Source organism: Acidobacteriota bacterium, from assembly GCA_040754075.1.
In the GTDB taxonomy this organism is placed as follows: domain Bacteria; phylum Acidobacteriota; class Blastocatellia; order UBA7656; family UBA7656; genus JBFMDH01.
Genome location: JBFMDH010000002.1, coordinates 1 through 57671, shown reverse-complemented (window position 1 = coordinate 57671; position 57671 = coordinate 1). Strand labels below are relative to the sequence as shown.

The 57671-nt window shown below is 49.7% G+C and carries 44 protein-coding genes, 1 tRNA gene and 1 pseudogene (1 of these 46 running past the window's edge); 24 read left to right on the top strand and 22 right to left on the bottom strand.

Annotated elements, in window-relative coordinates:
* On the top strand, positions 1–2287 hold the 3' portion of the coding sequence (locus tag AB1757_02350) for a TonB-dependent receptor (protein ID MEW6125879.1). Its footprint begins 461 nt before the window's first position; 2287 of the gene's 2748 nt are visible here — the last part of the coding sequence; its start codon lies off the left edge, out of view; it ends in the stop codon at positions 2285–2287.
* 151 nt (positions 2288–2438) lie between these two features.
* Here AB1757_02350 and AB1757_02345 read toward each other — a convergent pair whose 3' ends face one another.
* A complete protein-coding gene (locus AB1757_02345) occupies positions 2439–3371 on the bottom strand; it encodes a VWA domain-containing protein (protein ID MEW6125878.1) in 933 nt (310 codons plus the stop codon).
* Between the two features lie 120 nt (positions 3372–3491).
* Between AB1757_02345 and AB1757_02340 the strand changes: the two genes are divergently transcribed.
* Positions 3492–4865, top strand: coding sequence for an alpha/beta fold hydrolase (locus AB1757_02340; GenBank protein ID MEW6125877.1), 1374 nt, complete (start codon positions 3492–3494; stop codon positions 4863–4865).
* A 316-nt stretch (positions 4866–5181) separates the two neighbouring features.
* Here AB1757_02340 and AB1757_02335 read toward each other — a convergent pair whose 3' ends face one another.
* Positions 5182–6180, bottom strand: a complete 999-nt coding sequence (locus AB1757_02335) for a carboxypeptidase regulatory-like domain-containing protein (GenBank protein MEW6125876.1) — start codon at positions 6178–6180, stop codon at positions 5182–5184.
* 170 nt (positions 6181–6350) lie between these two features.
* On the opposite strand from AB1757_02335, the gene liaF reads away from it, so the two are divergent.
* The 4 genes from liaF (at position 6351) to AB1757_02315 (ending at position 13315) form a co-directional block, all read left to right on the top strand.
* Positions 6351–6878 (top strand): cell wall-active antibiotics response protein LiaF, encoded by a 528-nt coding sequence (liaF, locus tag AB1757_02330; protein MEW6125875.1) that lies wholly within the window; start codon positions 6351–6353, stop codon positions 6876–6878.
* Between the two features lie 160 nt (positions 6879–7038).
* Complete coding sequence (locus AB1757_02325; protein ID MEW6125874.1) at positions 7039–10299, top strand: S41 family peptidase; 3261 nt, start codon at positions 7039–7041, stop codon at positions 10297–10299.
* A 329-nt stretch (positions 10300–10628) separates the two neighbouring features.
* The gene (locus AB1757_02320) at positions 10629–11084 is read left to right on the top strand and encodes a (2Fe-2S)-binding protein (GenBank protein MEW6125873.1); all 456 of its coding nucleotides are present in this window, start codon (positions 10629–10631) and stop codon (positions 11082–11084) included.
* On the top strand, positions 11081–13315 hold the full coding sequence (locus tag AB1757_02315; GenBank protein MEW6125872.1) for a molybdopterin cofactor-binding domain-containing protein: 2235 nt from the start codon (positions 11081–11083) through the stop codon (positions 13313–13315). Before AB1757_02320 ends, AB1757_02315 begins: the two co-directional genes overlap by 4 nt.
* A 256-nt stretch (positions 13316–13571) precedes the next feature.
* On the opposite strand, the gene AB1757_02310 is transcribed toward AB1757_02315, so the two are convergent.
* The 6 genes from AB1757_02310 to AB1757_02285 form a co-directional block, all read right to left on the bottom strand.
* The gene (locus AB1757_02310) at positions 13572–14579 is read right to left on the bottom strand and encodes a small ribosomal subunit Rsm22 family protein (protein MEW6125871.1); all 1008 of its coding nucleotides are present in this window, start codon (positions 14577–14579) and stop codon (positions 13572–13574) included.
* A gap of 30 nt (positions 14580–14609) precedes the next feature.
* Entirely contained in the window at positions 14610–15074 is a 465-nt protein-coding gene (locus tag AB1757_02305; GenBank protein MEW6125870.1) for a hypothetical protein, read from the bottom strand.
* Positions 15075–15100: 26 nt separating this feature from the next.
* A tRNA-Arg gene (locus AB1757_02300) sits at positions 15101–15174 on the bottom strand.
* 146 nt (positions 15175–15320) lie between these two features.
* On the bottom strand, positions 15321–16028 hold the full coding sequence (locus AB1757_02295) for a hypothetical protein (protein ID MEW6125869.1): 708 nt from the start codon (positions 16026–16028) through the stop codon (positions 15321–15323).
* A gap of 83 nt (positions 16029–16111) precedes the next feature.
* Positions 16112–17314, bottom strand: coding sequence for a PilT/PilU family type 4a pilus ATPase (locus AB1757_02290; GenBank protein ID MEW6125868.1), 1203 nt, complete (start codon positions 17312–17314; stop codon positions 16112–16114).
* Positions 17315–17556: 242 nt separating this feature from the next.
* Positions 17557–18474, bottom strand: coding sequence for a DUF3179 domain-containing (seleno)protein (locus tag AB1757_02285; GenBank protein MEW6125867.1), 918 nt, complete (start codon positions 18472–18474; stop codon positions 17557–17559).
* A 513-nt stretch (positions 18475–18987) separates the two neighbouring features.
* On the opposite strand from AB1757_02285, the gene lpxA reads away from it, so the two are divergent.
* The 3 genes from lpxA to dps all read left to right on the top strand — a co-directional run bounded on the left by lpxA (position 18988) and on the right by dps (position 20855).
* Positions 18988–19755: an acyl-ACP--UDP-N-acetylglucosamine O-acyltransferase gene (lpxA, locus tag AB1757_02280; protein ID MEW6125866.1), complete on the top strand. Its 768-nt coding sequence runs from the start codon at positions 18988–18990 to the stop codon at positions 19753–19755.
* Between the two features lie 127 nt (positions 19756–19882).
* On the top strand, positions 19883–20338 hold the full coding sequence (locus tag AB1757_02275; protein ID MEW6125865.1) for a transcriptional repressor: 456 nt from the start codon (positions 19883–19885) through the stop codon (positions 20336–20338).
* A 34-nt stretch (positions 20339–20372) separates the two neighbouring features.
* Positions 20373–20855, top strand: a complete 483-nt coding sequence (gene dps, locus AB1757_02270) for a DNA starvation/stationary phase protection protein Dps (GenBank protein MEW6125864.1) — start codon at positions 20373–20375, stop codon at positions 20853–20855.
* A 105-nt stretch (positions 20856–20960) separates the two neighbouring features.
* Here the strand turns inward: dps and AB1757_02265 are convergent, their stop codons facing one another.
* Complete coding sequence (locus AB1757_02265; protein MEW6125863.1) at positions 20961–21824, bottom strand: lysophospholipid acyltransferase family protein; 864 nt, start codon at positions 21822–21824, stop codon at positions 20961–20963.
* 137 nt (positions 21825–21961) lie between these two features.
* On the opposite strand from AB1757_02265, the gene lepB reads away from it, so the two are divergent.
* The 3 genes from lepB to AB1757_02250 all read left to right on the top strand — a co-directional run bounded on the left by lepB (position 21962) and on the right by AB1757_02250 (position 25170).
* Positions 21962–22594 carry a signal peptidase I gene (gene lepB / locus AB1757_02260; GenBank protein MEW6125862.1) on the top strand — a complete coding sequence of 211 codons (633 nt, stop codon included), beginning with the start codon at positions 21962–21964 and terminating at the stop codon, positions 22592–22594.
* Between the two features lie 195 nt (positions 22595–22789).
* On the top strand, positions 22790–23944 hold the full coding sequence (carA, locus tag AB1757_02255) for a glutamine-hydrolyzing carbamoyl-phosphate synthase small subunit (GenBank protein MEW6125861.1): 1155 nt from the start codon (positions 22790–22792) through the stop codon (positions 23942–23944).
* A gap of 230 nt (positions 23945–24174) precedes the next feature.
* A complete protein-coding gene (locus tag AB1757_02250) occupies positions 24175–25170 on the top strand; it encodes a GNAT family N-acetyltransferase (GenBank protein ID MEW6125860.1) in 996 nt (331 codons plus the stop codon).
* A gap of 59 nt (positions 25171–25229) precedes the next feature.
* Here AB1757_02250 and AB1757_02245 read toward each other — a convergent pair whose 3' ends face one another.
* The 8 genes from AB1757_02245 to AB1757_02210 all read right to left on the bottom strand — a co-directional run bounded on the left by AB1757_02245 (position 25230) and on the right by AB1757_02210 (position 34953).
* Positions 25230–27056, bottom strand: a complete 1827-nt coding sequence (locus AB1757_02245) for a PQQ-dependent sugar dehydrogenase (protein MEW6125859.1) — start codon at positions 27054–27056, stop codon at positions 25230–25232.
* Between the two features lie 177 nt (positions 27057–27233).
* Complete coding sequence (locus tag AB1757_02240; GenBank protein ID MEW6125858.1) at positions 27234–28736, bottom strand: PQQ-dependent sugar dehydrogenase; 1503 nt, start codon at positions 28734–28736, stop codon at positions 27234–27236.
* Between the two features lie 84 nt (positions 28737–28820).
* Positions 28821–29588 (bottom strand): hypothetical protein, encoded by a 768-nt coding sequence (locus AB1757_02235; GenBank protein MEW6125857.1) that lies wholly within the window; start codon positions 29586–29588, stop codon positions 28821–28823.
* Between the two features lie 9 nt (positions 29589–29597).
* Entirely contained in the window at positions 29598–29972 is a 375-nt protein-coding gene (locus AB1757_02230; GenBank protein MEW6125856.1) for a (2Fe-2S) ferredoxin domain-containing protein, read from the bottom strand.
* Positions 29973–30123: 151 nt separating this feature from the next.
* Positions 30124–30804 (bottom strand): DUF1287 domain-containing protein, encoded by a 681-nt coding sequence (locus AB1757_02225; protein ID MEW6125855.1) that lies wholly within the window; start codon positions 30802–30804, stop codon positions 30124–30126.
* A gap of 58 nt (positions 30805–30862) precedes the next feature.
* Positions 30863–32545: an energy-dependent translational throttle protein EttA gene (gene ettA, locus AB1757_02220; protein ID MEW6125854.1), complete on the bottom strand. Its 1683-nt coding sequence runs from the start codon at positions 32543–32545 to the stop codon at positions 30863–30865.
* A gap of 167 nt (positions 32546–32712) precedes the next feature.
* On the bottom strand, positions 32713–33180 hold the full coding sequence (locus AB1757_02215) for a DinB family protein (GenBank protein MEW6125853.1): 468 nt from the start codon (positions 33178–33180) through the stop codon (positions 32713–32715).
* A gap of 123 nt (positions 33181–33303) precedes the next feature.
* Positions 33304–34953 carry a M20/M25/M40 family metallo-hydrolase gene (locus AB1757_02210; protein MEW6125852.1) on the bottom strand — a complete coding sequence of 550 codons (1650 nt, stop codon included), beginning with the start codon at positions 34951–34953 and terminating at the stop codon, positions 33304–33306.
* 548 nt (positions 34954–35501) lie between these two features.
* On the opposite strand from AB1757_02210, the gene AB1757_02205 reads away from it, so the two are divergent.
* Positions 35502–37499: a hypothetical protein gene (locus AB1757_02205; protein ID MEW6125851.1), complete on the top strand. Its 1998-nt coding sequence runs from the start codon at positions 35502–35504 to the stop codon at positions 37497–37499.
* A gap of 255 nt (positions 37500–37754) precedes the next feature.
* Here AB1757_02205 and AB1757_02200 read toward each other — a convergent pair whose 3' ends face one another.
* The 3 genes from AB1757_02200 to AB1757_02190 form a co-directional block, all read right to left on the bottom strand.
* Positions 37755–40043, bottom strand: coding sequence for a nitric-oxide reductase large subunit (locus tag AB1757_02200; protein ID MEW6125850.1), 2289 nt, complete (start codon positions 40041–40043; stop codon positions 37755–37757).
* Between the two features lie 383 nt (positions 40044–40426).
* Positions 40427–41713: an ergothioneine biosynthesis protein EgtB gene (gene egtB / locus AB1757_02195; GenBank protein MEW6125849.1), complete on the bottom strand. Its 1287-nt coding sequence runs from the start codon at positions 41711–41713 to the stop codon at positions 40427–40429.
* A gap of 211 nt (positions 41714–41924) precedes the next feature.
* Positions 41925–42734, bottom strand: coding sequence for an ankyrin repeat domain-containing protein (locus AB1757_02190; protein MEW6125848.1), 810 nt, complete (start codon positions 42732–42734; stop codon positions 41925–41927).
* Positions 42735–42991: 257 nt separating this feature from the next.
* Here AB1757_02190 and AB1757_02185 point away from each other — a divergent pair, with 257 nt between their 5' ends.
* Positions 42992–45280 carry a PQQ-binding-like beta-propeller repeat protein gene (locus AB1757_02185; GenBank protein ID MEW6125847.1) on the top strand — a complete coding sequence of 763 codons (2289 nt, stop codon included), beginning with the start codon at positions 42992–42994 and terminating at the stop codon, positions 45278–45280.
* Positions 45277–46815 carry a PQQ-binding-like beta-propeller repeat protein gene (locus AB1757_02180; GenBank protein ID MEW6125846.1) on the top strand — a complete coding sequence of 513 codons (1539 nt, stop codon included), beginning with the start codon at positions 45277–45279 and terminating at the stop codon, positions 46813–46815. Before AB1757_02185 ends, AB1757_02180 begins: the two co-directional genes overlap by 4 nt.
* Before the next feature lie 256 nt (positions 46816–47071).
* Here AB1757_02180 and AB1757_02175 read toward each other — a convergent pair whose 3' ends face one another.
* On the bottom strand, positions 47072–48568 hold the full coding sequence (locus tag AB1757_02175) for a PLP-dependent aminotransferase family protein (GenBank protein ID MEW6125845.1): 1497 nt from the start codon (positions 48566–48568) through the stop codon (positions 47072–47074).
* A gap of 108 nt (positions 48569–48676) precedes the next feature.
* On the opposite strand from AB1757_02175, the gene AB1757_02170 reads away from it, so the two are divergent.
* The 6 genes from AB1757_02170 (at position 48677) to AB1757_02145 (ending at position 54738) form a co-directional block, all read left to right on the top strand.
* The gene (locus AB1757_02170) at positions 48677–50170 is read left to right on the top strand and encodes an MBL fold metallo-hydrolase (GenBank protein MEW6125844.1); all 1494 of its coding nucleotides are present in this window, start codon (positions 48677–48679) and stop codon (positions 50168–50170) included.
* Between the two features lie 37 nt (positions 50171–50207).
* Positions 50208–50951 (top strand): peroxiredoxin-like family protein, encoded by a 744-nt coding sequence (locus tag AB1757_02165; protein ID MEW6125843.1) that lies wholly within the window; start codon positions 50208–50210, stop codon positions 50949–50951.
* Positions 50952–51021: 70 nt separating this feature from the next.
* Positions 51022–51384, top strand: a complete 363-nt coding sequence (locus tag AB1757_02160) for an alkaline phosphatase family protein (protein ID MEW6125842.1) — start codon at positions 51022–51024, stop codon at positions 51382–51384.
* A gap of 45 nt (positions 51385–51429) precedes the next feature.
* The gene (locus AB1757_02155; protein ID MEW6125841.1) at positions 51430–52770 is read left to right on the top strand and encodes an alkaline phosphatase family protein; all 1341 of its coding nucleotides are present in this window, start codon (positions 51430–51432) and stop codon (positions 52768–52770) included.
* Complete coding sequence (locus tag AB1757_02150) at positions 52739–53299, top strand: hypothetical protein (protein ID MEW6125840.1); 561 nt, start codon at positions 52739–52741, stop codon at positions 53297–53299. Before AB1757_02155 ends, AB1757_02150 begins: the two co-directional genes overlap by 32 nt.
* A complete protein-coding gene (locus AB1757_02145; protein MEW6125839.1) occupies positions 53257–54738 on the top strand; it encodes a kelch repeat-containing protein in 1482 nt (493 codons plus the stop codon). Before AB1757_02150 ends, AB1757_02145 begins: the two co-directional genes overlap by 43 nt.
* A gap of 406 nt (positions 54739–55144) precedes the next feature.
* On the opposite strand, the gene AB1757_02140 is transcribed toward AB1757_02145, so the two are convergent.
* Entirely contained in the window at positions 55145–55210 is a 66-nt protein-coding gene (locus AB1757_02140; protein MEW6125838.1) for a hypothetical protein, read from the bottom strand.
* 28 nt (positions 55211–55238) lie between these two features.
* Between AB1757_02140 and AB1757_02135 the strand changes: the two genes are divergently transcribed.
* The 3 genes and pseudogenes from AB1757_02135 to AB1757_02125 all read left to right on the top strand — a co-directional run bounded on the left by AB1757_02135 (position 55239) and on the right by AB1757_02125 (position 57504).
* Positions 55239–55907, top strand: a complete 669-nt coding sequence (locus tag AB1757_02135; protein ID MEW6125837.1) for an acyl-CoA thioester hydrolase/BAAT C-terminal domain-containing protein — start codon at positions 55239–55241, stop codon at positions 55905–55907.
* Between the two features lie 54 nt (positions 55908–55961).
* Positions 55962–56465, top strand: coding sequence for a nuclear transport factor 2 family protein (locus AB1757_02130; protein ID MEW6125836.1), 504 nt, complete (start codon positions 55962–55964; stop codon positions 56463–56465).
* Positions 56466–56574: 109 nt separating this feature from the next.
* Positions 56575–57504 (top strand): annotated as a pseudogene (locus tag AB1757_02125) (transposase).
* Positions 57505–57671 lie beyond the last annotated feature (167 nt).

The window sequence follows — 57671 nt, the reverse complement described above, 5'->3', positions numbered from 1 at the left end:
CGCCAAAGCGGTCACCGCGCAAATTTTCACCGAAGAGGCAGGCTTGCATTTGCAACGCACCAGCCCGACGGTTTCCGGCGTCTTCATTCGCGGACTGGTCGGCAACAAAGTCAATGCCTTCATTGACGGTGTGCGTTATTCAAACGCGGCGCAGCGCGGCGGCGTCAGTTCGTTTTTCAATCTGATTGATGTCTCGAACCTGCAAGCCACCGAAGTATTGCGCGGACCCAACAGCGCGCAATACGGCAGCGACGCGCTCGGCGGCAGCATTCAATATCTGACGCGCACCCCTGCGCTTACCGAAACCCCGCAAAGCGAAAGTCGTTTGAGCCTGTTTGGCAACACCGCCGATGCCAGTTTCGGTTCAAGCCTGACGACCGGTTATTCAACCAGACATTTCGGACTCCTGGCGAATTTCGCGGGACATCGCGTCAATAATTTGCGCACCGGGCATGAACGCGATTCGCACAATGCGGTGACGCGCTTTTTCAACCTGAGTTCCGATCTGGTGATTGATGACCGCATACCCGATACTGCGTTTACGCAATATGGCGGCATGTTGAAAATGAATTTTTCGCCAACCACCAAAGACCAGTTTATCACCAGCTATATTCGCAGCCAGATTGATGGCGGCAAACGTTGGGATCAGTTGCTTGGCGGCGATGGCAATTTGATTGCTGACCTGCGCAACTTCATGCTTGACCTGTTTTATGTGCGTTATAACCGCATGAATTTTGGCTGGTTCGATAGCTTTTCTGCGGGATATTCATTCAACTCGCAACGCGAAGAGCGCGTCAATCAAGGCGGCAACGGCAATCGCAATGCGTCGATCAATCACGAGTATGAACGCACCAATGTGCATGGGCTTCAGGCTTTCGCCAATAAACAAATCGGTTCGCGCAATAACTTTTTGCTCGGCGGTGAATTTTATAGCGAAGGTATCAACGCGCCATCATTCGGCGTCAATCCCGTAACCCAGGTTTCGACTTTAAGGCGCGGGCGCGTGCCCGATGATGCCGAGTTCAAAAGCGGCGGCGTCTACGCGCAGGATGTCTTCGATGTCATCAGCAGCAAATTGCGATTGATTGGCAGTGTGCGCTACAGCAGATACGCTTATGATTCACGCGCCGCCAATTCGCCTGTGGTCAATGGCAGACGGTTATGGCCCGATGATTCATTCGACATAGACGCCGTCACCTTTCGCGCAGGCGCGGTCATCTCGCCCGTTGAAGGCTTGAATTTTGTTTTTAATATCGCCAGAGGTTTGCGCGCGCCGCACATCACCGATTTAGGCACGCTCGGACTTACGGGTGATGGTTTTGAAATCGCCGCGCCCGATGTTGCAGGGCTTGGTGGGTTTGTCGGAACCTCTGCGGCAAGCAGCGCCGTGTCGTCAGGGCTTCCGGTCGAACAACTCAAACCCGAAAGCAATTTGACTTACGATTTCGGCGCGCGCTATCGCAATCAACGCTTCGATACCGACTTCGCTTTCTTCATCAATGACATCTCCGACAACATTCAAAAACAGGCGCTCATTTTACCGCAGGGCGCAGTCGGTTTAAGACTGGGCGACCAGACCATCACTCAACAACTCGCCAATGGTACGGTCTTCGTTCCCGTAGCCTCGGCAACCCCTGTGTTGGTGCGCGCCAATTTCGATGATGTCAGACTCTATGGATTCGAGCATACATTGGAAGTGAAGCTTGCCGCTCACTGGTCGGCATCGACGGCTTTCACCTACATTCACGCCGAAGACAAACGTTCGGGGCTGCCGCCGAATATCGAAGGCGGAACGCCACCCGCCGATTTCTATTTGAAACTGCGTTATGCGCCATCGGGAAGCAAATTCTGGTTTGAACCGTATGTTCACGCGGTTGACCGGCAGACGCGACTTTCGTCGCTTGATTTAGGTGACCGTCGCACAGGCGCAGGGCGTTCGCGCTCAAGCATCGCCAATTTCTTCAACAACGGCGCAAGGGCGCGCGGACTGGTGAATGCGGGACCCGATGGTATTGCCGGCAATGCCGATGACCGTTTGAATGCGACGGGCGAAACCTTAGCGCAAATTCAAAACCGTGTACTCGGCGTCGGCGTCAATTCGTCATCGCTTTACACAGCCATCCCGGGTTACATCACTTTCAACGCGCGCGGCGGGTTTCGTATCGCTGAACGTCACGAAGTGATGATTGATTTTGAAAACATCGGCGATAGAAATTATCGCGGCATCAGTTCGGGATTGGATGCGCCGGGACGCGGAGTGTATTTGAGATATAGCACACGGTTTTAGTGCGAAAGGCAAAAGTTAAAAGGCAAAAGGCAAAAGTAGAAAAGCGCACAGTAAATTGGTTGATGTGCTGCTCGGCGTCAATGTCTTAGTAACGCCCCTTGGCGGAATTAAAACCGTTTTCACTCTTGCCTTTTGCCTTCACACGGCGCTTTCACTTCGCCGATTGAAAACTACTGCGGCTGGCGCGAACAATGGCGCCAGTCTTTTTTACTTCGACGCGAAGTTGATGCGCGCGACCGTCATTGCGCGATTTTTCGGACGGGTAATAGGCGACGGTGTAGCCCGATTGAATCTCTTCGGCAATGGCTTTGAAGACCGGCGTGAAATCGCTGACGTCGGCGGAAAAATCTGCGCCGCCGGTCGAAGGCACAACCCGCGACACATCGAGCAAAGTCATGATACGCGGTTGATTGCCGCCCGCCGGATAAGATGGCAGGGTAATTGAATAGACCGTCACTTCGGCATCATTTGCGCTTTGAATCAATTCAGTTTGCTCTGTCGGGTCTACGTTGTCATAACCATCAGTCACAATCACTACAACGCGACGCAAACGTCGCGCGCCGCGATAGCGCGGCACTTTTTTGAGCATTTCAACTGCCCGACCGATGGTCGCAAAAATGCGCGTTGAACCCGAAGTATCTTTGATTTTTCTGAATGCCTGAGAAATTTTATTGGCATCATTGCTGAAATCCTGCAACACGCGAATTTCATTGTTAAACGCAACCACCGAATAGACCGATTCGCGTTGTACCAGACTCATGAACTTTTCCGTCGCCTGTCGCTGACGGTCTATTTCTTCGGGGGTAATGCTGCCGGAAATATCAAAGGCAAAGACCACGGCGAGCGGGCGCGTGAAGGCGGCTTTTTCATTGGCTTCAAAAAACTCGACTTTCTGCGGTTCGTTGTCTTCGTAAATCACAAAATCTTCGCGTTTGAGATTACGCAGGAAATTGCCGTCTTTGTCGGTGATGGTCACATCGATGGCGACGAGGTCGGTCTGTAGTTTGATGGGTTTGTCATCTTGCTGCGCCAAAGCAGAAAGCAGGAGACTGAGAGTCAGGATAATACAAATTCCTATACGCATAATTTTGAAACCACAACATAAATTTCAAAGGTTCGCTCCGAATCACTTTACACCAATTACAAAGCCCGCGCGAAGTCCATGCAAAGCTTGTCCGTATTGCCCGCCGGCGAATTCGCTCCTATGATTCAAGACATGAAAAAATTATTCGGTTCGCTGATTTTAATTTTTGCCCTCATCGCTCATTCATCGAAGGCTTTTGCTCAACAACCTGCGGCTTCGGATGAACTCACCGAAATCGCCAAACAACTGGTCGCTTCACTGGTCAAAGAAGATTTCGCAAGTGTGGTGAAAAATTTTGATGACACCATGAAACGGGTTTCACCCGAAGATAAATTGCGCGAAACCTGGAAAGCGGTCATCGGGCAGGTCGGCGCGTTCAAAAATCAATACGGCGTGCGCAAAGAGAAAGCCGCAGAGTTCGATGCCGTGGTGGTGTCCTGCGAATTCGCGTTGTTTGCCGTCGATGTCAAAGTGGTGTTCAACGGACAAAAACAGATTAGCGGTCTATTCTTTTTACCGGCAAGCACGCCGCCGCCCGCAAAACCCGCTTCGGCATTCAAAAAACCCGATTATGCCAACCTCGATTCATTTATCGAAAAAGAGGTAACGGTCGGCGCGGGCGAATGGGCGCTTTCGGCAACCCTCACGTTGCCGAAAGGCGAAGGCAAGTTTGTGGCAATCGTTTTGGTGCATGGGTCTGGACCGCACGACCGCGACGAAACGATTTTTCAAAATAAACCCTTTCGTGACCTTGCCTGGGGTCTGGCTTCGCAAGGGATTGCCGTCTTGCGCTACGAAAAACGCACCAAAGCACACGCGGCAAAACTTGTGGCGATTGCCGAAAGCGTCACCGTCAAAGAAGAGGCTGTAGATGATGCGCTGGCGGCTGTCGCACTGTTGAAGACTAATGAAAAAATCGATGCGAAAAAAATATTCGTGCTCGGTCACAGTCTCGGCGGAATGCTATTGCCGCGCATTGCCAAAGGGGATGCCAGCATCGCCGGATTGATTTCGCTTGCCGGGCTGACCCGCCCTCTGGAAGATACCATTCTCGAACAGATGACCTATATCGCGTCGCTTGAAGGTAATGTTTCTCCGCAAGCGCAACAGCAACTCGAGATTGTTAAAGCGCAGGTCGCCAAAGTGAAAGATGCCACTTTAAAGCCCGGCGATAAAGGCTTGTTGCTTGGGGTTCCGGGAAGTTACTGGCTCGATTTGCGCGGTTACAATCCACCCGAAGAAGCCAAGAATCTGAAACAGCCCATGTTGATTTTACAGGGCGAAAAAGATTATCAGGTAACCTTGAAAGATTTTGAGAATTGGAAAGCGGCGCTCGGCGCAAGAAAAGATGTCGAGTTCAAAAGCTATGCGAAACTCTATCACCTGTTCATTGAAACCGAAGAAAAAGCCGCGCCGTCAAATTACGCCAAAGAAGGCAACATCGCAAAGTACGTCATTGATGACATTGTCGCATGGATTAAGCGGCAGAAGTGAATGAAGGCTGTTGAGTTTTATAGCGAAAGATATTCGCTAAATCTTCTTGATGAATTGCCATCTTTAGCTGAGAAAATGAATCGCCTCTGGCTTGAGCTGATGAATTGCCGTCAGCTTTAGCAGGGGGTGAAAAGGTTGCTGATGGGCAGGCTTTAGCCCAATTCTCGATTTTGGCTAAAGCCTGTTTATTGCTTTATCATTGTCCTCCAGCTAAAGCCGGAGGCAATTCATACTTCAGTGTTCCGGCTTTTTTGATAGAAAAATCTTCCGAACTTCAGGTCTAAACCAACAACCCGTTCAACTGCAAAATTCCCGCTCATTTATTGGCGCGCAAATTATCAATCGCCTGGCGAACCGTGGCGGCATTCGCGGCATTGGGTTCGGCTTTTAAAAAAGCCTCGAACTCTTTAATCGCGGCGGCTTTGTCATTGCGTCGCAAAAAGATGCGAGCGCGTTGCAGATACACCTCATTCAATTTCTTTTCGCTCAAATCCCACGCCTGATTCAACTCTTTTTCAGCGAGCGCCAAATCTTCAATCTTCTCTTTTTCGTCTTTGGTATAAATGGCAATTTCAATCAAAGCTCTGGCTCTGAAGAAATGAAAGAGCGGTTGATTGGGTTTAAGATTACTGGCTTCGCGAAAAGCAAATTCCGCGACCACGAATTTGCGCTGGCGGAGCATAATCAGTCCGAAGAGATGATAGACGCCGCCTTCGCGTTCATTGACACGGCGGGCGCGTTCGATGGCTTCCAAAGCCGCCTGGTCTTCGCCGGCGCGAAAGAGTTCGCGGGCGAGCATAAAATTGGCGTCGAAATAATCATTAAAATTATTCACGGCTTCGCGCAACAAAGCGATGGCTTCTTGTGCTTTGTTATCGCGCAACTGTTCCATGGCTTTTTCAAAAGCGGCGCGCGCGGGCTTGGGAACCTCCTGGACAAAGCGTGTTCCAATCACCGGAAGCGTGGTATCCGTCCTGGGTTTGAGAATCACTTCGATGGTGACGACTTCAAAAAAATTGGAGCGGTCGGGTTGAGTAAATACGACTCTTTGCGCAGACGAATCATAACCGCTCACCGTAACCACGACTTCATATTCCGAGGGCACGATGCGTGAAAAAGCGAAATCGCCATCGTTGCGCGTCACCGTTTGACTGATGATGGCGCCGCTGTTGTCGTGCAATTCGACAATCGCATGGTTTACCGGCGTGCCATTGGTCGAGCGCACTTTACCGCGAATCATATTATTAGGATTCTGTGCAACGGTCAGTGAAGGGATAAATAAAATGAGCAACAAAAATGTTGTGCGGGATTTCACGGGGATGGAAACCTCCTTATGCCTGATAGCGACGCCATTATAGCTGAAAAGATTGGTTCATTCAGCCCGATTCCAGCAAACCATTTGTCAGCCTGTGCAAATCCCGTCGTCGCTTGTCACTCGCAAAATATACCAGTAGCATAGCCACGTGAAGATAAGGGGAGGCGAAGATGTTTTGTCCGAAATGCGGCACGCAAAACGAGTACGGAAAATTTTGTCGAAAGTGCGGAACCAACCTTTCAGGCGTATCCCAAGCCATCGGTGAACCTTTGCCTGATGAAATCAATCACTCCGGTACGGCAACTCCCGCGCGAATCGGTCAGGCGCGCGGCGGCATCACCGTGGGCTTTTTCAGTCAAGCCGCAATTGCCAACGATTTTAAAGATCTTGCCGACCACAAAGCGATGGCAGTGTTTGGTAATGTCAAAGTGGATTTAACCGGCGCACCGCTGCCGCCGGGCGAAACTCATATCAGCGCCTATTCCCTGTTTGGCGATATTGAAATTTTCGTGCCCGACAATGTCGGCGTGCGCATCACAGGTTTTTCGTCGCTTGCCGAACTCAAATTGCGCGGCGAAAAAGTCGGCAAAGGTTTCTTTGATGTTAATGAATACCGTTCCGACAACTATGAAACGGCTGCGCGCCGTCTGCATGTCGAAGTCGCTTCATTACTGAGCGCCATAAAAATCCGAAGATAAAGGCTATTGTAACCGCATCATCTCAGAAAACGTCATAGCCGTTCAGCAATACATAAAAACTCAGCTAGAGAAAAATTATTGGTCTGGAAGCGGTCATGCCGTCCGGTTTCATGCGCAAATAAGCCGTTTCTAAACCCAAAACTTTTGGAGGAGTCTTCTCATGAAAAAACTCTTGGCGTTTGCTTTTTCATTCATCGCTCTCTCAGCAGTCCCGGCTTTCAGCCGCGAAGCGAAACTGGCGCGCTATCCGCATTATCATCAGGGGCGCGTCGCCTTCACCTATCTTGCAGACATCTGGACGGCTGATGAAAACGGACAGAATGTGCGACGGCTTACGGTCAATAAAGCCCGCGATGCCTATCCGCGTTTTTCGCCGGATGGTAAATGGATTGCCTTCTCAAGTGACCGCAACGGCAATATGGATGTCTTCATCATTCCCGTCGAAGGCGGCGCAGTGAAACAACTGACTACGCATTCCGCAGATGACACAGTGCTGGGTTGGTCGCCCGATTCAAAAAATATTTTATTTGCCTCGCAACGCGGCGAAGATTTTCTCGGCAAACTCTACACTGTCAGTCTTGATGGCGGATTGCCGCAAAGCGCAGGTTCGGACATCGGCATTTACGCCTGCTATTCGCCCGATGGCAAAAAACTCGCCATCAATCGCAAGGGTCAGGTTTACTGGCGCAAATATTATCGCGGCTCCTATCAAACGGACGTGACGGTGATGGATATTGCCGCGAAAAAATTCACTGACCTTACCGATTTCGACGGCTTGGATTCGTGGCCCATGTGGAGCGCCAACGGTTTCATCTATTTCGTCAGCGACCGCGAAGGCACAGGGCTGACGAACATCTATCGCATCAATGAAACCGGCGGCAAAGCCGAACAGGTGACGACCTTCAAAACCGGCGATGTGCGCTTTCCGGGAATGAGCGCCGATGGCAAGACGATTGTTTTTGAACATGACTTCGGCATCTGGAAACTCGAGGTCGCGTCGAAGAAAGTGACGCCGATTAAAATCGACATCGCCGCCGAGACTCAGGAAAATCTTGCCGAGTATCGCGATTTCAATTCACAGGTTGATGATTACGACCTCGCGCCTTCGAGTCGCCGCATCGCCTTTTCGATTCACGGCGAGATTTTCACTGCCCCAACCGATGAAGGCGATTTGAAACAGATTACCGATAGTCCGTGGCGCGACAAAGACCCGCAGTATTCGCCCGATGGAAAGTGGATTGCCTTTATCTCTGACCAGAGCGGGCGCGAAGAACTTTACGTTGCCGCAAGCGATGGCTCGGACGACCCGCAGAAAATCAGCGATTTCGACAGCCTGAAATTTTCCTTCGCGTGGTCGCCTAATTCCAAAGAGATTGCTTTCAATGCATCGGACAACAAACTCAGAAAATACAACCTTGATGCCAAACAGACAGTCGAACTCACCCAGTCGAAATTCGGCAACATCAGTCAACCGGCGTGGTCGCCTGATGGTAAATGGATCGCTTATTCAAAAGCTGACCAGACGCGCACCAATGATGTTTATTTAATTTCCGCAAGTGGCGGCGAAGAGCGCAAAGTGACATTTGATTCTTACGCCGATGTGAATCCGCAATTTTCACACGACGGCAAAAAACTCTACTTCGCGCGCAACGAAGGTGGCGGCGGTGGAGGCTTTGGCAGTTCCGCGCAAATTTATGTGGTGGCGCTTGAACGCGAAGAGCGCGACCCCAATGACCCCGAAGAACGCCCCGATGCCGATGCTCCTCCTGAAGCCATGCAACGCGCGCAAGCGCAACGCAACAACCAGCCGCCGAAAGAAATCAAGGTCGATTGGGAAGGTCTCAAACGCCGCACCCGACAGGTCACGCGCATGCCTTTCGGCGCATTCAACTACACGACTTCGCCCGACAGTCGCACGATTGTTTTTGTCACCACCGAACCCGCAGGGCTGGGTTCAACGCCTGTGGTTTACTCAATCCAAGACGACGGTCGCAGACTGACGCGCATCACCGCAGGGCAAGCGCCGGGCGCTGGCGATGGCGGCGGGCGCGGCGGATTTGGCGGATTTGGCGGCGGCATTTCGGGACTGGCGATTACACGCGATGGACGCACGCTGTTTTTCAGAGAAGGTCAATCGGTCTACTCCGTGACGCTTGCGGCGCAGGGCGGCGGTGCAAACACCGCACAAACCGCCTCGCCTTTTGGCGGCGCGGGCGGACGTCGGCGCGTGACCTTTACTGCCAAAGTTAAAATTGATAAGCCTGCCGAGTGGGCTGAGATGTTCGATGATGCCTGGCGCACCATGAAATACAGGTTTTATGACCCGCAGATGCACGGCAAAAACTGGGACGCCATGAAGAGCAAATATCAACCGCTGGTGGAATTCGTCGGCGACCGGCAGGAACTCTTGAACATCATCAACGAAATGATTGGCGAGTTGAACGCTTCGCACACCGGCGCAGCGCCCGCGCCGGGCGGACGCGACGGCGCAGTTGCAACCGTGCATCTTGGCTTGGACTTTGAAGCCGATGCCGCCGCCGGGCGTTACAAAGTGAGTTATGTTTACCAGGAGGGTCCCGCCGATAAAGATTGGGTGAAAGTAAAGGCGGGCGATTATCTCATCAGTATCAATGGCAAGAGCGTGAAAGCCGGAGATAACTATTGGGCGATGCTCAACAACACGCGACTCAATCGCAAAGTTGAAGTGATGCTCAATGATAAACCAACGGAACAAGGCGCGTGGAAAGCCCGCATTGACCCGATTCCTGCGGGACAATTCAGCCAGTTGCGTTACGAGCGTTGGGTTAAAGATCGTCGCGCTATGGTTGATAAATTATCGAACGGGCGCATCGGCTATCTGCACATTCAAGCGATGAATCAACCGAGCCTGCGCCGATTTGAAAAAGAGATTCGCGAAAATCGCAACAAAGAGGCGTTGATTATTGACCAACGCTTCAACGGCGGCGGCAATATCGAACAGGAATTGCTCGCCATTTTAGTGCAACGCGAATATCAAATCTGGCAACCGCGCGGCACCGAGCCGACCGGCAGACCGTTTGCGGGTTATTTCGGGCCCAAAGCGGTTTTGCAGAACTGGCGTTCGGCGTCGAATGCCGAAATGTTCCCGGCGGGTTTTCGCGCCCTGGGGCTTGGCAAAGTCATCGGCACGCCGACGATGGGCGCAGTTATCGGCACCGGCAGTTATTCATTGATTGACGGTTCGACTGTGCGCACGCCGGGGGTCGGAGTTTTTCTTGCCGATAAAAATCGCACCAACATGGAAAATTACGGCGTCAAACCGGACATCCTGGTCGAAAATACGCCGGAAGATAACCTTGCAGGGCGCGACCGGCAAATTGAAACCGCCGTGCAGGAGTTGTTAAAAGAACTCGGCGCGAAAGGTGTTGCCAAACGCGATTAAGTCGAACCCCAGCTAATCGCAACTAAGCAAAGCGCGTCTTCGGATTAGGCGGATTTCGATTCTATCCGCCTAATCCGTCTAATCCGAAGACAACCGTTCACTTTCGCTGGTGAGCATCAATTTCATAAGGTCAATCTGAAATCATATGACTACTCATTCGTCTGATTTGAAAAACTGCCTTGTGTTCTCGCGCCTCGGTGCGTACTTTATTTAACGACAAACCTACAGCGCGGTTAATCGGGATTGCAAAAGACCTTTCAACGTGTGTTTATTGCATTGCCGATTAACCGCGCCCAATTATTTAAGCCAAGCAAAGGAAGAGGAGAGCGATGATTCAATTAACAGTGAACGGCAAAGCCAGACGATTTGATGGCGACCCTGAGATGCCGCTGCTCTGGTATTTGCGCGATGAATTAAATTTGACCGGCACCAAATTCGGTTGCGGCATGGGACTGTGCGGCGCTTGCACGGTGCATCTGAACGGCAAAGCCATACGCAGTTGTTCAACGCCGATGAGCGCGGTTGCCGGAAAAATTGTCACCACCATTGAAGGGCTTGCTGCCAAAAGCGAACATCCGCTGCAAACAGCCTGGCAAGCCTGCAACGTGCCGCAATGCGGTTATTGTCAGAGCGGACAAATCATGCAAGCCGCAGCCTTGCTTAAAATCAAACCCAAGCCGACGGACAAAGACATTGATGAAAATATGCGCGGCAATATTTGTCGGTGCGGCACCTATCAACGCATTCGTCAGGCAATCAAAATGGCATCGGGGGTGAAGGCATGAAAATCACCAATGTATCGCGTCGCCAATTTATTGGTCAGGCTTTCGCGGCGGGCGCTTTCGTCGTCGCTGCACGTCTCACACCAGGCTCTGCGCAAGGCATACAAAAACCCGCGACCGCAAACGCCTGGCAACCGAGCGTCTATTTAGGCATTGAACCCGACGGCACGGTCGCCATCGTCGCCCATCGTTCCGAAATGGGAACCGGGGCGCGCACCTGTTTGCCGATGATTGTCGCCGATGAACTCGAAGCCGATTGGCATCGCGTGCGCGTCGTGCAGGCGATAGGCGATAGCAAATACGGTTCGCAAAATACTGACGGGTCGTGTTCGGTGCGCGATTTTTATGATGCGATGCGCACCGCAGGCGCGACGGCTCGCGCGATGCTTGAACAGGCGGCAGCATCGAAATGGAATGTTCCCGCTGAAGAGTGTCAGGGACAGCAACATTTTGTTGTGCATAGCAAAACCGGGCGCAAACTCGGGTACGGCGAACTCGTCGCCACCGCCGCCACATTGAAAACGCCAGCCGCCAACACCTTGCGTTATAAAACGCCGAAAGAGTTTCGCTACATCGGCAAAGATGTGGCGATGGTTGACCGTAAAGATTTAGTTACCGGCAAAGGCGTTTTCGGCATCGACGCGCAGATGCCCGGCATGGTTTATGCAACGGTGGCGCGTCCGCCAGTGCTCGGCAGCGCCATGAAAAGCTATGACGATGCCGCCGCCAAAAAAGTAAAAGGCGTGCAACAGGTGGTTGTCCTCGAACACGCGCAACCGCCGATGGGGTTCAAAGCCCTGGGTGGCGTTGCTGTGGTGGCGAGTAACACCTGGGCGGCACTACAGGGACGCGAACAACTCAAAGTTGAATGGACGGAAAGTCCCAACAGCGCATATGAATCATCGGCTTATAAAAAGACTTTGCTGGAGACCGCGCAAAAACCCGGTCGTGTGGTGCGCGAAGTGGGCAACGTTGATGCGGAATTCAGTAAAGGCGGCAAAACTCTCGAAGCCAGTTACTACACGCCAATGCTCGCGCACGCGCCGATGGAACCGCCCGCAGCGGTCGCCGAATTCAAAGACGGTAAAGCGGTGATCTGGGCAGCGACGCAAAACCCGCAAGCCGTACAAGACACCGTGGCGCAGGCTTTGAAGATTAATAAAAACGAGGTGATTTGCAATGTGACGCTGCTTGGTGGCGGATTCGGGCGTAAATCAAAACCCGATTATGTTGCCGAAGCCGCGTTGCTCTCAAAACAGGTCGGCAAACCTGTGAAAATCGTCTGGAGTCGCGAAGACGATTTACAATTCGATTATTACCATTCGCCCGCCGGGCTTTATATGAAAGCGGCTGTCGATGACATAGGCCTGCCAACCGCCTGGTTGCAACGCAGTGCTTTTCCGCCGATTGCCATGTTGTTTAACCCCGCAGAAGAGTATGGCGGGTTTCAACTCAGTATGGGATGGACGGACATTCCCTATCCGATTGCCAATCTGCGCGTTGAAAACGGGGCAGCCAAATCGCACACGCGCATTGGCTGGATGCGTTCGGTTGCCAATATCTATCACGCTTTCGCGGTGCAATCGTTTACCGATGAACTTGCAGCCGCCGCAGGGCGCGACCGCGTGGAATATTTGATGGAGTTAATCGGCAAGCCGCGTGTCATTGATTTCAATAAAGAGGGCATGAAACAACCTTCGCGGGAAAATCCGAAATTCGCTTTCGATACGGCGCGACTGAAAAACGTGATTGACATTGCCGCGCAAAAATCGGGCTGGGCGAATAAAAAACCCGCAGCCGGACGGGCGCTCGGCATTGCCGCGCATCGTAGCTTCCTGACTTATGTTGCCGTCGTCGTTGATGTCGAAGTGAACAAAGGCGAAATTAAAATTCCGCGCGTGGATATTGCCATTGATACCGGGCGGGTCATCAATCCCGAACGCGTGAAAGCGCAGTTTGAAGGCGCGGCAGTGTTTGGCACAAGCATCGCCTTGATGGGTGAAATGACTGCAAAAGACGGGCGCATTCAACAATCGAATTTCGATGGCTATCCGGTGGCGCGCATCAATCAAGCGCCCTATGCCACGCATGTTCACATTGTTGAAAGCGATGCCGCGCCGGCAGGCGTAGGCGAACCGGGGGTGCCGCCGATTGCTCCGGCAATTTGCAACGCGGTTTTTGCGGCGACCGGAAAACGCCTTCGCGATTTGCCGATTAAAAAACAACTGGTGTGAAGTTGTATCGGGTTGGTAAACCGTTTGTGCAGGTGCGGGAATTTTAATTTTTCAAGCCGCGAAACGGTTTACGGAAAATCAATGGCACACCAGCAAAGTTGCATTTCCCGGCGGATGCGGCGGATTGATGCGGATAATTGATGGGCATCATTTGTAGTTGAGAAGCATTACCGTTTAGAGCATCCGCCGGGAATGTCTATTGATGATGTGCCGATTGATATTTCGAGGAAGGTTTGTAATTCATTGTATTATCGCTTTAACCGCGTTCATCAATTTCCCGCTCATCAACCTCATCTGCAATTTGCTTCCACGCATCTCCCCAGGCGGATTTGCGAGCGCGGCGAAAAGCGTTTTGATTTTTCTTTGAAACCGTCAACTGTTGTAAACCTGTGTTCGTGCAAAGCTCAAATTGGATGTGCCCTTTTTGAATGAACGGATGGCGAATGATGCGCGCGGTGACGGGTTGGCAATCGAACGTTGCGGCGACCACATAAGAAAATTTTTCATCTTCATAATTCAGGATTGCCCCTTTGGCGCGACGATGAAATGCCGCGCGTTCAACACGGGCGGCAAAATGGCACCAGTCGTTTTCAGCCATCGGACAAACAAGTTGATGCGGACAAGGCGCAATGATGTGCGCACCCGATTTGATGAAGGCGTCTCTTGCGGCAAGCATGTGCTGAAAGCCGCGCACGGTTCCCGGTTCAATCACCACGATTAATTTTTCAGCCGCTTCCCAGGCTTTTTGAATGAGTCGCGCCGTTTGACTCATTTCGCCAAGCGAATAAGACATCACCACCATATCGTGTGGCGCGAGGTCAACATTGCTCTGCAAGTCAGCCGCTAGCCAATGCGCTGAAGCGATTGCCGGATGTTCGGATGCTTGAGCTAAACGTTTTCCAATTTCAATCAACCCTTTATCGCGTTCAAGATTGGTAATTGATTTGAGCGATGGAAACATTTCACCGGCAGCCCACATGGTTGTGCCCGCGCCCGCGCCCAAATCAAGCAGGCTGGTTAATTCGATTTGCGGCAAACGATTTTTGATTTCGGCAAAGACCGCGCGGATGCTGGCAAAGGTTGCAGGCATGCGGGTCGCAAGATAAGCGGCGCGATAAGCATCAGAGGTAAATAATGACTTTTTAAAATCAGTATTGGTACGATAGGCGTTGGAGATTGCCAAAGCGGCTTGCGCTAAAGCCTCAGGTTTAACGCGGGTAATTTCAGTTTCAATAGCGGCTTTGAGAGAAGCAGGTAATTGCATTGGCTGACCCAGATATATCCTAAAAGAAGGTTATTCAGAAAATATAGGTATTTTGCGGGTTAGCCGGTAAAGGTTCCAATTTTGCTCTATGGCAGTTTTTCTTCGATGACAATTCGCACAACGAACTTCGCGCTTATTAATCTCTACTTCAATAATTCGCCAAGGTCTAAGGTCACTTATGAGCCGGGAGACTTCCGATAGCTTACTTTCTTTTTGAAGATGGTCAAATTCCAAAACGATAGGGTCGGTTTCACCACAATCTACGCAAGGGGGTGATAATAAATATGCCAGCAGTTTTTCGTAGTTTTTCTTTCGGGTTGCTTGAGTTTGCCGTTTCGCTTTTTCTATGTAGTAAGAAATATTTTTGTAGTAGTGATTTTTAATAAAAATCCTCATGCATTCTCGACAAACAGAACGTCGCTTGGTTTTACCCTTATTTTTCCAACCAAACTCATCAAGTGACTTTTCAATTTTGCAAGTACTACATCGCTTCATATTTTTGATTCAGTGGTTTGCAAAAGCGCGCCCGGAGAGATTTGAACTCCCGACTTTCAGATCCGAAGTCTGACGCTCTATCCAGCTGAGCTACGGGCGCGTATTGAATTGGTCTTAGCTTATCGGGAAATTGGCGCGCGGTCAAACAGGTTTAAAAGGCAAAATCAATTTCGTTATGCTGAGTTGCAATTTATCGAGCAAGTAACGGCGAAAACATTTTTGCCTTTTTACTTTTGCCTTCTACCTTTAAAAAGGATTGGCACCGGCAGCGGTGTTGTACGGGCGATAGAGTTCATTGAAATCGCGCAGACTGCGTTCAAAGACCGCTTGCGCAGAGCTGATGTCATCGGGGTGTAAAGTTAAATTCACCCCATTCGCAAAAGCTAAATAGGTATCCATAGTGCGCAGTTGCGATGACAGCAAAATGACATAGGTGCGGCGGCGCACCTGCGGCGTCAGGTTATTGACATACTGCATGACGGCGGCGCTGCCTTGATTGGGCGCGTCAAAGCTTGGGCCGAGAATAATGATTTCAATGCGCGATTCGAGAAAGGCTTCAATGGCTTCGGGCGCGGTGTTGGATGAAAAGAGTTGGTAGTATTTCGGGTCGAGCGCGGCGCGCAGTTTTTCGCGCAATTGCGCATCATCGACGCAAACCAGAATGCGGCGACGGGTGAGCGGGTTGACATCAGCAGTCGTCTCCTTCTGTTTTAAATTCGCCACCAGCAATTCGGCAAGCGTTTGTAATGGGTCGGCGGATTTGATGGTGTGAGTTCCAGTAGCGACGGCTTCCATTTTTTGCGCCGTGCCGGGAAGTTTTGGCTCTTCTTTGGGCGGCGGCATGATAGTCACCGATTGACGACAGCGCGGACACATCACATTGAACGGTTCGGTCGGCAACCGGTCATCTTCAAAACTCAAACTCATGGCGCAATTCGGACAATTGGCTATCATTTTTTCAACTCCATTTTGTCATTGGTCATTGGTTGTATGAAAAAAGCCAAACCAGTCAATGACTACTGACCGATGACGGTCAATCAATTTCGATGCAGCGTTCCTGCCATACGGGTTCGGATCAACGAATCAATCTCTTTCGTCGGACGATAAGCCGCATCATCGCGCACGCCTTTCATGTCTTCGGATGTTCCGAGTCCCGAAAGTCTCAATAAGAGATTTGACGGATTGGTGGCAAAAGCAATGCCGACTTCCTGGGTAAGGGTTCCGCTGCGAATCATGCGTTCGATGACTTTGTCGAAATGCTGCATGCCATCAATCTCGCCGTCTTCCATCGCATCAAGCAGAGATTTGCCCTGCGATTCACCCTGTTCAATATATTCGCGGGTACGCGGTGTCGATTTCAAAATTTCAACCGCGGCAATGCGTCCCATCCCATCGGCGCGCGGCAACAGGCGTTGCGAAATGATGTAGCGGAAAGCCTGCGACAACCGTGTGCGAATCACGTGTTCTTCGGATTTCGGATAAATCCCGATGATGCGGTTGACGGTTTTCGATGCGTCTGTCGTATGCAATGTCGATAACACCAGATGTCCGGTTTCTGAAGCCTCAAGGGCAATTTCCGTAGTTTCCATATCGCGCATTTCACCGACCAGAATAACTTTGGGCGCTTGCCGCAAAGCCGCGCGCAAGCCCAAAGCAAATGCCGGCGTGTCGGTTCCGAGTTCGCGTTGATTGATGGTCGATTTTTTATGGGTGTGCAGAAACTCTATCGGGTCTTCGATGGTGACGATATGATAGCTGTATTCGTTATTGATTTTGTCGATGATTGCCGCAAGTGTCGAAGATTTACCTGAACCCGTAGGACCGGTCAGCAACACGATGCCGTTTTTAATATGCGAGATTTCGCCAAGCTGGGTTGGGAGTTCCAGACTTTCAATGGTCGGGACATTGGTTGGAATGACCCGCATGACGATTGAGATATAGCCGCGTTGTTTGAAAATATTGACGCGAAAACGGACTTTTGAAGGAATCGCGTAGCTGAGGTCAGCCGAGCCGGTCTGGTGCAAGCGCCGCGCCGCTTCAAAGTTGCCTTCCATCAATGCCATGGCAATGATTTCGGTCTGGTAAGGTGAAAGGCTTCTGAGTCCTTTGATGTCAACCGTGACCAGTTTACCGTTGACTTCAACCTGGGGCGGACGCCCTGTAGAGAAGTTTAAATCCGAGATGTTATCCGCCACAGCTAACATTTTGTCCAGAATCGGCGGAAGGTCGAAATAACTCATTCCTATCTCCTGATGAGCGCGGGGACGGCTGCAAGAAAATCGCTTGGCAGGGGATTCGTGCCAAGACTAAGGGGCAGGAGTTTTTGACGTAAACCCGGTTACAGGCTTCTTGAGAATAAGCCACCGCCAAACAAAGGGCAACAGTATTTTCCGCCGATGGAGTGATTAAGGCAGAAGATTCAAGGCTTTCGATAAAGTTAATGCGTCCGCCTCGCAAGGCTAGTTCAAGGTGAAACGAGTTATCACTTCAACCCATCGGCTGAATAGATAGAGGTATTCGGATGATAAGTTTGCCAGTCGAACCAGTAATCGCTCAGCGCATAAATCTTTTTGAGTTGTTTGCCGAGCATCGCGCCGCTCACGCATTTGCCGGAAAAATCCCATTCGCTGGCGGTTTCCGCATCAATCAATCGCACAAGCCGCGTATCCGTCTTGGCAAAAAATTCCAGCGTCCGCCCTGCAATCGCTCGTTCAAAGGCGCGCGCCGATTTTTTATCTGCGTCCAAAACCATCATTAAAGGCGTGTTGCCCAGCGTATCGAGTACCACCGGTTGTTTTTGCAACTGGTCGAGCGGATAGGCGCGCGCCTCACCGTTTACTTCAATGCCGATGATGAGCGCACGCGGCGCTAAAGTGTCATCAAGTTTTGCAGCCGTGGTCACAGGCATTTTGTCAATCTGCGCTTCCCAATCTTTACCGGCATAACGTTTCACGTTGCTCGAATCAGGCGCTAAAACTTTGCCCTCGGGCTTTTCAGTTTTCCAGGTCGAAAAAGAGATTTCATCATGAAAGACCTGCGCCAGGCGACGACCTTTGAGCGGTCCCTGAATCGCTTCGCCAGTGACCTGTTGCCACCAACTGCCGGTCTCTTCATCACGCATGATGAAGTTCTGATTATTGATGCCGGAAAGCCGAAAGGTCAGCCGGCGATTATCGATTTGCGCTTCCCACACCAGACCGGTGTGGCAGAGCGTTCAGTAAGTGGCTACCAGCGGCGTATCGCCGACCACGGCGTTGACTACATGATGATATGCCAGTTGGCGAACCGGAAACGCGACGGCATCGTGGTTTACTTCAACCGCTAAAACTTTGTCGCTCTCTTCGATGAAATCTGCGGCGTTCGCCCCGGTGTAAGCGACCTCGCGGATGGGATTGAACATCCATTCAAAATGGTTCTGCCGGGCAAACCAGGCGGCAAGTAAAACCAGAAACACCGGAAAAATTAACAGCGCTTTGCTCCACCAGCGCCGCGATGCGCGCCAGAGCCAGACGGCAAACGCCAGCACACTTGCTGCCGCAATCAAAGTGACAATTGGCGACCAGCGTTTAAGCAGGTAAGAAATTTCCACTCCGCGCGCGGTCTGCCCTTTGAAGGGTTGGATGATCAGCGCCGGAATCACCACTATCGCCAGAGCAGAAAGGGCAATCAACATCACGACCAGCCAGCCCCATTTCTTTGAGCGGCTCTTTTCATTCGCAGCGTTTTGCATCATTTATAGCTCTCCTGATGACTTTCAAAAATTATTGAGTGAAAACTCGATTCGTGGAATTTCTTATTGCGGCTCAGGTTCGCTGTGCGATTCGCTTAGAGTGTAACAAAGCCGATAAAGTTTGTCGCTTACCGCGCGTTGATTTTTCTACGCTTGATTGTCATATTCTTGAATCTGAAATTTATGAATATCCATCCGACAGCCATCATCAACCCTGACGCCAAACTGGGAAACAATGTTCGCGTTGGCGCTTATGCGATCATCGAATCCGACACAGAAATCGGTGAGGATACGGAAATTCGCGCCCACGCGGTGATTAAACGATTCACCCAACTCGGCACTGGCAATGTCATTTATGAAGGCGCAATTTTAGGCGGCGAACCGCAGGATTTGCGTTTCACGGATTGCGAAAGTTTCCTGAAAGTGGGCGACTGCAATCGCATACGCGAAGGCGTTACCATGCATCGCGCTTCAAAAGCCGGGGCGGCAACCGTCGTTGGCTCGGATTGCTTTATTATGGCTTATGCGCATGTGGCACACGATTGCCAGTTGGGCAGTCGCGTCATCATCGCCAATAACGTTGCGCTCGCCGGTCACATCACCATCGAAGACCAGGTATTTATTTCCGGCGGCGTGGTCATTCATCAGTTCTCTCGCATCGGCAGGCTGGCGATGCTTGGTGGCAACTCAAAAATCGTTCAGGACTGTCTACCGTTTGTCATTACAGATGGCGTACCCGGACGCGCCAGCGGCTTAAACGTCGTAGGGCTTCGGCGCGCAGGCTTTGCGGCAAGCGACCTGCATGAACTCAAACGCGCCTATCGCACACTGTTGCGCGCCGGTCTATCGCTTGAAGACGCGCTCGCCGAACTCGCCGCGCAAGACCACCCCCTGGTGCGCCATCTGGCGGATTTCGCCCGCGCTGCCCAACGCGGCTTCTGCCACGAATAGCTGCCACCTCGCCAATCCGACCGACCGCTTCTCATCAGCGATTTCTATAAAATAAAAATAATAATAATTATTGATTTTGTTTTCACCGAATGCTACAATGCAATCGTTGCTTGAAGGAGTCAAACAGGTGTCAACAAGAGCCAGAGGAAAGTCATCCGAAACGGAGCGCGCCAGACAGCAGTTGCGTTCGACCCTGAGCGCCAAGGGTTATCAGTTTACCGAACAGCGGGCGATTGTGTTCGATTATCTGCAACAGGTTGCCCATCATCCGACCGCCGAAGAGGTATTCCTGGCGGTCAAGGCGAAACTGCCGAAAATCTCTCTGGCGACGGTTTACAAGAACCTTGAAGCGCTTGTCGAATCGGGCGCAGCAGCGAAATGGACGTATGGCGACGGGTCGTCGCGTTACGATAAACGCACCGATCATCATTACCATCTGCGGTGTTTGCGGTGCGGGCGAATGTGGGACGTTGAGCCAACCCAAGTGAGCGATATGCTTGATCGGATGCGCCCGCAACGCGGCTTTCAAGTAACCGATTACCGGCTGGAAATCGTCGGCTTTTGCCGCGATTGCCGGCAGTAAGGAATATAGAGCATTGCATAAGGGAGGTTTCAAAATGAGTGTTATGTATCGAACGAGTATTGATCTTCCGTTGGAAAATCGTGAGCAACTGGTTGGGTTATTGAATCAACAACTGGCAGATACTTTCGACCTTTACAGTCAAACCAAACAAGCCCATTGGAACGTCAAGGGCAGGGATTTTTTTCAACTTCATGAATTATTCGATAAACTGGCGACCGAATTGACCGGTTATGTCGATACGATTGCCGAGCGGGTCACGGCGCTCGGCGGAACAGCGCTGGGCACCGCGAGAATGGCTGCGGGCGCGTCGCGCTTGACGGAATACCCGGAGGTCATTGGCAGTTTGGAAAGCGTCGCCGCACTGGTTGAACGCTATGCAAATCTCGCCGCAACCACAAGAGCGGCAATTGACCGTTCAACCGAGTTGGGCGATGCCGATACCGCGGATTTATTTACCGAAGTGTCGCGTGGATTGGATAAATCGCTGTGGTTTCTCGAAGCCCATCTGCAAGAGTAATGCTTGCAACCTAACGATTGAACCATCATCTCCAGACGCTACAGAGGGTGAGTGACGAAAGAAACGCCTTGCACCTTTGTAGCGTTTTTATTTTCTCAGGAATGTTCAACGCCCATTTCGCCAGCTTTCGCCTTGAAGGCGTAATTCATCAAGCGTCGCTTGCACGGCGCGTTGTTTGGCTTCGACTTCTTCAACGCTTGCCTGGCGCGATACATAAATCGGTTCGGCAATTAAAGTGATGGCTCGCGTAAACGGTTTAGGAATTTGCAAACGATCCCAGCTTGGCAATTCCCAATAATCTTTCACCACATGATGAAAAAGAAATATTGCCGCGCCGGTGTGTCGCGCCAAAGTGACCGCGCCGGGTTTGGCTACATAAGCAGGACCTTTGGGTCCATCAATCGGAAAGGCGACATCGATACCGCGTGCCAGGCATTCAGACATTTCCGCAAGCGACCGCCCGGCTCCGCGCGTCGCTGAACCTCTTGAGGACCCGTAGCCAACTCGTTTAATCAACCGTGAAGTGAATTCGCCGTCTTTGCTGGTGCTCGACATCACCACAATTTTGCGATTGCGCCAGAACCACGTGCCGCTAAATATACAGCTATGCCAGAAGGTAAAAATCGCCCGATGACCGCTCGCATAAATTGCCTTGAGGTGTTCCATGCCGCGCGTTTCCCAGCGCAGCGTCGGGCAAAGCAGTCGAATCAATAGATAAAAGAACCAATCGGCAAGGTAAATGTTTAAACGCGCGCGCCAACTGTATTTTGATAAATCGGCAAAAGCATATAACCGGCGATGAAATTCGACCTCGTTGGTTGAGGAAAATTTATCTCTGGCGCGACGACGGCGGGGTGAAGAATTTGCCCTGACGCTTTCAGGCGCAACCGTAGTGGCATCGGCATTACCGTTTTTTTCATCAACGCTGGAACGCTTATTTTTCACCTCAGCCATTTCTGTGTTTTTCATCTGCTCATAAAAGCTATTCATTGCTCGCTTGTAAGTCAAACGCCGGTAGCCCGCTGCATTGACAAAGCCCGCTAGCGAACGTACCCTGTTTTCGAGCTTCTTTGAACTTTTTCAGTCGCAAGGCGTTTTTGAGTTTTATGAATTTTAACGAATTCCCCGGCATAGATATAAAAGATGACCCGGATATTGAAGTGACGCTGCCCGAAGAAGAACTGTCGATGGGCGCAAGCATCTGGGCGGAAGTTAAATCCATCGCCCGCGATATTATCTTTGCAGCGTTAATGGCGATTCTCATCGTGGTGTTTATTGTCCAGCCCGTCAAGGTCGAAGGCACTTCGATGTTACCGCGCCTGGAATCCGAAGAGCGCATCTTCGTCAACAAAGTTCCCTTCCTCATTCAAGCCTGGAAAGAAGACAGCAAACCGATTGAGCGCGGCGAAATTATCGTCTTCTGGTATCCCGAAAATCCTTCGCAATCGTTTATCAAACGGGTTATCGGACTACCGGGCGAAACCATTCGCATGGATCAACGCGGGCAGTTATTCATTGACAATCGTCCGCTAGATGAACCCTATCTTTCGCCTGACCACAACACCCACCCGCGCATCATTCCTGAAACCTACGTCAAACCGCATTACTATTTCGTGATGGGCGATAATCGCGACGCTTCAAATGACAGCCGCCAATGGGGGTTGGTTCCCGAAAAATATATTTACGGCAAAGCGTTGTTTCGCTACTGGCCGCTCGGTCGCGCCGGAACCCTTGATTAAAAAAGTAGGTAGTAGGCAGTAGGCGGTAGGCAGTTATTTAGGAATGGCTGAGAACCATGCCAGCCTGATGCCTTCTGCAAATAAATATTCCGGGAACATCACAAAGAAAAATGTGTGAACTGCCTACCGCCTACTGCCTACTGCCTACTCTTCCCTACTTGCACGACTGCGCCTCTCGCCTGTAACCTAGCAATTATGCAAGCAATTTTAGCCCTGGAAGACGGGCGCATCTGGCGCGGACGCGGATTTGGTGCGCCAACCGAAACCGTCGGTGAAGTGGTATTCAATACCTCTATCACCGGCTATCAGGAAATTCTTACAGACCCTTCCTATTGCGGACAGATGGTCACCATGACCTATCCGCTGATCGGTAATTACGGCATCAATGAAGCAGACATCGAATCGCGCAAAATTTTTGCCGAAGGCTTGATTGTTCGCGAACTCTCGCGCACGGTGTCGAACTGGCGCGCCGAAGTGTCGCTCGATGAATATCTGCGCCGTCAAAATATTCCGGGCATTTCCGACATCGACACGCGCTCATTGGTTCGGCACATCCGCGAACGCGGTTCGATGCGCGGCTGCCTGTCAACCATCGCAACAAACGAAGAAGCCGTCATCGCCAAAGCGCGCACGGCACCGGAAATGGTCGGTCTTGATCTGGCATCGGTGGTGACCTGCGAAGCGCCTTTTGAATGGACAGATTGCCAACCGCAAGTTTATGGTTCACCGAAACTGATTCACGCTCCGAACCTGGATATTATTGAACCGCGCTTTCAGGTGGTGGCGTTTGATTTCGGGTTGAAATATAACAGCCTGCGTTCGCTTGCCGCGCTCGGTTGTCGCGTTACCGTGGTCCCCGCGCACACCTCAGCCGAAGACGTTTTGGCGCTCAAACCCGATGGACTCTGGTTATCGAACGGTCCCGGCGACCCTGAACCGCTCACCAATGTGATTAAGAATTTACAAAAGCTTTTGGGGCGATTGCCGATTTTCGGCATCTGTCTCGGTCATCAATTGATGGGATTGGCGTTTGGCGGCAAAACCTATAAATTGCCTTTTGGTCATCACGGTGGCAATCAACCGGTGAAAGATTTAACCACGGGTCGCGTCGAAATCACCGCGCAGAATCACGGTTTTGCGGTGGATGCGGATTCATTGCCGCAAGACGCGGAAGTTACCCATATCAATTTGAATGACCATACAGTCGAAGGTTTGCGGCATAAAAATTATCCGGCATTCAGCGTACAGTATCACCCGGAAGCCGCGCCGGGTCCGCACGACGCTTCGTATTTATTCAAGCGGTTCATCACCATGATGGAAAGCGAAAAGAGCACGAGCCGCGCGGTCTGAAGAAGGTAAAAGTAAAAAGTAAAAAGTAAAAATTATTCATCACTTTTTACTTTTTACATTGGAAACTAAGTACAGTGGAAACTAAGTTAGTTGATATTCCTTTAGCGTTCAGAGTTACGCATTTATGCGTGAGTTGCCGTGCATCACGCCTGAAGGCGTAACTCTGAACCTCAAGAAATTTAGTTTCCACTGTACTTTTGCCTTTTGCCTTTTGCCTTTTTACTTTTGATATGGCAACCGCCCCGCTGACAACTTCAGAGATTCAACTCATCCCGCTTGTCGATGCCGATTTCGCTCAACTTGACCTGCTCTTTGATGAACAGTGTCAGGAATGGTTCGATTTGCTGGGCTGGAATTATACCAACGCCAGTCAGTTGATTCGTCAGGTGGTGCGCGACAGGGATTTATCGGGTTATGTTGCGATGTCGGGCAACGCCGCAATCGGCTTTATCTACTACGTTATTGAAAGCAATCGCTGTTCGATTGGCGAAATTTTTATTACCAGAGAATGGCGTGGGCTGGGCGTTGATAAACGTTTAGCCGAAGCGGTGCTCACTTACCTTGAAAAATTTCCGCGTATCCGTCGCATCGAAAGCCAGAGTTTGAGCATTGAAAATCAAGCGTCGCATGACTTTTTAACCGGTTATGGTTTCACCCGGCTTGATAGAAATTACATGTCAATTGCGCTCGACAATTATCAACCGCTTAAAATGTTTCGCGCCGATTCCAACCCTTCAGTTGTGCATCCTGCGCCCGATATTTTCATACGAGCGTGGCGCGATGAAGATTTCAACGCCTCTGTTAAAGTAATTCAAAGTTCTTACAAAGACACGGTTGACAGTCGAATCAACAATCAATACTGCACCGAGGAAGGTTGCGCGGATTTGCTGGCGGTCTTAACTCAGCACGTCTGGTGCGGCGATTTTCTGCCGCACATTGCGCGGGTCGCGATTGACCAGAAGAGCAATAAAATTCTGGGACTGCTGACGGCTTCAAGAATTGCCGACGGGCGCGGACACATCAGTCAAATTTCCGTGCGTCCCGAATATCAAGGCTTGCGCATCGGCAGACGCATGATTGAATCGGCGCTCAAAGAATTTGCGGTTCTCAATTTCAAGACGGTGTCGCTTGCCGTGACGGCTGTCAATAAAAACGCTTTGCACCTCTACGAGTCCTGCGGCTTTCAAACCGTCCACAGCTTTCCGGTTTTTTATCTCGACAGATAGCTCGCAAAATGTGGTTGGCAATTTTGTTTGGTTTACATCGCCAACCACATTATAAAAATTTAAGGCGCGACAACATTCATGGTGACGATGTTCGAGGTTCGACCATCGGGATTGCGAACTTGAATACTCAACTGACCGGGCGCGGCAACCAGCGGCTTGGCGAATTTGCCGACAAGTTCGGTGGCGCTGGCGCTGCCGAGTTCAAGTTCGATGTTGTTGACCAGGAGTTTTGCGCCGGTTGCGAAGTTGGTGCCGCGAACCACCATCCATAATTTTTTCGCTTTGGTGCCCACCAGTACAGGGTTTTGCACATTCGCAGGTTTTTTGAAATAGGCAAAAAACGATTCAATGTGCGGCGACGCGGGCGGCGGCGGTTCAATCACCCCATCGCGCGCGACTTTAAGTACCAGCACATTCGATAAACTGCCGTCAGGATTTCTGACCTGCAAATTGATTGGTGTGCCCGAAGTTGCCGACGCAGGAATATTGACGGTTGCACTCAAATCGAAAAGCCCGTTTTGCTCGGTGGCGACCGCCGCGCCATCAACCAATATGACCGCACCCAATTTCAAATGGCGACCGACGAGATTAATCGGGACGCTTGCCGCGCCCTGTGCCGGAATCTTTGCCGTTAAACCTTTCGGCGCACCGATAAACGGCAATTCATCACTGCCGAGTTTATGTATGCGATAGATGATGTGATGATGTTCATTGCGATTGCGGTGAGGGACAAAATCAAATCTGGCGACATAAATATCGCCGCTTATCGGGTCTATAACAGTATCCAAAGGCCCGTCACCTGGATCAATGATACCGAATTCGGCGACCATTTCATTTTCAATGACGCGAAATCCTGTGGTTTTATCGCCTTCAAGTTTCAAACGGCGCAAATCACCACCCTGTCCGGGGCCTAGACGTTTGTATAAGGTAACGAGCAACTGGTTGGCGTAATCGCCCGCCTGCTGACCCGTGTAAAAAGCCAGCGCCGTCGGGGTGCTGTGCCGGTTGAATAGTTGAATCGGCGCGCGCACTCCCGCACAACCGGCTCTTGCGTCGGGCACCCCTTCGCAAAGCGGAAAACCATAATTGCCGCCCTGCACAACCCAATTGATTTCTTCGGGTGGCGAGGTATCCTCGCCCGTACAATTGGACTGACAAAGTTCACCGGAACCCGCATCGGTGGTGAACAGTTCGCCATTTACCGGATGAAAAGCCATGCCGAAGGGATTGCGATGTCCCGTAGCGAAAACCTCCGGCGTCGGATTAGCCGCTTTAATATCGAACCGCAAGATGGTGCCATTGAGCGGCGCTTCTTCGGGAAAACCCGGTTTCGGGGTTCCCGCATCGGTGGCTGACCCTTGTCCGAAATAGAGCAAGCCGTCTGCGCCAAACCGCATACGATTGGTTTGATGGTCGCCATTGCTTGGCAGCCCGCTTAAAATGATAGTCTGTTCATCCGCGACATCATCGCCATTGGTATCGCGTAGCCTTAGAATACGACCGTCACCGCCCAAAATATTACTAGTGACATAAAGCTCGCCATCGGGACCAAAGAGCAGACCGAGCGGCGATGAAATGCCTGTGGCAAAGGTTTTGACCTGATCTACTTTGCCGTTGTCGTCGGTATCAAGCAGCAAGAGAATTTTGCCTGATAATGTAGAGACAAATAGCCGTCCACGTGCATCAAAAGCCATTGTCACAGGTCCTGTACCCAGGTCTAAAGCAAATTCAGGCACATTGGTTGTGTCGGCAAAAATATTAAAATCAAAGCCACCGGCAACTGTAACCGGTCGCGGTTCAACCTGACTTTGCACAGTTGAAGTTATTGATGCAATGGTAAAAAAAGCGAGAATTAGTGCGGTAATAATTAATTTGGACTTAAACAACGATATACTCCTGATTGCAATTTCATGCCTGCCACGGTGAAATAAGAATTACTGATTGTAAATTCCGAACTTCACAACTGACAATGTGAATTCGGCGCAAAAATTTGCGACTGCCAATAAATCCATCATGCGGTTTACGCCATGAGGTTGGCGGGGCTATATCGCGAATAAAAACCGCTACTCATTTATCACATCCAGTTTGAGTTGATTCGAGCGCGTGCCGTTGGCTCTTACAACCTCAATATTCAAAATGCCGGGCGCAGCCAGCATATCGCGTCTTAGGCGTCCGACAAATATCGGCGTACCGGCGTCCGATGTAGTGTATTCGGTATTCAACTGAACCCCATTAACCAATATGGATGCGCCGACCGACGCTTCAATCGGAAATGCCGAATTTTCAAAAACCACGGCTTCAAATTTTTTGCCGTTTGCTCTTACCGTGATGGGCTGAATGATTTTCCCGCCGCCGCGTTTTCTCACCAATGCCTGGGTGATGGTAAATTCGGTGGTCGGCGGCGGCTGAACGGTTCCCTTGATGCGATAAATCGCGCCGCTCAGCGCGACCACATAAATCTCTCCGGCTTCATCTTCGCCAAACGATGAAATCAACAAACCGGTATCCAGCAATAATTCCTGCTGGTTGTTCACCCACTGAAATATTTCGCCCGAACAAAAATCTGCATAAACATAGGAACCCAGTGGCAACGTTGATTGCATGCCGCGATAGACATAACCGCCGGTCACCGAACAGCGCCCACCGGTGTGCGTGTATTCAAAAATCGGCGGGATGAATCCGCTTGTCATACACGAAGCGGGACCAAGTCCTGTGCAACGTGTGCCTTCAAAAACCCGCCAGCCGTAATTGCCGTTTTTGGCAATGATGTCCACTTCTTCAATCGCGCCTTGCCCGACATCCCCGGCATACAACTGACCGGTCAACCTGTCGAAAGAAAATCGCCAGGGGTTGCGCAATCCATAAGCCCAGATTTCATCGCGTCCCGGCAATGCGCCAAAAAACGGATTATCGCCGGGCGAGGCGTATTCGGTTTGCAAGGTGCGCTGGTCAATGTCTATGCGAAGAATTTTGCCGAGTAAATCATCGATGCTTTGCGCGCGATTGTTCGGGTCATTAGCCGACCCGCCATCGCCCATCGCAATATAGAGATAACCGTCGGGTCCAAATTCAATCATCCCGCCATTGTGATTGGCGGCAGGTTGCGCAACCGTAAGAATAACTTTTTCCGTGAGGTCGGCGACATTCGCGTCGGCGGCAGACGCTTGATATTCGGCAATCACGGTTGCGCCGTCGGTTTGTCGCGTGTAGTTCACGAAGAATCGTCGATTGAGCGAATAAGCCGGATGAAACGCCAGTCCGAGTAACCCCTGTTCATTCCCTGTTGAAAGCACTTTGGCAGAAATATTCAGAAAGACGGTTGGCGTCGAAGCCCCCGGTTGCAAAACCAATATGCGCCCCGCCTGTTCGAGAATAAACAAACGATTGCTGCCGTCGCGCGAATGGGTTATGTAAACCGTGCGCGACAATCCGCCGACCACAGGTTCCAATTCAATCTGCGTGGCAGCGGGCGCAACCGCTTGCGCGTTGATTTTATTTGCATCGGCAAGCGGATTCATCAAGCTCACCATCAATATCAGGCACGAAAACAAAACGACTTTTTTCATACAGCCTCGTTTGATGAAACATCAATTTATTGCGGCAGCCGGTGCTGCAAGTGAGGAGAGTTGGTTGGGAGAGCCTGGTTATTTTTAAAACGTCGCCTTCATTTCAATCGGCTTTTTATCCTTTGCAAAGTTTAGCAATGAACAATTCCACACGGCAATTCTATCTTTCAACAGAATATCGGCATTGGTCGCTTTGATGGGCGAGGGCGCGTGCAAAACGAAACGCATCTTCACCAGCGCCAGTGCCAGCATCTGCATTTTCTGTTCAAATTCTTTGGAATCGCCAAAGATATTGGGGTCCGCTGTTGCGGGCTTTTGCGTCGCGCGTTTGCCGGTCGTCGAAGGTTTGCCGCTCGATGTAGAATTTTTTGCAGGCGGTGGCGTCGTCTTTTTCGACTCATCGACATTGATGAAAAACCGCTCGGTATAGCTTGAATGGTCAGCCTGTTTATCAAACTGTACAGTCCACTCGGATTGCCCGCTCGCGAAATCTTCAATACCGCTTTCGCCGAAACTGGTGAGAATTTTTTCGGTGTCGCGCAATTGCTTGAACTCCAACACCGCATAAAAACCGAGTACGCCGTTTTGTTTGACCTGCTTGGCTTCTTTGAGTTTTACCGTAGGCGGCAGTTTGGTCATGATGTCGCGTTTGAATTTTTCAATCTCTGCGGCGGGGTCTTTATCACCGACCGGAGTCGATTTCACGTCATCCGGCATATCGGGCATGGAAATGTGCAAAACCAATTCCCCGCTGCCGTCGGCATTCAAAAAAATTTCTTTCTCAATCGAAAAACAGGCGGCATTGAAAACGCCAACCAATAACAACAAAACAAATCCCAAAATCCGTTTCATGCTTTTCACCTATTCCTTTGCGCTGGCGGGCAAGGGGCGCGTGAGAATCAAATTTTCTTCAACCATTCTGCCGCCGATTAAATGCTCTTGAATGATGCGCTCCAGCGCGCCGGTATCGCAGGAGTGATACCAGGCGCCTTCCGGGTAAACAACGGCAATCGGCCCCTTTTCGCAAACCTGTAAACAATTCGCTTTGGTGCGAAACACCCCGCCTTCACCCGTGAGATTTAATTCTTTCAAACGCGCTTTCAAATAATCCCACGACTGGAGGCTTGTTTCCCGGTCACAACATTTCGGTTTCGTCTGATCGCAACATAAAAAGATATGCCGCTCGATTTTATCAAGCTGTAATTTTTCGACGATTTTCTCTAATTTTTCACTCATAGACGGTAAAGATAATAAACCACAGAGACACCGAGACACAGAGAAAAACGATGAGGAGATGAAAAGATGAAGAGGTAGTATAACCATCTTCTCTATCTTTTCATCTCCTCATCGTTTTTCTCTGTGTCTCGGTGTCTCTGTGGTGAATATCCTAAAAGTATCTGTAGTGTCCGATGATTTTCCATTCAAACAAACGGTCTTCGACTTTGGTTCCCCAACCGATGTTGTGAACAATTTTAAAGCGTCCCGCTTCGCCGCGCAGGTTGGTTACGAGTCCAATGTGGGTAATGCCGCCGCCCAAATCCCAGGCGACAATATCGCCGGGTTTATAGTCTTGCGGGTTGGTGGTCATCGCCACCGCTTTGCCTTTGCGTTTGAGATAGGTCATCAGGTTGGGAACACGGCGATGATCGATGTTGGTGTCGGGACGCCGGAGTCCCCACTTGTTCGGATAGGTCGAAAAATTTTTCGCCATGTCTAGGTGAACTTCTTTTTGCAAATCAATCCCGACCTTGCGAAAAGCTCGCACCACGACATCCGAACAGACGCCGGTTTCCATCGGCACATCGCCATTCGGATAAGGGATGCGAACATAAGCCGGGTCGTAAGATTTCGTATAATTCACCTGGTCAATCGCCGCATCAATCACTTGCTTGACGATGGGCAATTCAACAACCGCAACATTCTGCTGTTCGCCACCAATTGCAACCGTGTTGCCATTAACCCGCGCCGAACTCTGGCGACAAGCCAGTCCGGAAATGAAACTGAAAACAACTAAAGCACTAACCATCGGTTTAAAAAATTTTTGCGAAAAACTTTTTTTCAAATTCATCAACCGTACCTCCAACCGGGAAGAAGGGATTTGTTTCACCTCTTCACCTCTTCATGCGTCAGTCCCTGGTCAGTTGCCGATATTTGATGCGGTGCGGTTGGTCTGCGGCTTCCCCGAGGCGCATTTTTTTATCGGCTTCGTATTCCGAATAATTGCCGTCGAACCATTCAACGCGCGAGTCGCCTTCAAACGCTAAGATGTGCGTGGCGATGCGGTCTAAAAACCAGCGGTCGTGTGAAATCACCACCGCGCAACCGGCGAAATTTTCTAAAGCCTCTTCCAAAGCGCGCATGGTATTAACGTCCAAATCGTTGGTTGGCTCATCGAGCAGCAAGACATTTGCGCCCTCTTTGAGCATCTTCGCCAGATGCACGCGATTGCGTTCGCCGCCGCTAAGCATCCCGACTTTTTTCTGCTGGTCGCTTCCCGAAAAATTGAATCGCGCCACATAAGCCCGCGAATTCACCTGTTGTTTGCCGAGTTCAATCAGGTCTTGTCCGCCGGAAATTTCTTCCCAGATAGTTTTGTTGCCATCAAGCGCGCGGCTCTGGTCAACGTAGCCGAGTTGCACAGTCTCGCCGATGCGAATCGTGCCGCCATCGGGTTGTTCTTGATTGGTGATGAGTTTGAAAAGCGTGGTTTTGCCAGCGCCGTTTGCGCCAATCACACCAACGATGCCGCCGGGAGGTAAACGAAAACTCATCTTTTCAAATAACAGATTTTCGCCGTAAGCTTTGCTCACATTGTCGGCTTCGATGACGACGTTGCCGAGTCGCGGACCCGGCGGAATATAAATTTCCAACTCGCGCCCGCGTTTTTCGGATTCCTGAGTCAACAAATTTTCATAAGCATTGATGCGGGCTTTCGATTTCGCGTGGCGCGCGCGGGGTGCCATGCGAATCCATTCCAATTCGCGCTCCAAAGTTTTTTGACGGTCGCTTTCCGCCTTTTCTTCTTTTCTGAGTCGCTCCTGTTTCTGTTCAAGCCACGACGAGTAATTGCCTTTCCAGGGGATGCCCTGCCCACGGTCTAGTTCCAAAATCCAACCCGCGACATTATCCAAAAAATATCTATCGTGGGTGACGGCAATGACGGTGCCGGGATATTTCTGCAAATGTTGTTCGAGCCACGCGACCGATTCGGCATCGAGATGGTTGGTCGGTTCATCGAGCAATAAAATATCCGGCTGTTTCAGCAGCAATCGACAAAGCGCCACGCGACGACGTTCGCCGCCCGATAAAACTTTGATTGACGTATCGCCCGGCGGACATCTCAAAGCGTCCATCGCCATCTCCAAACGCGAATCCAAATCCCAGGCATTGGCGGCATCGAGTTTATCCTGCACAGCGCCTTGCCGTTCCAAAAGCGCGTTCATTTCATCATCGCTCATCGGTTCGGCGAATTTGTTATTGATGTCGTCGTATTCTTTGAGCAAATCGACGGTTTCCTGTACGCCTTCTTCAACGATGTCGCGCACGGTTTTCGATTCGTCGAGTTGCGGTTCCTGTTCGAGATAGCCAATGGTGTAGCCCGGCGATACTGCCGTTTCACCGACGAACTCTTTATCGACGCCCGCAAGGATTTTAAGCAGCGAACTTTTGCCCGAACCGTTGAGTCCAATCACGCCGATTTTCGCGCCGTAAAAATAGGAGAGATAGATGTCTTTTAAGACAGGCTTTTTATCGTAGTATTTGCCTACGCCAATCATTGAATAAATAATTTTATTGGGTTCTGAACTCATTGAATATTCTTCAAGCCTCCGAATTATTATTTTGGCAATTCATTAGGCGGCGTGAAACCGCCACGAAATATTAAACCAACAGTATGCGGTTGGCGGTTGATTTTCACAACCGCCATGTTGAGTAGTTTTTTGTTATTGCTTTGAACGGCAGGTGAACGCTAAAAGCGCTATGCGGTTAAGGCTTTTTTCAAAACGGCGATTTGTCCCGCGTGATAGAGGTCGTGTTGAATGACACCGTGCAACATAAAATAGATTGAATAGATTTGCCCGGCGGCTTTTTCTTTCAGTTGTTCATCACTCAGTTTACCGATGGTTTCGCGCAAGGCTTCGTTGCTGATTTTAAGTTTTTCAATCGCTGCCTGCCACGCCGCTTCACTGCCATCATTTGGAAATGCCCAACCTTCTTCGAGGTTTTCGACTTTGCCTTCATCGCCTTCAACGCGCCGACGCGAAATGGTTTCCCAGAAAGCAATGTGCGAAACGATTTCATAGATGCTATGCACACCCTTGATGGGTTTTGCGGCAGCCTGTTCGGCGGTGACGCCTTTGAGTAATTGGATTATCGAATCGCCGTGCCAGGCTTCACCTTCAAAAGCCCGACGTAACTGGTCTTGGATTCTTCTGACTTCGCTCATGATTTCTCCTCAAATGATTTTTTCAATGGGTACGGTAAGGTCGTAAACGAAACGAGCAAGCGAGAAGTTCTCACTCATCGCTTGCTCGTTTCTGAAAACTCAAAACTGCTTACTGCCTACTGCTTACTGATTTTTGGTCGCAGTTGCGGGCTTTGCCGCAGGCACAGGGGTTGGCGTAACCGGTTGCGCAGGCGGTTGAGTTTGCGGCAAAGCTGGCATCTCTTCTTTCTTGAAGCGCGGCAACATTTCGTCGCGCATTGCTAAATAATAAACCGACGCGGCAACGATAATCGCCGCTTTTTTCAAATCGTCTTCGATGATGCGTTCGTAAGTATCGAGATTGGTGTGCCAGGTGTGCGAGCCGTATTCAATCGGGTCTTGACCTAAACCAATCCCTGGCAGCCCCGCCTGATTGAACGAGGTGTGGTCGGAACCGCCAAGTCCGCGACTCTTGGAGGCAATTGCGCCCATCACGCCAAAGTCTTCAAAGGGTTTCAAGGCGTCGCGTAAAATTGCCGCCGCTTCCGGCGGGCCAAATACCGAAGCGCCGCGCGGGCGACCGGTTCCCGAATCGATGTTGAAATAGCCTGCGAATTTTTCGTAATCCGGTTTGGGATTTTCAAACGAACCGAAATGCGCTTTCACATAAGCCTGCGAACCGAGCAAGCCCTGTTCTTCGCCGCTCCACATTGCCACGCGAATCGTGCGACGCGGTTTGACGCCAAGCGCCTTCAAAAGGCGCGCCGCTTCCATCATAATCGCGCAACCCGCTGCATTGTCGGTCGCGCCAGTTGCCGAGTGCCACGAATCCAAATGCCCGCCAAGCATCACCACTTCATCTTTTTTATCCGTACCGGCAATTTCGCCAATCGTGTTATAAGAGGTTTTGCCTTCGGGATAATGGCGATTGACGATGTTGAATTCCAAAGTCACAGGCGTACCGTCCGCTAAAATGCGGGTGATGCGACCATAATCTTCATTACGCATCACCACCGTCGGCACGACTTTCGCGACATCGAATGTGCGGTTATTGAAGGCGCGAATCTGTCCATGTTCACGACCCGCATCATTGACGCGAATGACTGCGCCATTATCGAGTAAAAATTTATCGGTCTGTTCGGCGACCTGCGCGGGCGTGAGTTTCGTCGGGTCGGGCGGTTGTTGCTGCGGACGATTGCCGAATTGATTGGGGCTGGGATTAGTCGGGTCAAAGCGACGTTTGGCATCTTCATCACTCATGCGTTTGGCGGGCGGCGTGATGTTGACCGGAACCACAGCGGTTTTACCTACGAGAACGATTTTGCCTTTGACGTTGGCTTTCTCTTTTTCAAAAAAAGCCGTGAGTTCGGCTTGCGTCGGGCGTTCGGGCAAAACCACATGATAGGTTTGCGCGGTGATCGTGCCGTTGGTGCCCGGCGTCCAGGCGAGGGCTTCGCAAACCAGCGCATCTTTGAACGGCGCAATCGCGTGAGCCGATAATTTTTCATTCAACCAGCCGGGATGACCGAAATCCCAGGGTTCGAGATGCGCATTATCAAATCCCCATTCTTTCATCTGCTTGACTGCCCATTCGGCAGCGGCTTTGTGATTGGGCGAACCAGTCAGGCGCGGGCCATAAACATCTGTGAAATAGTGCATGGTGTGCATGACTTTTGAATTCTCCATGCCCTCTTTGCGAAGGCGGGCATTGAGGTCGTCGCCGGATTGCGCCAATGTCGCAAACGGCATCATGACCACCATTAATAAAAAGGCGATTGCACGGGTTTTACGCATGTTATTTTCTCCGAATAAAAAAGGTGTGAACATCCACTGAGCTTCGATGGGTGATTATACGTTGAATTGAAGGGATGGGTAAACCGCGAGGTTCATCAATCAGAATCGGCGTTTTTCCCATTTCGTATCTGCCATTCTCATCAACGGGATTTTCTCAGGGTCAAAATTTTTCGAGCCAGGTATTTTTCGCCAACCGATTGACACTGTTCGCCTGTAACGAAAAACGAAGGACGAAATCGAGATACCCAAAATTTGTCGAGGCGTATGAAGTCATAGTTCCTTGATTAAAGCAATTCATTGAAGGTTCGCTAACCATCAAGCAGATAAAGGTGAAGTGATTGCTTGCGCGAACTGATTCAAGTTGTTTTCTACTGCTCCTCGACTCCTCACATGGTCAGGTTCGATTTAAACCGTTTGGTTCCCCGCGCGGCGCAAATCCACAACCGTTATATCGCTCAATCGCTATTCGCGAAACGGCGAATAGTTTTCTGTACGACCATTCAGGATGTAATCACGATTTTAATATTTGAATTTCTTCAGGAGAAAAAATGAAACGATTTGGCGCAACTTTTATCGCATTGGTCATGGTAGCTTTTCTTTCCATTCATCCCCTTTTCAACACCTTTGCAGCGCAGGCAGCACCACCACCACTTCAACATTACACGGTAATTGATTTGACGCCGGCGGGCGCAACTGCGGCAACGGCTTTGGGCATTTCAGGAACGACGCAGGTTGGCACGGCAAATTTCCCTGTGCCCGGCGATCCTTCACTGACTGAAACTCACGCAGTTATCTGGTCAGGCAGTGCCGATCAAATGATTGATTTAGGCATCGGCTCGGCTCTGGCTGCCAGTGATGGGCAACAGGTTGGCAGCGCCTTCGGACGCGCCGTATTGTGGAGTGGCACACCCGAAAGCCAGATTAATTTGCACCCCATCATCGCCGAGCAATCCATCGCTACGGGAGTTGCAGGCAATCAGCAAGTCGGCTGGGGACGTTGGAGAGTGGCATGTGTAGAAAAGAAGGGCGCTTGCGGTGGCGGCGATGGCACACGAACCGTCATCCACCCTTTTATGTGGGCAGGCTCAGCCGCCAGCGCGGTTGACATCACCCCTTTTGATTTAGGATTTGGCGCCGGGCGCGCACTTGGCACAGACGGTGTGCAACAGGTTGGTTACGGTCAACAGGTCTTGGGACCCAATGTTTTCAGCGGGCCGTTTGCGGTGGTGTGGACAGGTACGGCAGCCAGCGCCGTGAGTTTGAATCCGCCAAACTCCAGCACTTCGGAAGCCAAAGGGGTCGCCGGTGGTCAACAGGTAGGGTATGCCTATTCTCCAGCCCGCGCCATGCTTTGGACGGGTACAGCAGCCAGCGCCGTGAATTTACACCCGGCGGGCTTTTCGGCATCACAGGCAAACGCCACCAACGGCACACAACAAGTTGGTTTTGCCATCCAAGCAGTCGCCGGTTTAGCCGGTAACAACCACGCGATGGTCTGGTCTGGAAGCGTAGCCAGCGCCGTCGATTTGCACCAGTTTCTGCCATTTGGATACATCAGTTCGACAGCCAACGCCATTGATGCAGCGGGCAACATCGTCGGCACAGCAACTACGACGAGCGGAAATACCCGCGCCATTATGTGGGTGCCAAGCACAGGCGCTGAAATTTATGCGCAATCTCTGGCGCTCGGTCAAGTGGTTCTCAGAGCCGGCGCATCAACGCAAGCTACGGTAACGCTCAATCAACCAGCTCCGGCAGGCGGCGCAACCGTCAATGTCGCAAATTACATCACGCAACAGGGCACCAATCCAATTCCATTTTCAATAAGCGTGCCCGCGAGCGTCACCGTTCCCGAAGGTCAAACCAGCGCCAGTTTTCCTGTGACCACCAGTCTCTTGAGTGTCACTGGATTCACCCGTACTTATCTGGTCAGCATTCAAGCGGGCTTTGGTGACACCGTGCAATCCGCAGTAATGGCGGTCACACCACCGCTATTTTTATCAACCCTCGCGCTCACCTTTGACAATATCGTCGGTGGCGCCAATGTGACGGGAACGGTTACCTTGAACGGCGCAGCCCCCGCAGAAGGCGCGCAGGTTACGCTATCGAGCAACAATGCTGCGGCGATTGTTCCGCCGAGCGTATTGGTGAATCCCGGTCAGACCTTTGCAACCTTCACGATACAGACCAGCGTAGTTACCACCTTTACCAACGTGACGATTTCGGCAACCTATGGCATTCCGCTTCCGGCAACCCAAACCGCGACGCTCGCGCTTGGTCCTGAACCGACCGATACAGACACTGTCGCCATTCAAAAAGCCGATTATGTGGTTTCAAAAGGTGAACTCATCGTGCAGGCTACGAGCACCAGTCAATTCGCCAATCTCGATGTTTATGTGACCGCTACCGGTGAACTGATTGGGTCACTTATCAACAAAGGCGCGGGGTCATATGCAGGCAAGTTCATCTGGGCAACCAATCCGCAAAACATCACTGTAGTGAGCAGCTTGTCCGGCAGAGCCAGTCTCGCGGTCAATGCAAAATAATTTCACTTAACATCAAACACTGCACAAGCCACAGAGTCGCAAGGCAACGCTGACTCTGTGGCTTTTTTATTTGCAGATTGCCAATTCAAACGGCAATGCCAATGCAATCGGCATTGGTCAAGCGTAGGACGCAGACGACAATTTATAGTCACATTAAACTAAAAAAAGGCTGGCGTTTTTTTGATTTAAACGCCAGCCGAATAACCTCAATCTAAAGGGAATTTTATTTTTGCTTTGCTACATCAAGGAGTTGTTTTAATCACCGGGAACGAACTTGGGTTTCGATAGGTCCGGGGTAATCTCATCGCTTGCCGTAACTTTTTCAGGTCTGGTAAACGAATGCCCCGTAACCAAACCCAGGATGAAGTAACCAAGCGCCACAATACCGATGGCAAACAGCGAATCGCCGACCACCCGCATCCAGCGCAAGTTGTTCATCAATCCGGTCTGTAAAAATTCCGCCGAACGCGCATACCATGTCCCTACTTCAACCGCTGCCCAGGTCTGCATTAAACCGATGGGCAAGAGACTAAATAAAACCATTGCCGCAAGCCCGCCGTTAATCGTCCAAAACGCCACTTTGAGGGGCCATTCTTTCCACACCTGAGCCGATTTCAAACCGCGCAGGCAGAACAGCATCAGTCCGATTCCCAGCATGCCATACACACCAAAGAGCGCCGTGTGACCATGCACAGGCGTGGTATTCAAGCCCTGCATATAATAGAGCGCCACCGGCGGGTTGATGAGAAATCCGAAAAGCCCCGCGCCGACGAAATTCCAGAACGCTACTGCGATAAAGAAATAAATGGGCCAACGATAAGTCGCCATCCACGCTTTCACGCGCGACAATCTGATGTTTTCCCAGGCTTCAAAACCGATGAGCACCAGCGGCACGATTTCAAGCGCGCTGAAGACCGCGCCCAATGCCAGCACATAATCGGGCGTCCCGGCAAAATAGAGGTGATGGAAGGTGCCGATAATCCCGCCCGACAAAAAGATGACCGTCGAAAACAGCACGCTGCGCGTCGCGGTGGCCACCGATAACAATTTCAATCGCGTGAACAGAAAAGCAATCACGACGGTTGCGAAAACTTCAAAGAAACCTTCGACCCACAGATGAACCACCCACCAGCGCCAGTATTCTGCGGTCAGCAAATGGCTGCGTTGCCCGTACATCAAGCCCGCCGCATAAAAAAGCGGTATGGCAATGCTGGCGATTAAAAAGAGCATCAACAGCGGTCGGCTCTCGCTGCGTTTCATCAAAGCAGGCTTGAGCGCCCGCCACATTAAAAAGAGCCAGAACAACAGTCCAACAAAAAGCAGAATTTGCCAGAAGCGTCCGAGGTCAACATATTCGTAACCTTGCGAGCCGAACCAGAACCAGTATTTGCCCAGGTATTGTTTAATGCCGAGCCATTCGCCGCCGAGGCTGCCAACGACCACCAACACCACCGCTACATAAAGAAGATTGACCAGGAGTTTTTGCCCTTTGGGTTCATAACCGCTGACCGCCGGCGCAACATAAAGCCCGGTGGCAAGCCAGGAGGTCGCTATCCAGAAAAGTCCCAGTTGTGTATGCCAGGTGCGCGCCACCGAATAAGGCAACCACTGGTCGAGCGGAATGCCGTAAAACCCCGATCCTTCGACGCCATAATGCGCAGCAATCGCGCCGAGTCCGACCTGCGCAATAATCAGCGCCGCCACCGTGTAAAAATATTTCATCGTGGCGCGTTGCGAAGGCAACATCTTCCAGCCAAGCAGCGGGTCTTTTGTCGGAACCTCGCTATGCACGGGTTCTTTTTCCTGCGAACCGAAATACCACACCATGCCGCCGACGCCCGCCAGTAAGAGCACGAAGCTAATCACGCTCCAGACCACCGCCGAGCCGGTGATTTTGTTGCCGACTAAGGGTTCGTGCGGCCAGTTCTGGGTGTAGGAAACCGTTGAGTCCGGGCGGTTGGTCGAAGCCGCCCACGATGTCCACCAGAAAAATGCGGTCATTTCCCGCGCTTTTGTGGCATCGGTCAAAGCGCCGCGCGGGATGGCATATTCGTCACGCCCCTGGGAAAAAATATTCGCGTAGTAGGTATTCAACGCTTCAAACGCTTCGGCGCGTTCGCTGCTTATGGTAATGCGCCCGGTCGCCCCGTCATAAGTATTGGTGCGCATTTCGGTTTCAAGCCGCGCCCGAAGCGCTGCCTGCTCTTCCGGCTTTAAAGATTCAAAACTCTCTGCGCCGGTCTGCTTTGCCCACTTGTCGAGCATAAAAACCGACTCGCGATGCAGGTAATCGGCTGACCAGTCGGGGGCGACATAAGCGCCATGCCCCCAGATGGAACCGACCTCCTGACCGCCAAGCGATTGCCACACGCCTTGCCCGTTTTGAATATCATTGAATTCAAAAAGGACACGGTTATCCGCTTTGACAACTTGCTGCGGGATAGGCGGGGCATTCTGAATCGCCTTATAGCCGAAGCCACCAAGGATGGCAAAGGAGATGACGATGACGATTGCGAAGGCTATCCAGAGCTTTTTATATTGCATATGAACTCCCTTTATAAATTAAAATAATCGAGCATTTATGAACTCAAGGCTGGTGACAGTGCAATCAATATGCCGCACCGATTTGTGGAGTTTCAGGTCTTGATTACTTCCTGTTTGAGTAATTTCACACACCTTATCGCAGGCTTACGGGTGATATTTCGCGCCTGAGAACCTTGGGGATTGAGGGTAATTTTACGCTATGAAGACAAATGGACAACAATATCCTTTTTAGTAACGCTTCAAAAAATACATCTAAAAACAAGCCGCTTTCAGGTTAGGCAGGTGAAGCTTTGAGAGGATTCAATTGTCAGGGCAACCTCCAAAGGAAATTGCAACGTGTGATTTGAAAACCGGTGCAGACTAGCGATTTACACCAATGAATTTTATTTCACATCGCGCGCCAGACGGATGCCGCTGAACTGCCAACGCATTTCGGGTTGAAAGAAATTGCGGTAGCTTGTGCGAATGTGCGAAAGCGGGGTGGCGCACGAACCGCCTCTTAACACCATTTGATTGCACATGAATTTGCCGTTGTATTCGCCAAGCGAACCACTGCGTGGCTGAAATCGCGGATAAGGGGAATATGGACTCGCCGTCCACTCCCACACATCGCCAGACAGTTGCTGTGGCGCATCGGTTGAATTGTGAGTTGCGGGAACCGGATGCAAAAAACCGTTTTCAACAAAATTGCCGGCGATGGGCAGTTCGGAAGCCACCGCTTCCCATTCAAACTCGGTCGCCAGTCTCGCCTCAGCCCAACGCGCAAAGGCATCGGCTTCGTAAAAACTCACGTGAGAGACCGGCTCGGCTAAATTAAGTTTGCGAAATCCCGAAAGCGTATGCGCAAACCACCCGCCGTCTTCCATCTGCCAGTAAAGCGGCGCTTGCCAACCCTGTCGCTGCACCGTGTCCCACCCATCCGAGAGCCAGAATTCGGGGCGCGAGTAGCCACCATCGTTCATAAATTCCAGATACTCGCCATTGGTCACCAGGCGCGATGCCAGTTCAAAGGCTTCGACGAAGAAGCGATGGCGCGGCTCTTCGTTATCGAAGGCGAAATCGTCGCCCTCGTGCCCAATCAAATGAATGCCTTCTTCGTAAGCGTGCCAACGAAGTGGCGCAACCCCAGTAGACTCAACCTCGGCGCGTTCACGATAAACCGGATGCAAGGGGTTGAATGAAAACAGATGTTTGAGGTCTGTGAGAATCAATTCCTGGTGTTGCTGTTCATGGTGCAAGCCGGTTTCAAAAATGACTTTGAGTAAACCGGCTAAATTTTCTCGCTCGCGCAAAAATCTGACCATCTGTTCATTGACATAGTCGCGATACCGGTAAACCTCCGCGAGGCTCGGACGCGAAATCAATCCGCGCTGTGGGCGCGAAAATTGTTCGCCAACGGATTTGTAATACGAGTTGTAGAGCACGCGAAACTCCGTATGAAAATGCCTATAGTTTGCAACTTCGCGTTCAAGAATAAAGGTTTCAAAAAACCAACTGGTATGGGCGAGATGCCATTTCGCGGGACTACAGAATTCTACGGATTGCACAATGGCATCTTCGGGCGAAAGCGGCGCGCAGAGTTTTTCTGTCGCTTCACGGATTTTTAGAAAACGGGTTGCCGCATCGGCTGGCGACTCAGAGATTGATTGCGGATGAACAGTTGAACTCACGAGCGGTGACCTCCTACTTATCCAAACCATAATTGGTCAGCGAGTTTGCGCTTAAACATCTCGCTTCTGACAAAACTTTTTAAACTGTCGTTATGCATTGTGCCAAATTTTTTTTCGAGGCGCGAAATGAAATGCCTTCTAATGACGAGGTAGACAGTCAGGGGCGGGTACGCTCATCAACGTATTCCGCCCGCCTGCGGACAAGTTTACTTTATTCGATTTTTTTAAACTGAAATGTTCTGCCGCCCTGTTTCAAGGTGACGCCGGTGGCTTTGTCATTTTCCAAATTGAATTCAAAGGTCGCGCCGTCAAATTCGATAATCGTGAAGGTCGTCTTGCTGATTGCGCCGACTGTAAAGGGGCCTTGCCCTTTGATCTGCCCGACGAATTTTCCGTCCTTTACCGTGAAGGTCAATTCGCCAACCTGTTCGTGTTTATACATGCCCGCATAAGTTTTCAACACTTCATCACCGATAGTTTGAAAGGGCACCGCGCCGGCTTTTTTCAAAGCTTCAGCAATCTCAGTTTTATTATCGGCATTGGCTCTGGTAATCGCTTTGGTCATCGCGCCTGAAGATGCGCCGCCTTTGTCCAAAACGGTTTTGACGAGTTCCGGCGAGCTTTTATCAACAGCCAAAGCGAGCGCCGCATCCTTTTCTTTCGAGCCTTTTTCAATTAACAGCTTTACCGCCCCTACATTCCCTTTATCGACCGCCCAGGTCATCGGGGTTGCGCCATAAAAGGTGTCTTTTACATTGGGGTCAGCGCCACGTTCAAGAAGCAGTTTAATCAATTCCAGATTGCCTCTGTCGCAGGCGTAAAAAAGCGCCGTCGCGCCATAACGGGTTTTCGTGTTGACATCCGTACCCTTATCTAAAAAGGTTTTAACTGCGGCAATATCGCCGCGCCTGGCAGCGGCAAAAAAATCTTCATCGGTGTTTTGCGCTGTCTTGTCCTGCGCAAAAGTCATGGTTGATAACAACAAGGTAAAAAGTAAAATGGCGAGGCGTGAGTTCAACATCTGTTTGACTCCTTCTATCCTTAAAGCTTGGCTGGGCAATGGTGCATCGCACCGGCGTTCAACATAACGCCACAAATATTACATTTGTTCTCGCGTATTAAGCTTGACGCAAACAAGCGCACAATAATATCTTGAACTCATTGCGGTCAAGGCAATGTCAACCCCAGTGGACTACCAGCCGACAGTTTTGACGTTGTAAAAGCGAGGCAAAAGTCATAAGCTTTTTATCTTAAATTTTCACAGGCTAATGAAATATTATGCATACCAAGACGGCTAAATTTTTAGCATTCCTCTTAGCAATCCTCGTCGTCACTTCCGGCGTCACATCAGCGCAAAAGCCCACTCAAACGACACGCGCGACCGCCGGCACCAGCGCCGGAAGCGATTGGGCAGAGTGGCGCGGCCCGACGCGCGACGGCATCTCTCAGGAAACCGGATTGCCTGAAAAATGGTCGCCGAAAGGCGAAAACCTGGTCTGGAAACAGCCGTTTGGCGGACGTTCCGCGCCCATTGTCATGGGCAACCGCGTCTTCGTTTTCAACACCGCAGGCGAAGGCGCTGCCATGCAGGAGCGTGTCATGTGTCTCGATGCGGACAGCGGCAAAACCCTCTGGGAATATCGCTTCAATGTTTATCAAACCGATGTGCCGCCGCGCCGCATCGCCTGGTCGTCACCTTCGGGAGACCCGGAAACCGGCAACATTTATGCATTCGGTGCCTGCAATGAACTGGTGGCGCTCTCACAAGACGGAAAACTTCTCTGGTCGCGTTCGATGACCGAAGAGTTCGGCGCCTGGACGACCCACGGCGGACGCACGGTTTCGCCGATCATCGAAGGTAATCTCGTGATTGTCAGCACCATCATTGACGGTTGGGGCGATACGGCGCTACGCCGCCATCGTTACTATGCTTTCGATAAACGCACAGGCGAATGTGTGTGGATCAGCACACCCGGCGGACGCCCGTTCGATACCACTTATTCAACGCCTGTGGTGAGAACCATCGAAGGCACGCGGTTGATGATTGCCGGCGCAGGCGATGGCACCATCAATGCCATTAAAGTCAACACGGGCGAGCCGGTCTGGAGTTATGGGGCAAGCAAACGCGGCGTCAATCCCGGTGTGGTGATGAAAGGCAATCTGGCTATCGTTTCGCATCAGGAAGAGAACCTCGATACCAATGAAATGGGATTACTCGCGGCGCTTGATGCAACGGCAAAAGGCGCTATCGGCAAAGAGCAAATCAAATGGGCGGTGAAGAATTTTCAACTCGGTCCCGCTTCACCGGTTGTCGTCGATGACCGCATCTATCAGGTGGATGGCGGCGCGAACCTCTTCGCTTTTGACGCCAATACCGGCAACAAACTCTGGGAGCAAAACCTCGGCACCATTCAAAAAGCTTCGCTGGCGTATGGCGACGGCAAACTTTATGTCGGCACCGAAAACGGCAAGTTTTTTATTTTGAAACCGGGCGCGACCGGTTGCCAGATTCTCAGCGCCATCGAACTCGAACCGGTTGATCGCATACAAACGCAAAGCGTCGAAGGCGATGAACTGATTGCCTCGAACGAACAGATTATCTCTGCGGTGGCGCTCTCGCATGGTCGGGTTTATCTGGTTACCACTAAAAATATTTATTGCATCGGGCGCAAAGGCAAAACCGCAGCCTTCAAAGCGACGGCGCTGCAAGCCGAGAATGCGCCTGCGGGTGCAAAAGTCGCGCACCTGCAAGTGGTGCCAGCCGCCGTTTTAATCAAACCCGGCGAAACCGCAAAATTCAAAGTCCGTTTATTCGATGACCACGGTCGTTTCATTCGCGAAGAGCAAGGCGCAACCTGGGCTTTGGATGGACTCAAAGGCAATGCTGCAAATAATCAATTCACAGCGACAAGCGAAGATACGGCACAAGCTGGCATGGTGAAAGCCACCGTTGATGGCGTCACCGGAATCTCGCGCGTTCGCGTCATTGCGCCTTTGCCGATTACCGAAGATTTCAGCGGCTTTCCGGCAGGCGATGTGATTCCCAAACACTGGATCAATGCGACCGGCAAGTATTCGATACGCGATGAAAACGGCAATAAGGTTTTGGTTAAAAATCCCACCCCGCCAGCTTTCAAACGCGGACGCGCAATGATGGGGGCAGCCAACTGGTCGAACTACACGATTGAAGCCGATGTTCGCGCAACCATGAAACGTCGTCAGATGGGTGATGCCGGCGTGGTTGCTCAGCGTTATGAAATCGTGCTGTTTGGCAACAGTCAGGAAATCCGCTTGCAATCCTGGCAAATTGAAGAGAAACGCACCGTGAAAGCGCCATTTAAATGGGAAGCCGATAAATGGTATCGCTTGAAACTTGAAGTGCAGAATCTGCCCGACGGCAAAACCCGCGTGCGCGGCAAAGCCTGGGCGGTCGGCGAAGCGGAACCCACCCGTTGGCTGGTCGAACAAATCGACCCCATTCCCAATAAACAAGGCAGTCCCGGCATCTATGCCGATGCCCCGAATGAAGTTTTCTTCGATAACATAAAGGTGGTGGCAAACAAATGAAAAGGCAAAAGGCAAAAGGCAAAAAGCAAAAGGTGATGAGAAACCTCATCGCCATCGCGTTGTTTACGCTGAGCGCGCTGGCAATACTGACAATTCGTCAACTGGGAAATCGTTTACCGGGAAACAATGTACAGGCATCCGACCCCGGCGTTGGCGATTGGCCGATGTGGGGCGGCACGGCTGACCGCAACATGGTTTCCAACATGAAAGGCTTGCCGACCAGTTGGGATGTCAATAAAAAGACCAACGTCAAATGGGTGGCGGCGCTCGGTTCGCAATCTTACGGCAACCCTGTGGTTGCCGGTGGACAGGTTTATGTCGGCACCAACAATGAAGCGCCGCGTGACTCGAAAAACGTCGGCGACAAAGGCGTGTTGATGTGTTTCAGCGAAGCCACAGGCGAATTCCTCTGGCAACAGGTCAATGACAAACTGCCTGCCGGGCGCGTCAACGACTGGCCCTTTCAAGGCGTCTGCTCTTCGCCGCTGGTCGAAGGAAAAATCCTTTATTACGTGACCAATCGTTGCGAAGTCATATGCCTCGATGCCGAAGGTTTCCGCGATAATGAAAACGACGGACCCTACAAAGAGGAAAAACTCACAGGTAAATTCGACGCCGACATCATCTGGAAATTTGACATGATGGAAGAGGTCGGTTCGCAGCCGCACAATATGTCGAATGCTTCACCGGTCGCTTACGGCGATTTGCTTTATATCTGCACCTCAAACGGGCAGGATGAAAGCCACGTCAACATTCCTTCGCCGAAAGCGCCGCCCTTGATTGCCATCAACAAAAAGACCGGCAAACTCGTTTGGGAAGATGAAAATTCGGTTGGCGATAAAATTTTGCATGGGCAATGGTCATCGCCTACGGTTGGCAAAATCGGCGACACCCTACAGGTCATTCACGGACAGGGCGACGGCTGGATTCGCGGTTTCGATGCGATGACCGGTAAAAAGCTCTGGGAATTCGATTCCAATCCGAAAGATTCGGTCTGGCCGAAAACCCGCAATGAATTGATTTCAACGCCGATTATCTGGAACGGCAAAGTCTACATTGCCAACGGGCAAGACCCCGAACACGGCGAAGGCGTCGGTCATCTCTATTGCATCGACCCGACCAAACGCGGCGACATTACCAAAACCGGACTGGTCTGGCATTACGATAAAATCCGGCGTTCGATTTCAACCGGCGCGATTGCCGATGGGCTTTTATATTACGCAGACTTCAGCGGCTTCCTGCATTGCGTAGATGCCACAACCGGCAAGCCTTACTGGGTGCACGATATGCTCGCTGCCGTATGGGGTTCGCCGGTGGTGATTGACGGCAAAGTTTATCTCGGTGATGAAGACGGCGATATGGTCATCTTGCAAGCCGGTAAAGAGAAAAAACAGATTGCCGAAATCAATATGGGCAGTTCCGTTTACAGCAGCCCGGTTCCGGCAAACGGCGTGCTCTATATTATGAACCGCAACCAACTTTTCGCTTTGTCGGAAAAAGCCTCTGCTCCAGCCGCAGCCAAACCAGCAAATTAAGTAGAACCGAAAAAGTTCTTTGACACGAAACCGCGAATTTCCTAAGAAATTCCAATAGTTTTTGTCAAAGAAGTTTTTCCTGCCTACTTAGTTCATTGCCTGTAGCCAGTGGTTTTGCGCGCGCGAAACCACTGGCTACAGGCAATCTTTTAATAACAACGATACTTCTTAAGTGCCCTATTTTCTTTTTGTGAGGACGGTTCAAACTGACTGAGGTCATCTCTGACAAACTAAAGGCTGCGCCGCCAGAGGCTGCCTACTTGGACAGCGACTGCAAAATCATTTGCAATCGCTTCGCGCCTCTGCGAATTTCTGTTGGGTTGATGCCGGTGTAACCAAGCAAAATGCCTTCGCGCAACTTTGCCTTGATGCAATAAAACGAAATCGGCGAAACATAAACGCCGTTTTGTAAAGCCATCTCTGCGATCTCAACCGCGTTTAAGTTTCCTTTTAACCAAGCGACCAAGTGCATTCCTGCCGAATCTTCTTCCACATCAAGAAAGTCATGGAGGTCTTTTCTAATCGCCTGAATTAACGCCGCTTGCCTTTCACCATAGAGCGCGCGCATTCGCCTCACATGTCGCCCGAAATATCCGGCGTTAATGAAATCGGTCAGAACAACTTGTTCGAGCAAAGCCGTTTGATACATCGTTATTGCTTGCGCTTTGCCGAAAGGCTCAACCAAGTCAGGTGGCACAACCAAGTACCCTAACCTAAGCGAAGGAAAAAGAACTTTGCTAAATGTCCCCAAATAAATCACGCGGTTATGATTGTCTAATCCTTGCAAAGCCGCTAACGGTTTTCCATTATAACGAAACTCGCTGTCGTAATCGTCTTCAATAATCCAAGCCGACGATTGATTTGCCCATTCCAGAAGTTCCAGCCGACGCGATAAACTCATTACCACACCTAAAGGAAATTGATGAGAAGGTGTAACGTAAACCGCGCAGGCCTTTTTTGCGCGTTGTTTTCCGGCTTTGACATTGATGCCTTCGCCGTCTATCGGAACAGGCGCGAGTTTTGCGCCCGCACCAAGCAACGCGCCGTGCGCCCCCGGATAATTGGGGTCTTCAATCCAAACTTCATCGCCTTTATCAAGCAGAACCCGCGCTGCCAAATCAAGACCTTGCTGCGAGCCTGCGACGATGATGATTTGGCTGGCTTCGCAACGCGCGCCACGCGATACCGTCAGATATTCGGCAATCGCTTCGCGAAGCGGAAGAAAGCCCAGCGAATCGCCGTAATCCAAAAATGTTCTGGGCATTTTTCTTAATCGCTTGGCGACGATTCGCGCCCAAATCTCCAAAGGAAATTCATCAATGGCGGATAAACCCGTTTGAAACGCGCGCGGTTTGTTCGATTCCGTTGAAAAGCTGAAAGCGGCGTAGGAAAGCGATTTCCCCCGTTTGGCAATCTTACGAACAGAGTTTTTTTGTGGACGAACTTTGAGGCTTTCCGCTCGCGCCTGCAATAAATCATCGGGCAATTCTTCGGCGACGAAAGTTCCCGAACCTTGCTTTCCGGTCAAATAACCTTCGGCAATCAGTTGCTCAAAAGCGCCCATCACCGTGTTGCGCGACACTTTCAGTTCTTGAGCCAAATGACGAGTTGGAGGCAACCGCATACCGACGCGCAATCGCCGGAACAAAATCGCCTGTCGCAACCCTTCATAAATTTGTTGAAAGAGCGACACACCATTTTTGCGCTCGATTGCTTCGGCTAAGAAAAGTTGTAAATCGAAATTTTTGCTCAAAGCTGTTATAAATTGGCTCTATCATTTTTCATAAATTGGCGCTTTCAATTATGCCAATTTTTATTATGCTTAAATTCCAGCCAATTACCAAACGATAAATTTCCAACCATGAAAAGAATTTTTTTATTATTCATCGCAGGCGTTTGCCTTGACTTTTCAGGGTTGTCGGTAAGCTTGGCGCAGCGTGAAAACGCAACCAACGCATCCTATCGCCGGGCTTTGCGAATCGTCGAAAACAGTTTTGCCAGGATGGGCGGCAAATCCGCTTTGGCAAAAGTTGAAAATATAGCCTTCACCCTGGTCGGCGACCTTCATGCAAGAAATCAGAGCGTCCGCCCCGACACGCCTTTTGATACATTCCCGATTGCCACGAAAGTGGTGATTGACCTGAAAAAAGAGCGGGTCAGTTGGGAACAAAGAAACGGTTTACCGGGCGGCATCTTTTTTGCAAATCACATCGTCGGCAGCAAGGAAAATAATTTCAATCTCAATTTGGAGAGAAAAAATTACACGCCTCTGCCGCCCAATTCGCCTATCGTTTCGTTGACGACGCGCTTAATGCCAATCCTCTTTTTGCAAAAGGCGCTCGAACAAAAAGCCAATCTTCGCTGGCTTGGCGAAGCCATAGTTGATGGCAAGACGCACAATTTAGTGAGTCTGGTTTGGAGCGGCGCGAATTATACCCTCTATTTCGATTCGACGACGAACCTGTTGACCAAACACGAAACCCTCGTGCCCGATGCATCGGTTGGAGATGACTGGGTCGAGTTTTTCACCACGGCTTATCAAAACTTTGATGGACTGCTGCTGCCCACCCAATACCGTCAGATGAGAAGCGGAAAACTGGTGCGCGAGTCGCTTTATATAAGGATTACCTTTAACCAGCAACTCGACGAATCACTTTTCAAATTGCCTGCGAATTATCCGGCGCTCGCCAATCCACCTTTTGCAGTAAAAAATTTAGCCAAAGATGTTTACCTTGCGGAAGGATTGGCAGGCGGCGGTTATCGGAGTTTGTTTGTCACTTTGAATGACGGCATCTTGGTCGTTGACGCGCCGGGTAACAGTCAGATTTCGATGCAAGTCATTCGTGAAATCAAAAAAGCCGTCCCCAACAAACCGATAAAACATCTTGTGCTGACGCATTTTCATGATGACCACACGGGCGGCATTCGTCCATACATTGCAGAAGGCGCGAAGATTCTGACGACGCAAAGAAATCGCCGCTTCTTTGAGCAAATGGCAAAAGCCGAATACACGCTCGCGCCCGATGTTTTTTCAAGTAAGCCGAAAAATCCTGATTTTATGTTTATTGAAAATCAACAGACTTTCAGCGATGGCGACCACGCCGTAGAGATTTACAATCTCAACAGTCCGCACGCGCAAGATATGTATGTTGTTTATCTACCCAAAGAAAAACTCCTCTTTCAAGCAGACCTTTACAATTGGGCGACAGATGCAACCAACGAAGCCACGGTTGATATGGTCGAGAAAATCGAAAAACTCGGCTGGCAAGTTGAAACCGTCATCGGCTCACACAGCGGAAGCGTTCCCTATCAACAAATCAAAGATGAGGTGGCAGCCTTTAGGGCTAAGAAATAAGGGCGCGATAATCTTTCATATAAACCGGAGAGAGAATATGTTTTCAAAAATCAGCATTTTCATCATCATTACAGGTCTATGCCTTCTAAATGTTTTCGGACAAGGGAAAAAAGAGAAGCCCGTTGCTGAGGAGTTGAAGCAACTTGACGCCGAGTCTAGTAAACAAGTTCCGCCGAAAGTTTTGGCAGCGGGGAAAAAAGGCGTAGAAGAACTCAGCGCCGCAGGAATCGTGAACAAGGCTTTGCAAGTTGGCGACTCAATGCCGTCATTTGCGCTTTCCGATGCCAATGGCAAAACCATCAGGAGTGATGATTTGTTGAAGCGCGGGCATCTCGTCATCGTGTTTTATCGCGGAGCGTGGTGTCCGTTCTGCAATCTGTATTTGCGCGCGCTGCAAAAAAATCTCGAAAAAATCAAACAACAGGGCGGGAATCTGTTGGCAATTTCCGTTGAACCTCCTGAACGCTCATTGACCGTCGCCGAACAAAACAAACTGAATTTCACGGTCTTGAGCGACCCCAAACTCGAAGTCTCAAGAAAATTCCGCATCGTTTATGAAATGCCCAAAGTGACCAATAACGCAGTTTTAGAACTCGGATTTGATATTGCCAAATATAACGGGATGGAAAAGCCCGAACTTCCGCTTTCGGCAACTTATGTCGTCAGCAATCAGGGGAAAATCGTTTACGCCTTTCTTGACCCCGATTATAAAAAACGCGCCGAACCTGCGGAAATTATTATGGCTTTGAAAAATTTGTCTAAACCGCAAGGTCGCAAATAATCCGGTAAGGACTGAGTAAAAGATTGAATAGTTGACCAACTATTTCACAAAATCATTTATGCAAATAAAGATGTTAATTGCAGTTCTTTTGTTGATAGGATGCGTTGTTCAAACGGGCTTTACGCAACCTGTCAAAAATAAAGTTATTCTCATCAACATTCGCGGCGCATCGAAACAGTTTATTGATTTATCGCTGAAAAAAGCGATTTTTGATAAACCAAGCGCATTTCGTTTTTTGAAAAAAAATGCTCAAATTTCATCCGCTTTAGAACCGATTCCGAATGCGGTTAGAGCAGTTAATAACGCAACTTTGGAAACCGGAGTTTATCCCGAGACTCATGGTATTGTCGGTAATTCTTTTGGGGAAATTATTGATGACAAAGTTGAAACAGCAAGCGGGTTTAACTCGCCTTTTTTGGCGGAAACTATTTAGGAAAAAGCTGCACGGCAAGGCAAAAAAGTTATTCGTCTAGGCACTTTGCAAATCAATGGTTTTGCCCAAAACGATTTTAGCATTCCTACCTTGCCGCAGGTTTCACCGCTTACCGAAAGTCAAATCGTTGAGTTGTCACCAACCGATTGCGATTACAAATTTCCAGAAAGAGCGGAAAATTTTCGATGTCTTTCAAACAACGGTTCAGCAAATGTAAGTTTGATTTTTGGCTCATTCAAAAAAGAGCTACATATCGTTGCCATTGATGAAAACCCTGATGGCAAATCAAGGTTTGAGCGTTTGGTCATTGACGAAGATTCAGAAGCGTCAAACGGCTTTTTAGCAACCATCAAGCAGGGCGAATGGTTTCCGTTAGAACTTAACAAGAATAATTTAGTGACCGTCGGGCTTTATGCCAAATTGTTAAAGTTAGATACTCATTTGAACGAAGTGAAAATCTATTTCGGTGCTGCTTTTCGCAACGGCGGGTATCCAAATTCATTCGTTGAAAAGATTGAAAAAGAAGTTGGGTTTGCTGTCGGTGGACCTGATTATCAGGGTTATCTGCAAGATAAAATAACCATCGAAACCTTGCTCGAACAAGCCCACCGCGAAACTGGGTATATGCAAAAGGCGGCTCTTTATTGCATCAACAATCTCGAATTTGACCTTTTGCTTTATGATCATCCGATTCTCGACCGCTACGGACATTATTTGTATGGGACAAGCACCGATAAATTTCCCGTAATGAAAGACGGTTACATTGCAACCGACAAAAATCTTAAAGCGATTCTTAAAGCGATTGATAACGATACGGCATTACTCATTGTTTCAGGGCACGGCTTTAGTGAGGCACACACGAGTTTTTCACTACTCAAAATTTTTGACAGTATGGGCGTGAAAATATCGCCCGCAGAAAACGCTGACATAGCTGTTATCGCCAGCAAGCTTTCAGCGCACATCTATCTAAACAACCGCAATTTGAGCGAATCGGGAAAACGAAACTATCTGCAATCATTAAAACAAAAACTTGAAAATTACAAAGACAAAAACACCGGCAAAACAATAATTGATAAGGTTTTATTTCCAAATGAAATGAAACGCTTTCATCTTTACAACCCAACAACTAGCGGCGATTTATGGATATGCTTGAAAGCAGGTTACACATTCGATGGGGTCATTGCTCCTTATGAATTGAGAGGACAACCAACCTTTGTCGGCGAACACGGGTATTTTGACCGCTCCCCCGAAGCAAAGGGATTCTTCTCTCTTTACAGTCAAAAAAAGATTACATTGACAAACAGAATTAAGGACAGCACAGACATTATGCCAATAATTTTCAACCTGTTGAAAAATGAAAATTTTATTTGTGATTTTGTTTTTTAGTGTTTCAGTTTTTGCCCAAGCACATACAGTATGTGAAAGTGCCGAAGCAAACGCGTTTGATTTTTGGCTTGGCGATTGGGTCATCAAACAAAAAATATTGAAAGCCGATGGCAGTTGGTTTAAATCAAAAGCGAAGACAAAAGTTTCGCGTGTGCTTAACGGTTGTGCTGTGATTGAACACTGGGAAGGCGAAGTCCAATTCTTTTGGGAAGGAATGAGCAGACCTGAAAAAATAAAGGCGTTGAGTGTGCGTTCTTACGATGCCAAAACAAAGAGTTGGAAAATCAATTGGATGGACACACGAAATCCTCAGTTTTCAGTTTTTGAAGGAAAATTTGATAACGGCAAAGGCGAATTTTTCAGAAAGGTGGCGAATGAAGAAGGTAATCAAACCATTATTCGGATTACGTTTTCGGACATTAAATCAACCTCAGTGCATTGGGATTTAGCCGTTTCCTCGGATAATGGAAAGACTTTTGCCACGCTTTGGATAATGGAAATGGCAAAAGCGAAAAAATCAAAGGGTTAGAGATGTTTAGAAAAAGTTTTGTTTTGGTCTTGCTTTTTACTGTTTCGGTTTTAGGACAACAAACCGTTCCACCCTGCGAAAACCCTGAATCAAACGCATTCGATTGGCAAATCGGTGTTTGGCAGAGCGACGGCGGCAAGCAAGTTCACGAAGTAAAGAAAGTGTCAGATGGCTGTGTGGTCCAAGAGATTTGGAGACGCGACGGCAAAGATTATGCAATTGCATTGAAATCCTTTGACGATGGACGGCACAACAAAACGGGCGAAAAGAAATGGTTTTACTCTTGGACAGCCGCAGGTTTTCATCAGCTTTGGGAAGGTCGAAAAGAAAACGTGCAGTGGCGTTTTTATCGCGAGTGGTTTTTCAATGGCGAGAAGGTTTTATCGCGGACATATTGGACACAAGTTGCCGCCGATAAATTGGAAAGAATTGTCGAACAATCCCGTGACGACGGCAAGACATGGCGTTCTCACGTTAAGAATTCGTTCATACGAAAAAATTCTCCGACGTTTTTCATTCGCAATGCGCACGGGCTTGTTTATGATTCCGCGCGCGGGAAAACGATTTTGTTTGGCGGCGCGGATCATGAAAAAGTTTTAAGTGACACTTGGGAATTCGATGGTGAAAAATGGTCTTTAGTTTTAGCCAATTCACCTGCGCCGCGAACTTTTCCGGCGATGGCTTACGATTCGGTACGCAAAAAAACTCTGCTCTTTGGCGGCAACCGCGTCCTCTTTGGCAAAGATTATAACGATTACGAATTCTTAAAAGACTTTTGGGAATTCGATGGAAAGATTTGGAAAAAAATAGATGTTTCAACTCCTGATGCGCGTGCAGAGGCTTCATTCATTTTTGACGAGCAACGCAAAAAAGCCGTTTTGTTTGGCGGATACCGAATCGAAAACGGTGCAATGAAACCTTTGTCCGACACTTGGGAATGGGACGGAAAATCTTGGACGAAAGTAGCCGAAGATATTCCTTCTGCAAGAAGCGGCGCGTCAATCGCTTACGATTCAAAACGCAAAAGAGCGATTTTATTCGGCGGCGGAATCAAAAGCGGCGGAGCAAACGAAACTTGGGAGTGGGATGGAAAAACGTGGCGGGAAATCAAATCCGCAAAAAGCGAACCTCGTTACAATTCAACAATGGTTTATGACAAATCAAGAAACAAAATTGTCCGTTTCGGTGGTTGGGACGGTGTGCAAAGAGTCAGTGAGACTTGGGAATTTGACGGCAGCAATTGGACGAAATTAGCGATTGAAAGTCCCGATGCCAGAAATCACACAACAATGGTTTATGACCGTCTGCGAAAAAAAATCATTCTTTTCGGTGGACATAACGGCGATTTTATTTTTGGCGACTCTTGGGAATTCGATGGCAAGGTTTGGCGAAAAATTATTTCCACCGAACCACAGAGACGAGTTAATAACGGTCATTAAGGTTGAAAAGAATAATGAGACTGTTCACTAGAATTGTAGTTTATCTAAGCTTGGCGTTTTGTTTGTGTGTAAATCTTTCAGCCCGCAGTTTGATGTTGGAAGATTTGAAAACACCCTATTCAACAGGATTTCAAACGCTGATTTTGCAGGACAAATCCAGAACTTACAAATTCAAATCGCTCACTCAAACATCAAACAGACCAATACGTCTTTTCATCTGGTATCCGACCAAGCAAACAAACAAAGCAAACTTTTTGAAGTATGAAGAATATGTTTACTCAAGCAGTCTGATTAAAGACGCGGAAAAACTCGCGCATGATGAAAAGGAAGTTTTGAAAAGCAATTTTGTAAAAGCGGTCGCTTACTTTGAAATCAAAAACGAGCAGGCAGAATATATTTTCAACTCTCAAACCAAAGCGATTAAAGACGCTCCCGCCATTAAGAATAAATTTCCTTTGCTTGTTTTTGGCAATGTCGGTGACGGTTACTATTTCTCTACAATGGCGGAATTTTTAGCCGCAAACGGTTTTGTTGTTGTCAGCCTTCCTTCAATTGCTATAAACGAAGGCGAACGATGCGGTTTTGATTTGGCTTGCCTCAAACTTCAACAAGCCGATATGGAATTTGCGATTCAAACATTGCAAAGCTATCCAAGTGTTGATGCAAATAAAATCGGACTGCTTGCCTGGAGTTTCAGCGGTTTGGCTGTTGCACATTTGCAAATGAAGAATCCGAATGTTCGCGCCGTTGTTAGCATGGATGCTGCCACAGGTTATCAATACGGCAAAGAAATATTGGACCAGAGCAAAGAGATTGATTTCAACAAAACAAAAGTTCCTTTTCTTCACCTTCACGGTTTAGACAATGCCCGCGTGCCAAAGAACTTCGATTTTTTCAAATCATTCCAATCCGCTGAAAAGTATTTTGTAACTTTCAAAAGCCTGCAACATTCCGACTTCCTGCCTTTGTATGGAGATGTAATCAGACTTGCAAAAAATGACGAAGACAAAAACGCGATTGAAGGAACTCGTTGGGTGAATCTTTTGACTTTGAAGTTCTTGAACGCTTATCTGAAAAACAACCCGAAGGCTTTGAGATTTCTCAAGAGTGCTACGAATAACAAAGATGAATCAACTTCAAACATTTTCAGCTTTGCATCTTCATTTTAATAACATTGAAAATTTTGAGTGAACTTTGTTTTGTAAATCTGATTTGGAGGAAAGATGAAAGTAAGAAATTTATGCAAAAGAACAGCTTTGTTGGTTTTGCTTTTCAACCTGTTTTCAATTTCGTTTATGGCTCAGAGTAAGTTATCAGCTAAGGACGTTGAAACCATTAAAGGCATTGAAGAGACATATCGCGCGGCTTGGTTGAAGAATGACGATAAAGCGATTCTGTCTTTGTTCACGGATGACGCGACCCTCTATCCAAACGGCAATGCTTCAATCAAAGGCAAAGACGCAATGTACAAATTCTGGTTCGCGCCATCGGATACGGTCACAACAATCAATACTTACGAAACCAAAATCGAAGACATCAATGGCGAAGGAGGTTTTGCATACGTCGCAGGCACAAACGAACTTACTTGGACGACTGAAAAGAAAGATAAATCCGAGTCGAAGCGTTTCATTTCAAAGGGCTATTTCCTTACCGTTTATGTCAAACACAACAAGCAATGGAAAATTCTGAAACAATTTTGGAGCGGAAAAACTCAAGAAGCCAAATAAGGCAAATACCTGAAAATTTACAGAGCTATTCTTTTAACAATTTTAGGACTTACGCAAAAAAAGTTCTTTGAAATGACAGCAGTCGTGGAAATCGAGTAGAGTCATGCGTATGACTCTACCAGCCAAAGCCGTAACGCGACTCGACTACTGCCAGTATTTGCTCAAATCAATTACACCTTGACCAACTTTGCCGAACACTCGGAGCGTTTTTCTCACGATGCCATCAATCGATGACACCGTCTTGGATAAGAACCACTCCTTCAAGATTGACTTGGTGCGCCGCCAATACAGTGGCAACGCTCACGACCTCATCAAAGGCATCGGCGTCGTTACCTGCGTTTATGTCAATGCCCAGACGAATCAATTTTGGGTCATGGATTATCGCATCTATGACCCCGATGGCGATGGCAAAACGAAACTCGATCACCTGCAAGAGATGCTGACCAATGCCATTGAACACAAGAAGTTGGCGTTTCGCACGGTGTTGATGGATACCTGGTATGCCAGCAAAGACATCAGGTTGTTGATCGACAAGCGGGAGAAGATTTACTACTGTCCGCTCAAAGACAATCGTCAAGTCGATGACTCGTTGGCGAGCCAGCCTTATCAACGAGTTGACACTTTGGTGTGGAACGAAGCGGAGCAGGCAAGTGGCAAGCTCATCAAGATCAAAGGCTTTCCCAAAGAGCATAAGGTGAAATGTTTCCGGGTGGTGCTTTCTACCAAGCGCACGGATTATGTCGTGACTAACGACCTGGCTCAAGGCTCGACGACGGCGGCACAAGAAGCGTGTGGCTGGCGTTGGAAGATTGAGCAATTTCACCGCGAGGCGAAACAAGTAACCGGGATTGAGAAATGTCAATGTCGCAAGGCGAGAATGGTCAGAAACCACATTGGCTGCGCGATGCTGGTGTGGGTGCGGTTGAAACAAGTAGCGGAGGAGACCAAACAAACGATTTACCAGGTAAAATTTGGCTTGTTGTCGGAGTATTTGCGTCAGCATCTAAAATCTCCCGCAGTCAAAATGCTTCTTGCGTAAGTCCTAACTATTCATCAACTTTTAACTCACAGTTCGGGACGGCTTTGTTGCATAAAGCAGGGAGACGATAGTGCTGGTATTCTTGATTTGTGAAGAAAAAAAACACCAAACGCACTTATCGCCTCCGCAACTGGAAACAATATAACGCGGCTCTCGTGCGACGCGGA

Coding starts and splice junctions, on each gene's coding strand:
- AB1757_02345 (MEW6125878.1), bottom strand. CDS start 3,371: ATGCGTATAGGAATTTGTATTATCCTGACTCTCAGTCTCCTGCTTTCT.
- AB1757_02340 (MEW6125877.1), top strand. CDS start 3,492: ATGATTCAAGACATGAAAAAATTATTCGGTTCGCTGATTTTAATTTTT.
- liaF (MEW6125875.1), top strand. CDS start 6,351: ATGTTTTGTCCGAAATGCGGCACGCAAAACGAGTACGGAAAATTTTGT.
- AB1757_02325 (MEW6125874.1), top strand. CDS start 7,039: ATGAAAAAACTCTTGGCGTTTGCTTTTTCATTCATCGCTCTCTCAGCA.
- AB1757_02320 (MEW6125873.1), top strand. CDS start 10,629: ATGATTCAATTAACAGTGAACGGCAAAGCCAGACGATTTGATGGCGAC.
- AB1757_02315 (MEW6125872.1), top strand. CDS start 11,081: ATGAAAATCACCAATGTATCGCGTCGCCAATTTATTGGTCAGGCTTTC.
- AB1757_02310 (MEW6125871.1), bottom strand. CDS start 14,579: ATGCAATTACCTGCTTCTCTCAAAGCCGCTATTGAAACTGAAATTACC.
- AB1757_02305 (MEW6125870.1), bottom strand. CDS start 15,074: ATGAAGCGATGTAGTACTTGCAAAATTGAAAAGTCACTTGATGAGTTT.
- AB1757_02295 (MEW6125869.1), bottom strand. CDS start 16,028: ATGATAGCCAATTGTCCGAATTGCGCCATGAGTTTGAGTTTTGAAGAT.
- AB1757_02290 (MEW6125868.1), bottom strand. CDS start 17,314: ATGAGTTATTTCGACCTTCCGCCGATTCTGGACAAAATGTTAGCTGTG.
- lpxA (MEW6125866.1), top strand. CDS start 18,988: ATGAATATCCATCCGACAGCCATCATCAACCCTGACGCCAAACTGGGA.
- dps (MEW6125864.1), top strand. CDS start 20,373: ATGAGTGTTATGTATCGAACGAGTATTGATCTTCCGTTGGAAAATCGT.
- AB1757_02265 (MEW6125863.1), bottom strand. CDS start 21,824: ATGAAAAACACAGAAATGGCTGAGGTGAAAAATAAGCGTTCCAGCGTT.
- lepB (MEW6125862.1), top strand. CDS start 21,962: ATGAATTTTAACGAATTCCCCGGCATAGATATAAAAGATGACCCGGAT.
- carA (MEW6125861.1), top strand. CDS start 22,790: ATGCAAGCAATTTTAGCCCTGGAAGACGGGCGCATCTGGCGCGGACGC.
- AB1757_02250 (MEW6125860.1), top strand. CDS start 24,175: ATGGCAACCGCCCCGCTGACAACTTCAGAGATTCAACTCATCCCGCTT.
- AB1757_02240 (MEW6125858.1), bottom strand. CDS start 28,736: ATGAAAAAAGTCGTTTTGTTTTCGTGCCTGATATTGATGGTGAGCTTG.
- AB1757_02235 (MEW6125857.1), bottom strand. CDS start 29,588: ATGAAACGGATTTTGGGATTTGTTTTGTTGTTATTGGTTGGCGTTTTC.
- AB1757_02230 (MEW6125856.1), bottom strand. CDS start 29,972: ATGAGTGAAAAATTAGAGAAAATCGTCGAAAAATTACAGCTTGATAAA.
- AB1757_02225 (MEW6125855.1), bottom strand. CDS start 30,804: ATGAATTTGAAAAAAAGTTTTTCGCAAAAATTTTTTAAACCGATGGTT.
- ettA (MEW6125854.1), bottom strand. CDS start 32,545: ATGAGTTCAGAACCCAATAAAATTATTTATTCAATGATTGGCGTAGGC.
- AB1757_02215 (MEW6125853.1), bottom strand. CDS start 33,180: ATGAGCGAAGTCAGAAGAATCCAAGACCAGTTACGTCGGGCTTTTGAA.
- AB1757_02210 (MEW6125852.1), bottom strand. CDS start 34,953: ATGCGTAAAACCCGTGCAATCGCCTTTTTATTAATGGTGGTCATGATG.
- AB1757_02205 (MEW6125851.1), top strand. CDS start 35,502: ATGAAACGATTTGGCGCAACTTTTATCGCATTGGTCATGGTAGCTTTT.
- AB1757_02200 (MEW6125850.1), bottom strand. CDS start 40,043: ATGCAATATAAAAAGCTCTGGATAGCCTTCGCAATCGTCATCGTCATC.
- AB1757_02190 (MEW6125848.1), bottom strand. CDS start 42,734: ATGTTGAACTCACGCCTCGCCATTTTACTTTTTACCTTGTTGTTATCA.
- AB1757_02185 (MEW6125847.1), top strand. CDS start 42,992: ATGCATACCAAGACGGCTAAATTTTTAGCATTCCTCTTAGCAATCCTC.
- AB1757_02180 (MEW6125846.1), top strand. CDS start 45,277: ATGAAAAGGCAAAAGGCAAAAGGCAAAAAGCAAAAGGTGATGAGAAAC.
- AB1757_02170 (MEW6125844.1), top strand. CDS start 48,677: ATGAAAAGAATTTTTTTATTATTCATCGCAGGCGTTTGCCTTGACTTT.
- AB1757_02165 (MEW6125843.1), top strand. CDS start 50,208: ATGTTTTCAAAAATCAGCATTTTCATCATCATTACAGGTCTATGCCTT.
- AB1757_02160 (MEW6125842.1), top strand. CDS start 51,022: ATGTTAATTGCAGTTCTTTTGTTGATAGGATGCGTTGTTCAAACGGGC.
- AB1757_02150 (MEW6125840.1), top strand. CDS start 52,739: ATGAAAATTTTATTTGTGATTTTGTTTTTTAGTGTTTCAGTTTTTGCC.
- AB1757_02135 (MEW6125837.1), top strand. CDS start 55,239: ATGGCGGAATTTTTAGCCGCAAACGGTTTTGTTGTTGTCAGCCTTCCT.
- AB1757_02130 (MEW6125836.1), top strand. CDS start 55,962: ATGAAAGTAAGAAATTTATGCAAAAGAACAGCTTTGTTGGTTTTGCTT.